A 56590-nucleotide genomic window follows, 5' to 3' on the forward strand; every position below is an offset into this window, starting at 1 on the left:
TTCCACCGAATGCCTAAGGTTTCCTGAGGAAGGCTCGTCCGCTCAGGGTTAGTCGGGACCTAAGCCGAGGCCGATAGGCGTAGGCGATGGACAACAGGTTGATATTCCTGTACCACCAACACATCGTTTGAGTAATGGGGGGACGCAGGAGGATAGGAGAGCACGCCGTTGGTTGCGCGTGTTTAAGCAGTTAGGCAGGAAATGAGGTAAATCCCGTTTCCGCGTAAGCTGAGCTGTGATGACGAGGGAAATTAGTACCGAAGTCTTTGATTCCACACTGCCAAGAAAAGCCTCTAGCGAGATGCAAGGTGCCCGTACCGCAAACCGACACAGGTAGGCGAGGAGAGAATCTAAGGTGAGCGAGTGAACTCTCGTTAAGGAACTCGGCAAAATGACCCCGTAACTTCGGGAGAAGGGGTGCTCTATTAGGGTGCAAGCCCGAGAGAGCCGCAGTGAATAGGCCCAGGCGACTGTTTAGCAAAAACACAGGTCTCTGCGAAACCGTAAGGTGAAGTATAGGGGCTGACACCTGCCCGGTGCTGGAAGGTTAAGAGGAGTGCTTAGCGCAAGCGAAGGTGCGAATTGAAGCCCCAGTAAACGGCGGCCGTAACTATAACGGTCCTAAGGTAGCGAAATTCCTTGTCGGGTAAGTTCCGACCCGCACGAAAGGTGCAACGATCTGGGCACTGTCTCAACGAGAGACTCGGTGAAATTATAGTACCTGTGAAGATGCAGGTTACCCGCGACAGGACGGAAAGACCCCGTGGAGCTTTACTGCAGCCTGATATTGAATTTTGGCACAGCTTGTACAGGATAGGTAGGAGCCTTAGAAACCGGAGCGCCAGCTTCGGTGGAGGCATTGGTGGGATACTACCCCGCTGTGTTGAACTTCTAACCCGCGGCCCTTATCGGGCCGGGAGACAGTGTCAGGCAGGCAGTTTGACTGGGGCGGTCGCCTCCTAAAGAGTAACGGAGGCGCCCAAAGGTTCCCTCAGAATGGTTGGAAATCATTCGAAGAGTGTAAAGGCATAAGGGAGCTTGACTGCGAGACCTACAAGTCGAGCAGGGTCGAAAGACGGGCTTAGTGATCCGGTGGTTCCGCATGGAAGGGCCATCGCTCAACGGATAAAAGCTACCCCGGGGATAACAGGCTTATCTCCCCCAAGAGTCCACATCGACGGGGAGGTTTGGCACCTCGATGTCGGCTCATCGCATCCTGGGGCTGTAGTCGGTCCCAAGGGTTGGGCTGTTCGCCCATTAAAGCGGTACGCGAGCTGGGTTCAGAACGTCGTGAGACAGTTCGGTCCCTATCCGTCGTGGGCGCAGGAAATTTGAGAGGAGCTGTCCTTAGTACGAGAGGACCGGGATGGACGCACCGCTGGTGTACCAGTTGTCATGCCAATGGCATCGCTGGGTAGCTATGTGCGGACGGGATAAGTGCTGAAAGCATCTAAGCATGAAGCCCCCCTCAAGATGAGATTTCCCACACGCAAGTGGTAAGATCCCTGAAAGATGATCAGGTAGATAGGTTCGAGGTGGAAGCATGGTGACATGTGCAGCTGACGAATACTAATCGATCGAGGACTTAACCAAATCGGTTGATTCTCGGAAAATCCCTTACTTTGATGAACGTATCCAGTTTTGAAGGCGCGAGCCTTATGTCTAGTGATGACAGCGAAGAGGTCACACCCGTTCCCATGCCGAACACGGAAGTTAAGCTCTTCAGCGCCGATGGTAGTTGGGGGTTTCCCCCTGTGAGAGTAGGACGTCGCTAGGCAACCTGAGTCTTCCCCTGAGTGGGAAGGCTTTTTTTGTGCATTGAAACGCATTAGAGGGATATGATCTGAAGGGCATTAAGAGCAAAAGGCCAGAATCCCAGTGGCATCAAAGGCCAAAAGACGAAACCTTAAGTGCGTGTATGGACGACGGAATTCATTCAATTCGAAAGTTATTCCCTCAACCCTGTGGTGGATCCCTTCAATATCTGGTTTGATTCCCTCAATCCGGACATTAATTCCTTCAGCAGCCAAAAACACACCTTTTATTCCTTCATTCCATGTAAGATTTTCATCATAAAATTCATTAATTCCATCAACAAAAGTTGTATTTCCTTCAATTGCCCGCCATCAGCGCCATCCGTTCTATCTGTGCCACCTCCCTCCCTGATACATGCCTGCCCATACACCAACACTCATGCAAATCACCAGTATCCCAGCCCCTGAATTGCACATAAACTGAACTATGTTGTATAATCATAGTCAAAGATAGTCAAAGTCAAGGTGGGGAGGTGGCAATGTGAAAAATATTTCTGATGTGATTGAAAACTATTTGAAAGAGGTTTTGGAGAAGAGTGGAAGTGAAATAGTGGAGATAAAGCGCAGTGAGATTGCTGAGCGTTTCCAGTGCGTGCCTTCTCAAATCAATTATGTGATGAAAACCCGTTTTACGATTGAAAGTGGCTACGTTGTGGAGAGTAAGCGTGGCGGCGGAGGGTATATACGTATTATAAAAGTAAAAAGTGATGATCATGCGCATTTAATTGATCAGATTCTTGAGATTCTTCAGCCGGTTGTTTCACAGGCGGTTGCGGAGAGTGTGGTATTTCGATTGATTGATGAAGAAGTGATTTCCAAACGGGAAGCAAAGCTTATGCTCAGTGCGATGGACCGGTCTACGCTGAATGTGCCTCTGCCTGTAAGGGATGAGGTAAGAGGAAGGATCCTGACCGCTATGCTGACTGTTTTAAAATATCAATAAGGTCGCGGGGTGATGAGTATGATGTGTGAGCAATGCCAGGAGCGGCCTGCTGCTGTTCATTTGAAAAATGTCGTGAACGGTAAGAAGTCGGAGATTCATTTGTGTGAGGTGTGTGCCCAGGATAAGGGTGAAGCGTTCATGAATGATGATGGTGCATTTTCGTTTAATCATTTACTTGCAGGACTGTTGAATGTGTCACCTGTGATGAAGCAGAGTCAGCCTCAGCAGCAGAGACGTGAGACGGTTGAGTGCAGTGGGTGCCAAATGACATTTGATCAGTTTTTAAAGATTGGAAAGTTTGGCTGCCCGAAGTGTTATGAATCCTTCAGGGATCAGCTGCCGCCTATTTTAAAAAGACTGCATAGCGGTAATACTGTTCATCAGGGCAAGCTGCCTGAGCGCCAGGGTGGCACGATTCATATGAAGCGGAAGGTAACGGAGCTGCGTTCAGATCTGAAGGCTTTGATTGAACAGGAAGAATTTGAACAGGCGGCTGAAATTCGTGATCAGATCCGTTCGCTTGAAGCCGAAATTCGTGATGAAGGGGGCGGCGCTGATGAGTCTTGAGAGATTTTTAAATCAGGCGGTCAGTTCCTGGATGAATGAAGACGGCCCTTACTCAGAAATTGTACTGTCTACAAGAATCAGACTGGCGCGGAATCATCATGAATACGCGTTTCCGACCGTGTTTACTCAAGAGGAAGCTGAGCAGACGTCAGAGGCAGTTGGGACTGCAGTTCAGCAGGCAGGGTATCCACTTGAGGAGCTGAAAATGAAGGATTTGCAGGGGCTTGAAAAAAGAGTACTTGTAGAGAAACATTTAATTAGTCCAAACCTTGCGGAGGATTCAAGTTCTTCCTCTGTATGGCTGTCAGATGATGAGGATGTCAGCCTGATGGTCAATGAAGAGGATCATTTGCGTATCCAGTGCCTGTTTCCCGGCCTTCAGCTTAAGGAGGCACTGCGAAAAGCGCTTGAGATAGATGATGCGATCGAGGAGCATTTTGATTATGCGTTCGATGAGAATTTCGGATATTTGACGACCTGCCCGACAAATGTTGGGACGGGATTGCGTGCATCTGTTATGATGCATTTACCAGGATTAATGATGACGCACCAGATGAACCGGATTATTCCTGCGATTGGACAATTTGGTCTGGTAGCGAGAGGAATTTACGGTGAGGGTAGCGAAGCTTTAGGTAACATCTTTCAGATCTCTAACCAGACGACACTCGGGAAGTCAGAAGAAGATATTACTGAGGACCTGCTGCATGTGGTAGATCAGATTATTGCCCAGGAGAAGTCAGCCAGGGAAGCACTGGTTAAATCATCAGGGATCCAGCTTGAAGATAGAGTGTTCCGGTCTTATGGAACATTGCGTTACAGCCGCGTGATTGAGTCTAAGGAAGCGGCAAAGTGCCTGTCGGATGTACGTCTTGGCATTGACCTTGGGTTTATTGAAAATGTGTCGAGAAGTATTTTAAATGAGCTGATGATTTTGACGCAGCCAGGATTTTTACAGCAGTATGCAGGAGGTTTCCTGCGTCCTGTGGAAAGAGATATCAGGCGGGCTTCGCTGATCCGCGAGCGTCTGGAGATGGATGTAAGTAAAGATAAAGGAGGATCAGACATATGATGTTTGGACGATTCACAGAGAGAGCACAAAAAGTATTAGCATTGGCACAGGAAGAGGCAATCCGTCTTTCCCATTCAAATATCGGTACTGAGCATATCCTTCTTGGTCTCGTTCGTGAAGGAGAGGGCATTGCAGCGAAAGCACTGCAGACGCTTAATTTGAGCACAACGAAAATTCAGGAAGAAGTTGAAGAGCTGATCGGTAAGGGGACAGAACAGTCACCAAGCGTTCACTATACACCGAGAGCAAAAAAAGTCATTGAGCTTTCAATGGATGAGGCACGTAAACTTGGCCACTCTTATGTAGGAACTGAACATATTCTGCTTGGCTTAATCCGTGAAGGAGAGGGCGTAGCAGCACGCGTACTGAATAATTTAGGTGTAAGTCTGAATAAAGCACGCCAGCAGGTACTTCAGCTTCTTGGCAGCAATGAGGCAGGCGGTCAGCAGGCTTCAAATGCAAGTGCGAATACACCAACACTTGATGGACTGGCGCGTGATCTGACAGTGATTGCACGTGAAGGAAGCCTCGACCCTGTAATTGGCCGAAGCAAGGAAATCCAGCGTGTCATCGAAGTATTAAGCCGCCGTACAAAGAATAACCCGGTACTAATCGGGGAGCCTGGTGTTGGTAAAACAGCGATTGCTGAAGGACTGGCACAGCAGATTGTACAGAATGAAGTGCCGGAAATCCTGCGTGATAAGCGCGTGATGACACTTGATATGGGTACGGTTGTTGCAGGTACAAAATACCGCGGTGAATTTGAAGACCGTCTGAAAAAAGTAATGGATGAAATTCGTCAGGCAGGTAACGTGATTCTGTTTATCGATGAGCTTCATACATTGATCGGTGCAGGTGGAGCAGAGGGTGCGATTGATGCATCCAACATTCTGAAGCCATCCCTTGCACGTGGTGAACTGCAGTGTATCGGTGCGACAACACTTGATGAGTACCGCAAGTATATTGAAAAGGATGCAGCGCTTGAGCGTCGTTTCCAGCCGATTCAGGTGGATGAGCCGACAGCTGATGAGTCAGTGCTGATCTTAAAAGGACTGCGTGACCGTTATGAAGCACACCACCGTGTATCGATTACGGACGCAGCGATTGAAGCAGCAGTGAAAATGTCAGACCGTTATATTTCTGACCGATTCCTGCCGGATAAGGCGATTGATTTAATTGATGAGGCAGGTTCGAAAGTACGTCTGCGTTCATATACAACACCTCCAAATCTGAAGGAGCTTGAAGCTAAGCTTGAAGGCATCCGTAATGAGAAAGATGCTGCCGTTCAGAGCCAGGAGTTTGAAAAAGCAGCTTCTCTTCGTGATTCAGAGCAGAAGACGAAAGAAAAGCTAGAAGAAACGAAGAAAGAGTGGAAAGAAAAGCAGGGTCAGGAAAATACTGAAGTGACAGTTGAAGATATCGCACACGTTGTGTCTACATGGACAGGTGTACCGGTATCCCGCCTTGCTGAAACTGAAACGCAGAAGCTTCTGCACCTTGAGGATTCACTTCACGGCCGCGTGATTGGTCAGGAAGATGCAGTAACAGCGATTGCAAAAGCAGTCCGCCGTGCACGTGCAGGGCTGAAGGATCCGAAGCGTCCGATTGGTTCATTCATTTTCCTTGGACCAACTGGTGTCGGTAAGACAGAGCTTGCCCGCGCACTTGCTGAATCAATGTTCGGTGAAGAGGATGCGATGATTCGTATTGATATGTCAGAGTATATGGAAAAGCATTCGACATCACGTCTTGTCGGTTCACCTCCAGGCTATGTTGGATATGAAGAAGGCGGTCAGCTGACTGAGAAAGTCCGCCGCAAACCATACTCAGTTGTGCTGCTTGATGAAATTGAGAAAGCACACCCTGATGTATTTAACATCCTGCTGCAGGTACTTGAAGATGGACGCCTGACAGACTCTAAGGGTCGTACAGTCGACTTCCGTAACGTTGTACTGATCATGACATCTAACGTTGGGGCAAGCGCACTGAAGCAGAACCGTCATGTCGGGTTTGCTGTACAGGATTCCAGTCAGGATTATAAGGATATGAAGGGCAAAGTGCTTGAAGAATTAAAGCGTGCGTTCCGTCCTGAATTCCTGAACAGAATTGATGAAACCATTGTGTTCCACTCGCTTGAGAAGAGTCACCTGAAGCAGATTGTTTCATTAATGGCAGGCGAGCTTGTGAAGCGTCTAAAAGAAAAAGACATTGAACTTGTCATTACTGAGGCGGCGAAAGAGAAAATTTCAGATGAAGGATTTGACCCTGAATATGGTGCGCGCCCACTGCGTCGTGCGATTCAAAAGCATATCGAGGACCGTCTATCTGAAGAGCTGTTAAAAGGTAATGTACTTGAAGGTTATAAAGTGGAAATCGATTATAAAGACGGGGAGTTTACTGTTTCCCGTAAAGAAGAAGCAGATGTAACGCAATAATGTCAGAAGGTGCACGTGTGAATGGCAGTCACGTGCACCTTTTTTTAACGGAGGGAACAGGTTTGGCAAAAAAGAAATCCAAGTTTATGTGTAACTCGTGCGGGTACGAATCTGCAAAATGGATGGGGAAATGTCCGGGCTGCGGTGAGTGGAACACAATGGTTGAGGATGTGACGATTACCGGTAAACAGCCGAGAAAATCGTTCACTCATACGCCGGAGGGAAGCCAGTCAAAGGCGACTCCACTGATTAAAGTAGAGACGCACGAAGAGACACGCGTTATGACAAAGATGCAGGAATTGAACCGGGTTCTTGGTGGCGGTGTTGTGCCGGGCTCAATGGTTTTGATCGGGGGAGATCCCGGTATTGGTAAGTCTACGCTTTTACTTCAGGTGTCATCACAGCTTGCAGAGACAAAAAACAAAGTGCTGTATATCTCAGGAGAAGAGTCGATCAAGCAGACGAAGCTTCGCGCTGACCGTCTCAGTGTTACATCTGAAGAGCTGATGATTTATGCAGAAACAAATCTCGAGTCGATTCATCACTCCATAGAGCAGGTATCCCCTGATATTGTCATCATCGATTCAATTCAGACCGTCTATCACCCGGAAGTCACATCGGCACCCGGAAGCGTTACGCAGGTGCGTGAATGTACAGCGGAGCTGATGCGAATTGCCAAAACGAAAAATATTGCGATTTTCCTCGTTGGGCACGTTACGAAAGAAGGATCCATTGCCGGTCCGAGAATTTTAGAGCATATGGTGGATACAGTCCTCTATTTTGAAGGGGAACGCCACCACACTTACAGAATTTTGCGCGCCGTGAAAAACCGTTTTGGTTCAACGAATGAAATGGGTATTTTTGAAATGCGTGAAGAAGGGTTAAGAGAGGTCGGCAATCCGTCCGAGATTTTCCTTGAAGAACGCTCCCAGGGTGCAGCCGGGTCAACTGTTGTGGCCTCCATGGAAGGAACGCGGCCGATTCTTGTTGAAATTCAGGCGCTTGTGACACCGACAAGCTTTAACAACCCGAGAAGAATGGCCACAGGCATTGATCAGAACCGCGTGTCTCTTTTAATGGCTGTCCTTGAAAAGCGTGTCGGTCTGATGCTGCAGACGCAGGATGCTTATTTAAAAGTAGCGGGTGGTGTGAAGCTGGATGAGCCGGCAGTTGATCTTGCTGTTCTTGTCAGTATTGCATCAAGCTACCGGGATGAGCCGCCAAAGCCGTTTGATTGTATGATCGGTGAAGTTGGACTGACAGGTGAAGTGCGACGCGTATCAAGAATTGAGCAGCGCGTACAGGAAGCGGCAAAGCTTGGGTTTAAACGAGTTATTATTCCTGAAAATAATATCGGCGGATGGACATTCCCTGAGGGTATTGAAGTAGTCGGTGTATCAAATGTAGCAGAAGCATTAAAGAAAACACTGGAGGGATAGATCATGGATAATCGGAGAAGAAAGCGCCCATCCGCTGATATCATTCAGCTTGTGGCACCGGGAACACCTTTTAGAGAAGGAATTGATAACGTCCTGCGTGCCGGGACAGGCGGGCTTATTGTAGTTGGGTGTAACGATAAGATGAAGCCGCTTGTAGACGGGGGCTTTCAAATCCATTGTCCGTTTTCCCCAACGTACCTGTATGAGCTTGCAAAGATGGATGGTGCGATTATTCTGAATGAACCTGGCAATAAAATTCTGATTGCCAATGCGCAGCTGAATCCGAGCCCGACGATTCCTTCTTCAGAAACAGGCATGCGTCACCGGACGGCGGAGCGGGTTGCAAGAGAGACAGATTCTCTCGTTATTGCAATATCTCAAAGACGGAATGTCATCACCCTGTATAAAGGGACCTACCGCTATGCACTCAAGGAAATTGCAGTGATTCTTGCAAAAGCAAATCAGGCGCTGCAGACACTTGAAAAGTATCGTACTGTACTCGACCAGAGTCTGTCTCACTTAACGCTGCTGGAGTATGAGGAAGCGGCGACATATAACGATGTTTTACAGGTCATTCACCGCTTTGAAATGGTGATCCGGATTAAAAATGAACTGCTGCTTTATTTAAATGAACTTGGTTCTGAAGGCCGGCTTGTGCGTCTGCAGCTGAATGAGCTGCTTGCTGATCTTGAGAAAGCGGCGGTTATGGTGATCCGCGATTATGCCTGTGACGACCATGCAGCAGCGCAGGATATGTATGAGACATTTGCAGAAGCGGTTACATCAGAAGTCATGGATGATGAAAAAATCATGAAATTGCTCGGTCATCCGTCTTCTACTGAATACGAACATCAGGCTATACCAAGAGGATATCGCGTGCTGAATAAAATACCGCGTCTGCCGTTTACGATCATTGAAAATATTATCGGTGATTTTGGCACGCTTGATAAATTAAAGCAGGCAACAGTAGAAGAGCTGGATGATGTAGATGGAATCGGGGGTATCAGGGCAAGAAAAATTAAGGAAGGACTGAAATCTGTCAGAGAGCAGTCTTTAGCAGATCACTAACAAAAAATGGTTTGTAAGCATTTGCGTTGTATGATATGATATTGCGCTTTTGTTTAAATTGACTTGCTTAATATTCTCATGCTACTCTTTTCACAAGCTTTATTAATTGAAAAATTTTCATCTGAGGAGGTGAAGGGATGCTAAAACGAATTATTCAAATCTGTTTTCTGATTGTTGGCGGAACATTAGGCGTATTTTTATTACCTGAATTAGTACTTATTCCTTTTAATCTTGATTATGCACTTTTAAACAACCCTTATGTAACCGCGATTTTGGGAGCCATTATTTTTTATGCTGTCACATTCTGGGCGATTAAGTATGTTGTCAATTTTATTAAGTGGGCGGAAGATTCTCTTATTAAAGCACCTGTCACTGATATTTTATTCGGTGCACTTGGACTGATTATTGGTTTGATTACCGCTTTCCTTCTGGGGGTGGCAGTCAATGATATTGAAATACCGATTATTAATACAGTCGTTCCAATTCTTTTGACGTTAATCCTTGGTTACCTTGGATTCCAGGTTGGTTTTACAAAGAGAGATGAGCTGGTCCACCTCTTTTCAAGAAACCCTTCAAATAAAAAACTGGAAGAATCAGCTGCAAGGGAAGTCAGTGATGTACCGGCTTCAAAGCGTCATAAAATCCTTGATACAAGCGTCATTATTGATGGCCGGATTGCTGATATTTGTCAGACAGGCTTTTTAGACGGAGAGATTGTCATTCCTCAATTTGTACTTGGTGAGCTGCAGCATATTGCTGATTCATCAGATGCGCTGAAGCGTAACAGAGGGAGAAGAGGGCTGGATATTCTAAAAAGAATCCAGCGTGATATTCCGATCCAGGTTACGATTTATGAGGGAGACTTTGAGGAAATTCAGGAAGTGGACAGTAAACTCGTCAAGCTTGCAAAAGTACTGAACGGAATTGTTGTTACAAATGACTTCAATCTAAATAAGGTATGTGAGCTGCAGGATGTGCAGGTATTAAACATTAACGATTTAGCCAATGCGGTGAAGCCGGTTGTGCTTCCGGGTGAAGTACTGAACGTGCAGATGATTAAAGACGGAAAAGAGCAGAATCAGGGGATTGCCTATCTTGATGACGGCACGATGATTGTTGTGGAAGACGGTAAAAACTTTATCGGGAAGCAGATCGATGTGATTGTCACAAGTGTGCTTCAGACATCTGCAGGCCGCATGATCTTTGCGAAGCCGAAGTCTTATGAGAAAGCATTGTAAAAGGAGTCATACATGAATTATGAAGTAGTCATTCCGGCAGCGGGCCGGGGGAAACGGATGGGAGCAGACCGTAATAAGCTCCTGCTTGAACTGAACGGGGTTCCGGTGATTATTCATACGCTGCGCGTTTTTGAAAAGGATGCATTATGCAGCGGAGTGATCCTTGTGATTCATCCTGATGATCATGAAACACTCACGCAGCTGCTTAAGCAATATAAGATTGAGAAGGTCGCACATATGGTGCAGGGTGGGGAAGAGCGCCAGCACAGTGTCTTTGAAGGCTTGAAAGCGGCAGAGGCTGATATTGTTATGGTCCATGACGGTGCAAGGCCGTTCATTAAGCAGACTGTGATCCGCCGCCTGTCTGAAACAGCTGCATCAGATGGCGGTGCAATTGCTGCTGTACCTGTAAAAGATACCATTAAAAAAGTGCAAAACGGACTTGTAACAGAAACAGTTGAGCGTTCAAGCCTGTGGTCAGTGCAGACCCCGCAGGCTTTTCAGCTTGAGGTCCTGATGAATGCACACCAGGAAGCAGTACGCACCGGTTTTCTAGGGACAGATGAAGCATCACTCGTTGAAAAAACCGGTGGAAAAGTAGCAGTCATTGAATCAGATTATGATAATATAAAGCTGACGACAAAAGAAGATCTCGTTTTTGCTGAAGCCATTTTAGCTAAAAGCGATCAATAGAGAGGGGAAACTGCCATGTTTCGCATTGGACAGGGATACGATGTCCATCAGCTTGCAGAGAACCGTCCGCTCATTATCGGCGGAGTAACCATTCCTTATGAAAAAGGACTGCTCGGACATTCGGATGCAGATGTACTGCTCCACGTTGTCGCAGACGCAGCACTTGGTGCAATCGGTGAAGGTGATATCGGACGACACTTCCCGGATACAGATCCGGAATTTAAAGATGCCGACTCAAAAAAACTGCTCCAGCACGTCTGGGGGATTGTCAGAGAAAACGGCTATCGCTTAGGTAACATTGACTGTACAATTATTGCGCAAAAGCCAAAAATGGCACCTCATATCGGGGACATGCGCGCAGTCATTGCAGAATTGCTTGAAGCATCAGAAACGCAGGTTAACGTAAAAGCAACAACAACCGAAAAACTCGGCTTCGAAGGCCGTGAAGAAGGTATCGCCGCTCAGGCGGTCATCCTTTTACAAAAGACCTGATCAGCATAGTAAGTATTAATATAGTAAATAATTATTTTGTTTTGTTAAAGAACATCATCATTTTTGCACAGCTGATGATTGTAGCGTAAGGGGGCGACTCCTGTGGCAGGAAGGGACAGATGAGACAAAGCATGGCGAAGCCTGCTGGCTCACCGCCCGGCCGCGGAAAGCGTCCCCCTGAAGTGGAAATCAGCAGCCAATTTTAACAAAGTGATCATTCTAGGAGGATTTCTATGTCTACAGACATTCGCGTGCGTTACGCACCAAGCCCGACAGGACACCTGCATATCGGGAATGCAAGAGCAGCATTATTCAACTACCTATTCGCAAGAAGCCATAACGGTACATTTATCATCCGTGTGGAAGACACAGATACAAAACGTAACATCGAAGGCGGAGAAGAATCTCAGCTTGAGTACCTGAAGTGGCTCGGCATTGACTGGGATGAAAGCATCGACGTCGGTGGAGACTACGGTCCATACCGTCAGTCAGAGCGTAATGACTTGTACAAAAAGCATTATGATGACCTGCTTGAGCGCGGGCTTGCCTATAAGTGCTACTGCACAGAAGAAGAGCTTGAAGCAGAGCGCGAAGGCCAGATCGCACGCAGTGAAATGCCGCGTTACAGCGGAAAGTGCCGCAACCTGACTGATGACGAGCGTGCAGCGCTTGAAGCTGAAGGGCGCAAGCCTAGTATCCGCTTTGCTGTGCCACAGGGCAAAACGTATACGTTCAACGATATCGTAAAAGATGATGTGTCATTTGAAAGCGATGGTATTGGTGACTTCGTTATTGTGAAAAAAGACGGTATTCCAACGTATAACTTCGCAGTAGCAGTGGATGATCACTATATGAAAATCTCACACGTTCTGCGTGGGGATGACCACATTTCAAATACACCGAAGCAGCTGATGATCTATGAAGCGTTTGGCTGGGAGATTCCAAAGTTTGGTCATACGACACTGATTGTCAATGAAGAGCGTAAAAAATTAAGTAAGCGTGACGGCTCAATCATTCAGTTTATCGAACAGTATAAGGATCTTGGCTATCAGCCGGATGCGTTATTTAACTTTATTGCACTGCTTGGCTGGTCTCCTAAAGGGGAGGATGAGCTATTCTCTAAAGAAGAGCTGATCGAGCGCTTTGACGCTGACCGTCTGTCGAAATCACCGGCTGTATTTGACACGAAAAAGCTTGAGTGGATGAATAATCAGTATATGAAGAATCTTGACCTTGATGAAGTGGTTGCCCTTTCGACACCTCACCTTGAGGAAGCGGGTAAGATCCCGAAAGACCGCACACCTGAACAGGAAGAGTGGGTGCGTAAGCTTGTCGGACTTTATCAGGAGCAGATGAGTTATGGTGCTGAGATTGTGGCGCTGTCAGAGCTGTTCTTCAAAGATGAAATTGCTTATGACGAGGAAGCGAGTGCAGTACTTGCTGAAGAGCAGGTGCCTGAAGTGATGGCAGAACTCAGCCGTCAGCTTGAAGCACTTGAAAACTTTGAAGCAGCAGAAATTAAAAAATCAATAAAAGCTGTACAAAAGGAAACGGGACATAAAGGCAAAAAGTTATTTATGCCAATCCGTGTAGCAGCAACAGGTCAGACACACGGACCGGACCTGCCGAGCGCGATTGAAGTATTAGGTAAAGAAAAAGTACTTGCACGTTTAAGTAAGCTGACTGATTAACATTTTAAAAAGAATGGTATATAGTATGTCTATAGAAACTTTTAAACAGCTGATTTGACGTTTGATATATAAAAGCTTTGAGAGGGAGAAGTAGGAAAAACAAAAGCTCTGGAAGAGAGAACCGCCATAGGCTGAAAGCGGTTTGGGCTGAATGTTTTCTGAAATGCACCCTTGAGCCTTTTGCTGAAAGTTGATGTAGGCAACAGCGGTTCAGGCCGTTATCCTGGTTAAGTTGGGGACAGGAATGTCTCAAACAGAGTGGAACCGCGCAAAAAAGCGTCTCTGTCATTTTGACAGAGACGCTTTTTCTATTTTAAAACAGTTAATTCTTATCGTATTAGTTGGAATTATACGAGAATCGGCTAAAATGAAAGGAGTGAATGGTATGTTTAAGAGGATTCGTGAAGATATAGATACGGTATTTGACCAGGACCCTGCAGCCCGCTCCGCCTTTGAAATCGTTTTAACTTATTCCGGGCTCCATGCAATATGGGCTTACCGGATTGCGCATTGGTTTTATAAGCGGAAAATGTTTTTTATTGCCCGGGCAATTTCGCAAATGGCGAAAGTACTGACAGGAATTGAAATTCATCCCGCAGCCAAGATCGGCCACCGGTTCTTTATTGATCACGGTATGGGTGTGGTCATTGGCGAAACGTGCGAAATCGGGAATAACGTGACGGTTTTTCAGGGCGTCACATTAGGTGGTACAGGTAAGGAAAAGGGTAAGCGCCATCCGACACTTGAAGATAACGTCCTGATTGCAACAGGTGCAAAAGTGCTTGGTTCAATTATCGTCGGGGAAAACTCCAAAGTCGGTGCAGGCTCTGTCGTATTAAAGGACGTACCGGCCAATTCGACTGTTGTCGGTATCCCTGGCAAGGTCGTCATCAGAGACGGCAAAAAGGTTCGCAGGGATCTCGATCATCAGGATATGCCGGATCCAATCTGGGAGCGGATCAGAACACTTGAAACAGAGCTGGCTTTTGTCAAAGATCAGCTGAAGAAAGAACGTGAAAGGAGCTCACAGCCATGAGCATTCAGATGTATAACACAGTAACTAGACAAAAAGAAACGTTTAAACCGCTTGAAGAAGGAAAGGTATCAATGTATGTATGCGGTCCGACGGTTTATAACTATATTCATATCGGTAACGCCCGTCCACCAATCGTATTCGATACGGTGAGACGCCATTTGGAATACAGAGGTTATGACGTGAATTACGTCTCTAACTTTACAGACGTAGATGATAAGTTGATCCGCGCAGCGAATGAGCTTGGTGAAGAAGTACCTGCAGTGGCAGAGCGCTTTATTGATGCATACTTCGAGGATGTTGGTGCACTTGGATGCGCACACGGTACCGCTCATCCGCGCGTAACTGAAAATATTGATCTGATCATTGAGTTTATTGAGTCACTCATTGAGAAGGATTTTGCTTATGAGTCAGGTGGGGACGTTTACTACCGTACAAGAAAATTCAATGGTTACGGTAAACTGTCCCATCAGTCGATTGATGAACTGCGGATCGGCGCCAGAATCGAGTCTGATGAACGTAAAGAAGATGAACTGGATTTCGTGTTATGGAAAGCGGCGAAAGAAGGGGAAATCTCATGGGAAAGCCCATGGGGAGAAGGACGCCCGGGCTGGCATATTGAGTGCTCTGCGATGGCGAGAAAGTATCTTGGGGATACAATTGATATCCATGCGGGCGGTCAGGACCTTGCTTTCCCTCACCATGAAAATGAAATTGCCCAGTCAGAAGCATTAACAGGGAAGCCTTTTGCGAACTACTGGCTGCATAACGGGTATATTAATATTGATAATGAAAAAATGTCGAAGTCACTCGGTAACTTTGTGCTCGTGCATGACATCTTAAAAGAAGCAGATCCGCAGGTGCTGAGATTCTTTATGCTGTCAGTTCATTACCGTCACCCGATTAACTATAACCGTGAGCTGCTGGAAGCTGCGGGAGTGGGACTTGACAGAATCCGCACTGCTTATGAAAACCTGAAGCACCGGAGAAATTCAAGCTCAGGCTTAACTGATAATGATACAGAATGGCTCGAAAAAGCTGCTGCTAAAAAGGAAGCATTTATTAAAGAGATGGATGACGACTTTAACACAGCTAACGCAATTTCGGTTTTATTCGACCTTTCAAGTGAAGCGAACCTGTACCTAAGAGAAAAGAATACGTCAGTTGAAGTAATCGATGCATTTACAGATACACTGAAAGAACTGACAGGCGTACTGGGTCTTGAACTGAAAGAGCAGGAAATGCTTGATGAAGAGATTGATGAATTGATCAGAAAGCGTGAAGCGGCACGTAAAGACCGTGATTTTGCGACAGCAGATGCCATTCGTGATCAGTTAAAGGACATGGATATTATATTAGAGGATACAAAACAGGGTATCCGCTGGAGAAGAGGGTAACAATGGATTACTCTTCTTCTTCACTGGATCCAAAACAGCTGAATGCATTAGCGCTTGCCTACATGGGGGATGGCGTCTATGAGCAGTACGTGAGACACCATCTTCTCATGATCGGTACGATTCGTCCGAATGCGCTTCAGCGTGAGGCAATCCGCTATGTATCAGCAAAAGCCCAGGCGCAGGTGATCCACAGAATGTTTGAGATGGAGCTGTTTTCTGAAGAGGAAATGGCGATTATCCGCCGCGGACGCAATGCCAAGTCAGGCAGTATACCCAAAAACACAGATGTGGCAACCTACCGTTACAGTACTGCATTTGAAGCCGTGATTGGCTATTTATATTTAACAGAACGTAAAGAACGGATGGAAGAGATTATCGTTAAAGCGATCTCGATGATCGCAGAAGAGCAGAAAGGAGCGGGGCGATGAGTGAAGAGTTTATTGGCGGGAAAAACCCGGTGCTTGAAGCGCTGAGAGCCGGAAGAGAAATTAATAAAATCTGGGTTGGTGAAGGTTCGCAAAAAGGACAGATGCAGCAGGTCATTCAGCTTGCAAAAGAATCGAATGTACTCGTTCAGTTCGTACCGAAAAAGAAAATCGATCAGCTGATGGATGGTCAGCACCAGGGAGTCGTTGCATCAATTGCTGCATATGAGTATGCGGAAATGGATGATGTATTTGCACTGGCTGAAAAAAAGGGTGAGGATCCATTTATTCTGATCCTGGACGAGCTTGAAGATCCGCATAACCTTGGTTCGATTATGAGAACAGCGGATGCAGTCGGCGTACATGGCATCATTATTCCAAAGCGCCGTGCAGTAGGACTGACTGCAACTGTTGCGAAGGCTTCTACAGGCGCCATTGAGCATGTGCCGGTTGTGCGTGTGACCAACCTTTCGCGTACGCTTGATGAGCTGAAGGATAAAGGGCTCTGGATTGCCGGAACAGATGCAAAAGGCAGTGACGATTACCGTCGCTTTGACGGCACAATGCCTGTAGGTCTGATTATCGGCAGTGAAGGGAAGGGTATGAGCAGAATCCTGCGCGAGAAGTGTGATTTTCTGATCCACCTTCCGATGAGCGGTCATGTCACATCACTGAACGCATCGGTTGCTGCAAGTATCTTAATGTATGAAATCTACCGTCGCCGTCATCCCCTGGAAGGATGATCTGTGATGAAAAATGTACTGCTCGTCGATGGCTATAACATTATAGGCGCCTGGCCTGAACTGACTGAGTTAAAAAGCCACGACCTTGGCTCTGCACGGGACAGGCTGATTGAAATGATGGCGGAGTATCAGGGCTATACAGGTTACCCCGTCATTATCGTCTTTGACGCGCAATTTGTCGAAGGCATGTCTAAGAAAATGTACAATTACCGCGTGGAAATCATTTTCACGCGGAAAAATGAAACAGCTGATGAGCGGATCGAGAAGCTTGCGATTGAATTAAACGATATCCAGACGCAGGTGATCGTAGCGACAAGTGACTTTACTGAGCAATGGGCTATTTTTGGCCAGGGTGCGCTCAGAAAGTCTGCCCGCGAACTTTTAATTGAAGTGAGACAGATCGAAAAGAAAATTTCCAAAAAGATCGAGAAAAACCAATCAGCACGCCCTGTATCAAAGATTCCGATCAGTGATGAAGTCGCCGAAATATTCGAAAAATGGAGGCGCGGCAGCAAATGAGCGGTTGACGCTTAAAAATTCTGTAAAGTATAATATTTCTATCTATTTGTTTCACAGAGGCGGGGGGATCCTTTTGAACGCACACACTCAGACAGCAGGAAACGTATTCAGTGGCATGGAAGACGATAAAATTATCGAACAGATTCACAGTGGGAATAGTGATGCACTAGATTTTCTGATCAATAAGTATCGGCATTTTGTCCGGGTAAAAGCCCGTTCTTATTTTCTGATTGGCGCTGACAAAGAGGATATTATACAGGAAGGAATGATCGGACTTTATAAAGCAATCCGCGATTATAAAGGCGAAAAGCTCACTTCCTTTAAAGCGTTTGCAGAACTGTGTATTACCCGTCAGATCATTACAGCGATCAAGACAGCAACCCGTCAAAAGCATATCCCGCTCAATTCCTACGTATCTCTCGATAAACCGATTTATGATGAAGAGTCAGACCGGACACTGATGGATGTGATCTCACCTGCGAAGCAGACTGATCCTGAAGCCCTAGTGATTCACCGGGAGGAATTCAGCAAAATAGAAGGTAAAGTAGCTGAGCTCCTGAGCGACCTTGAAAGACAGGTGCTTTCTCTATATCTGGATGGGCAGTCCTATCAGGAGATCTCAGAAGAGCTGGACCGTCATGTGAAATCAATTGATAACGCACTCCAGCGCGTGAAAAGAAAATTAGAGCGCTATCTGGAGGCCCGGGAATTGACTTTCTAGCCGGAATGTTATATTGACATGGCTTCCATAGAGTGTTATTTTTTAAAGGATGCACATCCTGAAAAGGAATGAACATTATGACTAAAAAGACAATCCTTGCCTGCACAGAATGCGGGTCCCGTAACTATACGGTCCCTTCTAATGGCGGCAGGCAGACCGATAGATTAGAAGTTAAGAAATTTTGCCGCTACTGTAATGCTCATACTGTCCATAAGCAGACGGTATGATGGCCTGCCCCCTGGCGCAGGCTGTTTGAAATAACACTGGTTGGAGGGTACGTCATCATGAGTAAAATCAGCAACTTCTTTCGAAATGTTGCTTCCGAAATGCGTAAGGTCAGCTGGCCGAGACGTAAGGAACTGACAAAGTACACTGTTACAGTTCTGACAACAGTTATCTTTGTTGCAGTATTCTTTTTCGTCATCGACATGGGTATTGATGCGATCATTAACTGGATCCTATAATCCGCTTTCTTTTCGCACCTGAAGAGCATTTCGTGTACAATAGCAGGAGACATGTCAAAGCCCGTTTAACGGGTTTTTTCATTGTTTAAAATGAATTTTGGAACCTATGACGGACAGATAGATAAGTGTTATAAATGCTTTGTTAAAGTCCATTGTTGTTTTTGCACAGCTGGTGATTGAAGTGGAAGGGGGCGGCTCGCAGGAAGGGACAGGTGAGGCATATGGCGAAGCCTGCTGGCTCACCGCCCGGCCGCGGAAAGCGTCCCCCTGAAACGGAAATCAACAGCCAACTTTAGCAAAGTATATGAAAAAGGCAGCTGCCTAAAAAAGGAGGAATCTCTTCGTGGAAAAGAATTGGTATGTGGTTCACACGTATTCAGGTTATGAGAATAAAGTGAAAATGAACCTTGAGAAACGAGTAGAGACGATGGGGATGCAGGATAAAATCTTCCGCGTTGTCGTACCTGAAGAGGAAGAAACTGAAATTAAAGATGGTAAAGCAAAAACAGTGAAGCGTAAAACGTTCCCTGGTTATGTGCTTGTAGAAATCGTCATGACAGATGATTCATGGTACGTCGTGCGTAACACGCCGGGCGTAACAGGATTCGTCGGATCATCAGGCGGCGGCGCAAAGCCGACACCACTTCTTCCTGAAGAAGTAACACAGCTGCTCAAGCAAATGGGCATGCAGGAACGCACAATCGACGTAGACTTCGAACTTGGCGAAAACGTAACAGTCAACGAAGGACCATTCGCTAACTTTGCAGGCGTCATCGAAGAAATCGACGCTGACAAAGGAAAAGTCAAAGTACTCGTCAACATGTTCGGCCGTGAAACACCAGTTGAACTGGAATTCACACAAATTACGAAACTGGATTAAGAAGTGTCTGAGTGGTTTTGATTTTGTTTGATGAAAAGACACTTTATTAAGAGGTTTAATAAAACCCATCTGTGTATTTGCACAACTGATGGGCGAAGCGTAAGGGGGCGACTCCTGTGGCAGGAAGGGACAGGTGAGACAGAGCATGGCGAAGCCTGCTGGCTCACCGCCCGGCCACGGAAAGCGTCCCCCTGAAGCGTAGCTCATCAGTCAGCCTTAACAAAGTACAGCCAAAAGAAAAACCGCTTATTTCACCAATTTCCTTAAAATATAAAAAGAACGTCTTGAATTATGATTTGAAAGATGGTAACATCTTTTAAGTCAGTATGTCTCAATAGAGAGACTGAACTAACATTTTATATTCTTTATATAAAAGAATCAGTTTTGAGTGGGAGGGCAAAAACAAAAGCCCTATTACCACATCACGGACTTAAGGAGGTGTGTCTCGTGGCTAAAAAAGTTATTAAAATGGTAAAGCTTCAAATCCCTGCTGGGAAAGCTAATCCAGCTCCGCCGGTAGGTCCTGCACTAGGTCAGGCTGGTGTTAACATTATGGGATTCTGTAAAGAGTTTAACGCTCGTACAGCTGATCAAGCTGGTCTTATCATCCCTGTTGAAATCACGGTTTTTGAAGACCGTTCATTTACATTCGTTACTAAAACTCCGCCAGCTGCAGTTCTTCTGAAGAAAGCAGCAGGAATCGAGTCAGGTTCTGGTGAACCAAACCGCAACAAAGTAGCGGCTGTCAAGCGTGACAAGGTACGTGAAATCGCGGAAACAAAAATGCCTGATCTTAACGCAGCTGATGTTGAAGCAGCAATGCGTATGGTTGAAGGTACGGCTCGAAGCATGGGGATTACGATTGAAGACTAATTGATGTTTTGTCTTGGACAGGGTTGCGAAGCTGAAGAACTTTCACTCGCAACCTTTATTCGTGGGAGGTTATTCCGCTAAAACCACATTAGGAGGAACTTATAATGGCTAAAAAAGGTAAAAAGTATCAAGAAGCTGCAAAGCTTGTTGACCGTTCAGTGAACTACTCAGTAACTGAAGCAATTGAGCTTGCGCAAAAGACAAGCACTGTAAAATTCGATGCAACTGTGGAAGCAGCATTCCGCCTTGGTATCGATACTCGTAAAAACGACCAGCAGATCCGTGGCGCAGTAGTGCTTCCAAACGGAACTGGTAAAACGCAAAGCGTTCTTGTTTTCGCTAAAGGCGAAAAAGCAAAAGAAGCTGAAGCGGCTGGCGCAGACTACGTTGGAGAAGGCGACCTTGTTCAAAAAATTCAGGGCGGCTGGTTTGATTTTGACGTAATCGTTGCAACACCTGACATGATGGGTGAAGTTGGTAAACTAGGACGTGTTCTTGGACCAAAAGGCCTTATGCCAAACCCTAAAACAGGCACAGTTACATTTGACGTTGAAAAAGCTGTAAATGAAATCAAAGCTGGTAAAGTTGAATACCGTGCTGAAAAGTCTGGTATCATCCACGTACCAATCGGTAAAGTTTCATTTGATCAGGAAAAGCTTGTTGAAAACTTCAACGCAATTTTTGATGTTGTCCAGAAGGCAAAGCCAGCTTCATCTAAGGGAACTTACATGAAGTCAGTAGCTGTAACATCGACTATGGGCCCTGGAATCAAGGTTGACCCATCTTCTGTAACAGTAAAATAATTAATAAACGTTATTGACACAACTGGAGAACATCTGCTATGATGTTCTCTGTTGTGAAATTATATATTCATTTGTACCGTAGACAGCAGGTGTCCTGAGTGACTTAATTCCCTGCCGAGGTCATGACGATTAAAAGAATTTTCTTTTACTTGAAATGATACGCCTCTATGTCTACTTTCCGGCATAGAGGCTTTTTTATGATCGGAACGGTATAAGTGACGCCTACAGCAAATATTACAGGAGGTGTTAGGATGAGCAGTGTTATCGAGCAAAAGAAACAACTTGTAACAGAAATCCAGGAAAAACTTCAATCGAGCGCAGCATCAGTAATTGTTGATTACCGCGGACTATCTGTTGCAGAAGTAACTGAGCTTCGTAAACAGCTTCGTGAAGCAGGTGTTGAGTTCAAAGTTTACAAAAACTCAATGACTCGCCGTGCTGCAGAAGCTGCTGGTCTTGAAGGTCTTGATGAAAGCCTTACAGGTCCTAATGCAATCGCATTTTCTGCTGAAGATGTTGTTGCACCAGCGAAGATTCTTAACAACTTTGCGAAAAACCATGAAGCACTTGAACTTAAAGCAGGTGTGATCGAAGGATCTGTTGCTTCACTTGAACAAGTGAAAGCTCTTGCGGAACTTCCATCACGCGACGGCCTACTTTCTATGCTTCTTAGCGTTCTTACTGCGCCAATGCGCGGATTCGCAGTTGCAACTCAAGCAGTTGCAGATCAAAAAGAAGAACAGGGCGCATAATTCCCTGTTAGCCGGATAGCAATATCCAACCAAAAAACTAAAAACATTCCACAAGGAGGAACTATATCATGACTAAAGAACAAATGATCGAAGCAATCAAAGAAATGACAGTTCTTGAACTGAACGACCTAGTAAAAGCAATCGAAGAAGAATTCGGCGTATCTGCTGCTGCTCCTGTAGCTGTAGCTGGTGGCGGAGCTGGAGAAGCTGCTGCTGAGCAAACTGAATTTGACGTTGTTCTTACTGAAGCTGGAGCTCAAAAGATCAAGGTTATCAAAGTGGTTCGTGAAATCACTGGTCTTGGCCTGAAAGAAGCTAAAGAAATGGTAGACAACACGCCTAAAGCTGTTAAAGAAGGCGCTTCTAAAGAAGAGGCTGAAGAGCTTAAAGCTAAACTTGAAGAAGTTGGCGCTGGCGTAGAAGTTAAGTAATTTTGTCTTAAGAGAAAGTCCGCTTGAAATATAGCGGGCTTTTTTTATCGAAAAGAAGGGTGGGATGGTCGTTATGTCGGATCATTATTACTCAAAGAAACCCGGAGTGGAAAGTAAACCGAACTGGTGGGACTTTACACTGCGCGGTCATAAGTTAAAGTTTAAAACTGATCAGGGTGTATTCTCAAAAAATGAAGTAGATTTCGGTTCGAGGGTGCTAATTGAAGCGTTCGAAGAGCCAGATGTCGCCGGTCCGGTGCTTGACGTCGGCTGTGGTTACGGTCCGATCGGTTTGACGCTTGCCAGAGAAATGCCTGAGAGAAAGATTCATATGGTGGATGTCAATGAACGGGCGCTTGAATTAGCAAAAGAAAATGCGGAGCAGAATCATATTCGCAATATCTCAATTTATGAAAGTGATTGCCTTGATCAGGTGGAAGAGCAATCCTTTGCAGCGATTCTGACAAACCCGCCGATCCGTGCAGGGAAGCAGACTGTTCACCGGATTTTTGAACAGAGTGCAGAGAAGATTCTGCCTGGCGGGACACTGTGGGTAGTCATTCAGAAAAAGCAGGGAGCGCCATCTGCCAGAGCGAAGCTTGAAGCGTTATTTTCAACTGTCGAAGTTGTAGATAAGCAAAAAGGATACTTTATCTTCAAAGCGAAAAAAGATTGACCGCCTATAGTGGTTGTGTTACTATTATAAGATGTAAAAATATTAATATCAGTAAGTATGTCCATTTTGTATAAATGGACTGTCTTTTGGGTAAAATGGTTTAAATAAAGTTTTAAAGAATAGAAAATGTGGAGATTTCCCGTTTTCTATTTGTGTTATGTTCGTTTTTTCTATTTATAGGGCTAACGGACGCTAAAATGCTTGATTTGAGGGGTGAATCAGTTGACAGGTCAACTAGTTCAGTATGGACGACACCGCCAGCGCAGAAGCTATGCGCGTATTAGTGAGGTGCTGGATTTACCGAATCTGATAGAGATTCAGACAGCTTCTTACGATTGGTTTTTAGAAGAAGGATTACGTGAAATGTTCCGCGATATTTCGCCGATCGAAGATTTCACAGGAAACTTGTCACTTGAGTTTATCGATTACAGCCTTGGTGAGCCAAAGTATTCTGTTGACGAATCAAAGGAGCGCGACGTAACTTATTCTGCGCCGCTTCGTGTAAAGGTACGTCTATTAAATAAAGATACTGGTGAAGTAAAAGACCAGGATGTATTTATGGGAGACTTCCCGCTGATGACAGAGACAGGCACCTTCATTATTAATGGAGCAGAGCGTGTTATTGTTTCTCAGCTTGTTCGTTCTCCGAGCGTATATTTCCATGGAAAAATGGATAAAAACGGGAAGCGTGGCTTTGGCGCAACGGTGATTCCAAACCGTGGTGCATGGCTTGAGTATGAGACTGATGCAAAAGATGTTGTTCACGTCCGTATCGACCGTACACGTAAACTTCCTGTAACTGTATTGCTGCGTGCACTTGGTTTTGGTTCTGATCAGGAGATTATTGACCTGGTTGGTGACAATGAGTATATCCGCAATACGCTGGAAAAAGACAATACCGAAAGTGTTGAAAAAGCGCTTCTGGAAATCTATGAGCGTCTGCGCCCGGGTGAACCCCCGACTGTAGAAAATGCTAAGAGTCTTCTGGAATCACGTTTCTTTGACCCTAAGCGTTATGATCTGGCTAATGTAGGCCGTTATAAAATGAATAAAAAGCTTCATATTAAGAATCGTCTTTTCGGACAGGTCCTTGCTGAAACGCTTGCTGACCCTGAAACTGGCGAGATCTTAGCTGAAAAAGGAACAACACTTGACCGTCGTAACCTCGATAAGCTGATTCCTAACCTTGAAAACGGGGTAGGCTTCATTACTTATAACCAGGTAGGCGGAGTGGTTGAAGAAGATTTAACACTTCAGACAATTAAAATTCAAGTGCCTAACTCAGAAGAAGGACAGGAGATCAACGTAATCAGTAATGCTTATGTTGATGACAGTGTGAAGAACATTACGATTGCTGATATCGTTTCTTCTATCAGTTACTTCTTTAACCTGTTGCACGGAGTAGGCTTAACAGATGATATTGACCACCTTGGTAACCGTCGTCTGCGTTCAGTAGGGGAACTTCTGCAGAACCAATTCCGTATTGGTCTGTCACGTATGGAGCGTGTGGTTCGTGAAAGAATGTCAATTCAGGATACAAATACAATCACGCCTCAGCAGCTGATTAATATTCGTCCTGTTATTGCTTCTATTAAAGAGTTCTTTGGAAGCTCTCAGCTTTCACAGTTCATGGATCAGACAAACCCGCTTGCAGAACTGACGCATAAACGCCGTCTATCTGCACTTGGACCTGGTGGTTTAACACGTGAACGTGCAGGCTTTGAAGTGCGTGACGTTCACTACTCTCACTACGGCCGTATGTGTCCGATTGAAACACCTGAGGGTCCGAATATCGGACTGATCAACTCATTGTCAAGCTTTGCGAAGGTAAACCGTTTCGGCTTCATCGAGACACCTTACCGCCGCGTTGACCCTGAGACAGGCAGAGTAACAGAACAAATCGATTATCTGACTGCTGATGAAGAGGATAATTATGTTGTGGCACAGGCGAATGCGCGCCTTGGTGATGACGGTTCATTCCTTGATGAAGAAGTTGTATCCCGTTTCCGCGGTGAAAACACTGTCTTCAAGCGTGACCGCATTGACTATATGGACGTATCACCTAAGCAGGTAGTATCTGCTGCGACAGCATGTATCCCGTTCCTTGAAAACGATGACTCGAACCGTGCGTTAATGGGAGCGAACATGCAGCGTCAGGCAGTTCCACTGATGAATCCGGAAGCACCTTTTGTAGGTACAGGAATGGAGCACGTTTCTGCGAAGGATTCAGGGGCTGCTGTAATTAATAAGCATGAAGGAATCGTCGAGCGCGTACAGGCTAACCAGATTTGGGTACGCCGCTTAACAGATGTCGACGGTAACGAGACAGAAGGCGATCTTGATAAATACAGACTGCAGAAATTCATCCGCTCAAATCAGGGTACATGCTACAACCAGCGTCCGATCGTTGCTGTAGGTGACCGTGTTGACAAAGGTGAAATTCTTGCAGACGGACCATCGATGGAAGCAGGAGAACTTGCGCTTGGACGGAACGTACTTGTCGGTTTTATGACGTGGGACGGCTTTAACTACGAGGATGCTGTCATCATGAGTGAGCGCCTTGTGAAAGACGATGTATACACGTCTATTCATATTGAAGAGTATGAATCAGAGTCACGTGATACAAAGCTTGGACCTGAAGAAATCACGCGTGATATTCCTAACGTAGGTGAGGATGCACTTCGCAACCTTGATGACCGTGGAATTATCCGTGTGGGTGCTGAAGTAAAAGATGGTGATATTCTTGTTGGTAAAGTAACGCCTAAAGGTGTAACTGAGCTGACTGCTGAAGAACGTCTGCTTCATGCAATCTTCGGTGAGAAAGCACGTGAAGTACGTGATACGTCACTTCGTGTACCACACGGAGCAGGCGGAATCATTCTTGACGTGAAAATCTTCAACCGTGAAGACGGCGATGAGCTGCCTCCTGGTGTAAACCAGCTGGTACGTGCTTATATCGTGCAGAAGAGAAAGATTTCTGTAGGGGATAAAATGGCCGGACGTCACGGTAACAAAGGTGTTATCTCGCGTATTCTTCCAGAAGAAGATATGCCATATCTTCCAGACGGCACACCAATTGACATCATGTTAAATCCATTGGGTGTACCATCTCGTATGAACATCGGTCAGGTTCTTGAGATGCACATGGGAATGGCTGCCCGCGCAATGGGTATCCATATCGCAACACCGGTATTTGACGGTGCCAATGAGGAAGACGTTTGGGAAACAATCGCAGAATCAGGTATGTCACGTGATGGTAAAACAGTTCTTTATGATGGAAGAACTGGTGACCCATTCGACAACCGTGTATCAGTCGGCGTCATGTATATGATTAAGCTTGCACACATGGTTGATGACAAACTTCACGCACGTTCAACAGGACCATACTCACTTGTTACACAGCAGCCACTGGGCGGTAAAGCACAGTTCGGCGGACAGCGTTTTGGTGAGATGGAGGTTTGGGCACTTGAAGCATACGGTGCCGCTTATACACTTCAGGAAATTCTAACTGTCAAATCAGATGACGTTGTCGGACGTGTGAAAACGTACGAAGCGATCGTAAAAGGCGACAGCGTTCCGGAGCCGGGCGTTCCTGAATCATTTAAAGTATTAATCAAAGAACTTCAGAGTCTTGGTATGGATGTGAAAATGCTATCTGCCAACGATGAAGAAATCGAAATGCGCGACCTTGATGACGATGACGACATCCATCAGGCTGATGCATTAAACATTGCGCCGGAAACAGAAGCACCAGCTTCTCAAACTGTCGGCACGAAAGAATAGTTGTGACACTGGGAATCAACAAAAGGGTGAAACCTTTAAACGAAAAGGGAGGTAGGCTCCTTGATAGATGTTAATAACTTTGAATATATGAAAATTGGTTTAGCCTCACCTGACAAGATCCGCTCTTGGTCATTTGGTGAAGTGAAGAAGCCTGAAACGATTAACTATCGTACACTTAAGCCTGAAAAAGACGGTCTTTTCTGCGAGCGAATCTTCGGCCCGCAGAAAGACTGGGAGTGTCACTGTGGTAAATACAAGCGCGTCCGTTATAAGGGCGTCGTTTGTGACCGCTGTGGTGTTGAAGTAACTCGTGCAAAAGTCCGTCGTGAACGTATGGGTCACATCGAGCTTGCAGCACCTGTATCTCACATCTGGTACTTCAAGGGTATTCCAAGCCGCATGGGACTTGTTCTTGACATGTCACCACGTGCGCTTGAAGAGGTCATCTACTTTGCTTCATACGTAGTAACTGAAGCAGGAGATACTGCACTTGAAAAGAAACAGCTTCTTTCTGAGAAGGAATACCGTGCGTACCGTGAAAAGTTCAGCGGTAAATTCCAGGCTGCTATGGGAGCTGAAGCGATTCGTAAGCTTCTTCAGGATATCGATCTTGATAAAGAAGCGGAATCACTTAAAGAAGAATTGAAAACTGCTCAGGGCCAGCGTCGTACTCGTGCGATCAAGCGTCTTGAAGTAGTAGAATCATTCCGTAACTCAGGCAACCTTCCTGACTGGATGGTTCTTGATGTACTGCCTGTGATCCCGCCGGAACTTCGTCCAATGGTTCAGCTTGATGGTGGACGTTTCGCCACATCTGACCTGAATGACCTGTACCGCCGTGTGATCAACCGTAACAACCGTCTGAAGCGTCTATTAGACCTTGGTGCACCAAGCATCATCGTACAGAACGAGAAGCGTATGCTGCAGGAAGCTGTAGATGCACTGATCGATAATGGCCGTCGCGGTCGTCCGGTTACAGGACCGGGTAATCGTCCATTAAAATCTCTTTCTCATATGCTGAAAGGGAAGCAGGGACGTTTCCGTCAGAACCTTCTTGGTAAGCGTGTTGACTATTCAGGCCGTTCAGTTATCGTTGTTGGACCTAGCCTGAAGATGTATCAGTGCGGACTGCCGAAGGAAATGGCACTTGAACTATTTAAGCCTTTCGTGATGAAAGAGCTTGTTGAGCGCGGACTTGCGCATAATATTAAGAGTGCAAAACGTAAGATTGAACGTGTCCATGATGAAGTTTGGGACGTACTTGAAGATGTAATCAGGGAGCATCCGGTTCTTCTTAACCGAGCACCTACGCTTCACCGTCTTGGTATCCAGGCATTCGAACCAACATTGGTTGAAGGCCGTGCGATCCGTCTTCACCCGCTCGTATGTACAGCTTATAACGCTGACTTTGACGGTGACCAGATGGCGGTTCACGTACCACTATCATCTGAAGCTCAGGCTGAAGCGCGTCTTCTTATGCTTGCTGCACAGAACATCCTTAATCCGAAGGACGGAAAGCCAGTTGTTACACCGTCTCAGGATATGGTACTTGGTAACTACTACCTGACATTAGAGCGTAAAGACGCTGTAGGTGAAGGTTCAGTATTCCGTGATGCGGATGAAGTCCTTCTTGCATACCAGAATGGTTATGTTCACCTGCACACACGTATTGCGATCCAGGCAGGTGCTGTAAACAAACCAACATTTACGGAAGAACAGACGAAGAAACTTCTTCTGACAACTGTCGGAAAAGTAATCTTTAATGAAATTCTTCCTGAAGAATTCCCTTACATTAATGAGCCGACAATGGAGAACCTTGAGGTAAATACACCTGATAAGTACTTCGTTGACCCGACGACTAATGTAAAAGAACACTTCAAATCAGCTGATCTTGTAACACCGTTTAAGAAAGGATTCCTTGGAAGCATCATTGCTGAAGTCTTCAAGCGATTCCACTTAACGGATACATCTAAAATGCTTGATAGCATGAAGAATCTTGGATTCAAGCACTCAACGCGTGCTGGTATCACAATCGGTATCGCTGATATCGTGGTACTTCCTGAAAAGCAGGAAATCCTTGACGATGCACAGCTGAAGGTAGATAAAGTCCAGAAGCAATTCCGTCGTGGTCTGATTACAGAAGAGGAACGCTATGAGCGTGTCATCTCCATCTGGTCAGCAGCGAAGGATGTTATCCAGAATAAACTGATGCTTACACTCGACAGCCTGAATCCGATCTACATGATGAGTGACTCAGGTGCCCGTGGTAACGCATCTAACTTTACGCAGCTTGCCGGTATGCGTGGTCTGATGGCCAACCCGGCTGGACGTATCATCGAGCTTCCGATCAAGTCAAGTTTCCGTGAAGGTCTGACAGTACTTGAGTACTTCATCTCTACACACGGTGCCCGTAAAGGTCTTGCCGATACAGCACTGAAGACTGCCGATTCAGGTTACCTGACTCGCCGACTTGTAGACGTAGCACAAGATGTAATCGTCCGCGAAGAAGATTGCGGTACTGACCGTGGTCTGCGCGTAAGCTCACTGAAGGATGGAACAGAAGTCATCGAAGCGCTTGAAGAGCGTCTTGAAGGCCGTTATTCAAACCAGACAGTCAAGCATCCTAAGACTGGAGAAATCTTCGTAAAACGCAATGAGCTGATTACAGAAGATATCGCCCGTCAGATTATTGAAGCTGGTATCGAAGAAGTATCAATCCGTTCTGCATTCACTTGTAACACGCGTCATGGCGTATGTGAGAAGTGTTATGGTAAGAACCTTGCGACTGGTGAAAAAGTTGAAGTCGGCGAAGCCGTCGGTATCATCGCAGCCCAGTCAATTGGTGAGCCGGGTACACAGCTTACAATGCGTACATTCCACACAGGTGGTGTAGCAGGAGACGATATTACACAGGGTCTTCCACGTATCCAGGAAATTTTCGAAGCGCGTAACCCGAAAGGTCAAGCGACGATTTCTGAAATTGATGGTGTCGTAACAGAAGTCACTGAAGGTAAAGACCGTCAGCAGGATATTACAGTGAAAGGTGAAGTGGAAACAAAGACTTATTCTGCTCCTTACACTGCACGTCTGAAAGTAGCAGTTGACGATGTCATCGAACGCGGTCAGGTTCTGACAGAAGGTTCAATCGATCCGAAAGAACTGATCAAGATCCGTGACGTAGCTGCAGTTCAGGAATACCTGTTAAAAGAAGTACAAAAAGTATACCGTATGCAGGGTGTTGAAATCGGTGATAAGCACGTTGAAGTCATGGTCCGCCAGATGCTTCGTAAAGTACGTGTGATTGAAGCCGGAGAAACAGAACTGCTGCCAGGTTCACTGCTGGATGTACACCAGTTCATGGAAGCAAATCAACAGGTTCTGCTTGATGGTAAGCAGCCGGCAACAGGCCGCCCGCTTATCCTGGGGATCACAAAAGCATCTCTTGAAACAGAATCATTCCTTTCAGCTGCATCATTCCAGGAAACAACTCGTGTCCTGACAGACGCAGCAATCAAAGGGAAGCGTGATGAGCTCCTTGGTCTGAAAGAAAATGTTATCATCGGTAAACTTGTTCCAGCCGGAACGGGTATGCAGCGCTATCGCCAGGCTGAGATCGAAAATGAAGGCATTCCAAAGGAAGAACCAGTTTCCGTGGAATAATTCACAGCCTGTGAAAGCAAAAAAGGTGGCGCCCTATGTGGCGTCACCTTTTTTCATCTATTATATTTGTAAAAGACGGAAGTGTTATTTATAAATATATAGTAATTGATTGGAGTGGAGGGCGAAGACTCCTGCGGCGGGGAAGGGCAGGCGAGACTCCAGAAACACGCAGTGTTGAGGAGGCTCGCCGCCCGGCCGCGGAAAGCGAAGCCCTCCACGGAAATCAATTGCGGTTATTAGAGGTTACATGAATTTCATCAATCTTTATAAAGACCCCGCAATTATTTACAAACGTTGTTGACAACCTATCATTGAGATGATAATATATTCAAGGTTGCTACTAATTAACAACCTGTTACTTTGGAGGATATGATTATGTCTTATGAAAAAGTATCACAGGCTAAACACATCGTTGTAGGATCCAAGCAAGTCGTAAAGGCACTCAAAGCAGGGTCAGTCAGGGAAGTCATCGTTGCTGACGATGTCGACTCTCATGTTGTTGACCGGGTGCTACTCACCGCTGAAGAGATGAACGTAAACGTAACCCATGTGGATTCAATGAAGAAGCTGGGCAAAGCGTGCGGGATCGAGGTTGGTGCTGCTGCGGTAGCCATTACTATGTAAACATGTTTTTGCAGCAGAAGTTGCAAAGACTTTGTTTTTACCCTAAAATGAACCACCTGGATGTGTGGGCTTAAAATATTGAAGAAGGGAGGACATAAAACATGCCTACTATTAACCAATTAGTGCGTAAACCACGCCAATCAAAGGGCTCAAAGTCAGATTCACCAGCACTTAACAAAGGTTACAACAGCTTCAAGAAGAAAGCGACTAACCTTTCATCACCACAAAAGCGTGGTGTTTGTACTCGTGTTGGTACAATGACACCGAAGAAGCCGAACTCGGCACTTCGTAAATATGCTCGTGTGCGTCTTACAAACCAGATCGAGGTTACTGCATACATTCCTGGTATCGGGCACAACCTTCAAGAGCACAGTGTTGTTCTTATCCGTGGAGGACGTGTAAAGGATTTACCAGGGGTACGTTACCACATCGTACGTGGTGCGCTTGATACTGCTGGTGTAGATGGACGCCGTCAAGGTCGTTCACTATACGGTACTAAGAGACCTAAAGACAAAAAGTAATCAATTTATTATAAAGAAGTTATTTTCCTATGAAAGGAGGAAATCACATGCCTCGTAAAGGTGCAGTTGCAAAACGTGATGTTTTACCGGATCCGATTCATAACTCGAAACTGGTAACTCGTCTTGTAAACAAAATCATGATTGACGGAAAGAAAGGTACAGCTCAGCGTATCCTTTATTCTGCTTTCGATATCGTTCAGGAACGTTCTGGGAAAGATGCTCTAGAAGTATTCGACCAGGCGCTTAAGAACATTATGCCAGTTCTTGAAGTACGTGCTCGTCGTGTCGGCGGAGCGAACTATCAGGTACCGGTTGAGGTGCGTCCGGAACGTCGTACTACACTTGGACTTCGCTGGTTAGTAAACTATGCGCGTCTTCGTGGAGAAAAGACTATGGAAGAGCGTCTTGCTAATGAAATTCTTGATGCAGCAAACAACACTGGCGCTTCAGTTAAGAAGCGTGAAGATATGCATAAAATGGCTGAAGCAAATAAAGCATTTGCTCACTACCGCTGGTAGGATTCAGTATTTTATCAACCAAATCTCATTTAGTAGGAAGGAGAAAGACCAATGCCTAGAGAGTTCTCCTTAAAAAACACTCGTAATATCGGTATCATGGCTCACATCGATGCCGGTAAAACGACTGCTACGGAGCGTATCCTTTACTACACAGGCCGTATCCACAAAATCGGTGAAACGCACGAAGGTGCATCACAGATGGACTGGATGGAGCAGGAGCAGGAGCGTGGGATCACGATCACATCTGCTGCAACAACTGCTTCATGGAAGGGCCACCGTGTAAACATCATTGATACACCAGGACACGTAGACTTCACAGTAGAAGTTGAACGTTCACTTCGTGTACTTGATGGCGCTGTAGGTGTACTTGATGCCCAGTCGGGTGTTGAGCCACAGACAGAAACTGTATGGCGTCAGGCGACAACATACGGTGTTCCTCGTATCGTATTCGTTAATAAAATGGATAAGATCGGGGCAGACTTCCTTTATTCTGTTGGAACACTGCACGACCGTCTTCAGGCTAATGCACACCCAATTCAACTGCCAATCGGCGCGGAAGATGAATTCGAAGGAATCATCGACCTTGTTGAAAATGTTGCATACTTCTATGAAGATGATCTTGGTACTCGTACTGAGCAGCGTGAAATTCCTGAAGAATATAAGGAACAAGCTGAAGAATACCGCGGAAAGCTAATTGAAGCGGTAGCAGATCTTGATGAAGATCTAATGATGAAATACCTTGAAGGCGAAGAAATGACAGTGGATGAAATCAAAGCTGCAATCCGTAAAGGAACTTGTGACGTTGAATTCTATCCTGTAATCTGTGGTTCTGCATTCAAGAACAAAGGTGTTCAGCTTCTGCTTGATGCAGTGCTTGACTACCTTCCGTCACCACTTGATGTTAAGCCAATCACAGGACATGTTCCTGAGACAGAAGAAGAAATCGTTCGTCCTGCTAGCGACGAAGAGCCATTCTCTGCGCTTGCATTCAAAGTAATGACAGACCCTTATGTAGGTAAGCTTACATTCTTCCGTGTTTATTCTGGTGTGCTTCAGTCTGGATCATACGTACAGAATGCAACGAAAGGTAAGCGTGAGCGCGTAGGACGTATCCTGCAGATGCACGCTAACTCTCGTGAAGAAATTTCGGAAGTGTTTGCTGGAGATATCGCTGCTGCAGTTGGTCTTAAAGACACAACTACAGGGGACACGCTATGTGACGAAAAGAGTCTTGTTATTCTTGAGTCTATGGAATTCCCTGAGCCAGTTATCTCTGTTGCGATCGAACCTAAGTCTAAAGCTGACCAGGACAAAATGTCTCAGGCGCTTCAGAAGCTTCAGGAAGAAGATCCAACATTCCATGCTCACACTGACCAGGAAACTGGCCAGACGATCATCGCAGGTATGGGTGAACTTCACCTTGACATCCTGGTTGACCGTATGAAGCGTGAATTCAAAGTAGAAGCTAACGTGGGTGCTCCTCAGGTATCTTACCGTGAAACATTCCGCGGCTCTGCACAAGTTGAAGGGAAGTTCGTCCGCCAGTCTGGTGGTCGCGGACAGTTCGGTCACGTTAAGATCGAATTCTCTCCTAACGAAGAAGGAGCAGGCTTTGAATTTGAAAACGGCATCGTTGGGGGATCTGTACCACGTGAATACATTCCGGCTGTTCAGGCAGGTCTAGAAGACTCTCTTGACAACGGTGTACTTGCTGGTTACCCTCTAATCGACATCAAAGCGAGACTATACGATGGTTCATACCATGACGTTGACTCCTCTGAGATGGCGTTTAAGATTGCCGCATCTATGGCACTTAAAAATGCAGTTTCTAAGTGTAACCCGGTTCTTCTTGAGCCGCTAATGCGCGTAGAAGTTATGATCCCTGAAGAATACATGGGAGACATCATGGGTGACGTTACAGCTCGCCGTGGACGCGTAGAAGGTATGTCTGCTCGCGGTAACACACAAATCGTTAAAGCATTTGTACCGCTTGCTGAAATGTTCGGTTACGCAACTTCACTTCGTTCTAACACGCAGGGACGTGGAACATTCTCAATGTTCTTCGATCACTACGAGGAAGTACCGAAGTCTGTGAGTGAAGAAATCATCAAAAAAAATAAAGGTGAATAATTGATTTCACCCTTACAATAAAGTATAACTACTTATGTAAGCTATGGTGACTGCCGGGGGCTGCTGCTCCCGGGGAAGCTATATTTAAAAATAAAACTAATTAACTTTAATTATTTTAAGGAGGAATTCCGTAATGGCTAAGGAAAAATTCGACCGTTCGAAAACCCATGCGAATATTGGAACAATCGGACACGTTGACCATGGTAAAACAACTCTAACTGCTGCAATCACAACTGTACTTCACAAGAAATATGGTCGTGGATCTGCAATGGCATACGATCAAATCGATGGTGCTCCAGAAGAGCGCGAGCGCGGAATCACAATCTCAACTGCACACGTTGAGTACGAAACTGACACTCGTCACTACGCACACGTAGACTGCCCAGGACACGCTGACTATGTTAAGAACATGATCACTGGTGCTGCTCAGATGGACGGCGGTATTCTTGTAGTATCTGCTGCTGATGGCCCAATGCCACAGACTCGTGAGCACATCCTTCTATCTCGTCAGGTAGGTGTACCTTACCTTGTTGTATTCATGAACAAGTGTGACATGGTAGACGACGAAGAACTACTTGAACTAGTTGAAATGGAAATCCGTGACCTTCTTTCTGAGTACGATTTCCCAGGCGACGACATTCCAGTAATCAAAGGTTCTGCACTTAAAGCTCTTGAGGGAGAAGCAGAGTGGGAAGAGAAAATCTTCGAACTTATGGAAGCTGTAGATAGCTACATTCCAACTCCTGAGCGTGACACTGAAAAGCCATTCATGATGCCAATTGAGGATGTATTCTCAATCACTGGTCGTGGAACAGTTGCTACTGGACGTGTTGAGCGTGGACAAGTTAAAGTTGGTGACGAAGTTGAAATCATCGGTCTTTCTGAAGAGCCGAAGAAGACAATCGTTACTGGTGTTGAAATGTTCCGTAAGCTTCTTGATTATGCAGAAGCTGGCGACAACATTGGCGCACTTCTTCGTGGGGTTTCTCGCGACGACATCAACCGTGGACAGGTTCTTGCTAAGCCAGGAACAATCACTCCACACACTAACTTCAAAGCTGAAGTTTATGTTCTATCAAAAGAAGAAGGTGGACGTCACACTCCATTCTTCACTAACTACCGCCCACAGTTCTACTTCCGTACTACGGACGTAACTGGCGTATGTAACCTTCCTGATGGAGTAGAAATGGTTATGCCTGGCGACAACATCGAAATGACTGTTGAGCTAATCTCTCCTATCGCAATCGAAGAAGGAACTAAGTTCTCTATTCGTGAAGGTGGACGTACAGTAGGCGCTGGCGTTGTAGCTTCTATCCAGAAGTAATTTCTGCTAACGTATACCAAAGATCCTGCATCCATATGGATGCAGGATCTTTTTGTTGTGATAAAGCTATTTATATAATTGCGGTAAGATGCATCATCAGGTAATTGGAATGTGTGATCTGAACTTTGTAAATAAACCCGAAATTTAAGAAGCTGACCCGAAAATTATCATTTTTAAATCTTGTGACCCGGAAATAAGTCAATATGATCTGAATCTCAGAATGTAACCCGAAAAGAAGGGTATCTGACCCAAACTCCAAACCTCTACCTAGCTATGCTTCCCCGCAATCACAAAATCCGCTACACTACTATAGTAGAAACTCACCAATCCCACTCAAAAGGAGCACCCGCCATGCAGCCAATCCATCTATGGCTATCAGTCTATGACAGGCAGACTAAAAAACCGAAACGCCAGCTCCAGCCGGTTCTCCCGATCATCACGCTGGCATACAGAGAATCACTGAATCACTCCACTGTCACCGAAACGAAGCTCATCGCGCTAAGTGAACAGGCAAGTCGCCATGAAGAATACATCTCTCAGCTGAAACAATGGGAGAGAGAAGGGTACTTCACAATAGAAGAAAGACGGTTCGGTTCAATGACGTCAAGAATATATCATTTAGAACAAAAAGCATTGCAGGCCCTTCAGGAATTAAAAGAATACAACGACCGCATTGACCTGCACATGCCCACAAGTAAAGATCTGCACTACTTAACATTTAGCGTGATACTAAACGACAGGCAGCCAGTTATGAACGCAGATCGCCCCTGGGCAGAAGCTGCTTCTCTGCTAATTTCCAAACATCAAAACTAATGAATTTTCTGCCTATTTCCTTATCACTTGAAAGACAACCGGATCGGTCTTATAATAGACAAAGTGTATTCGGAAAGTAATTTTGCAACAGGGGTTGCACAAATGAATTATTTTCTGTATAATATTTAATGTTGGTCTTTGACTTGCGATGATGCAGGAGGTTGCCGACACACCCGGCCGCTTTGCCATGGCTCGTGTGTGGGAAATTTCTGCGGAGAATGTCTATTCCTAAATAGGCGATAAAGGAGGGAAAATAATGGCAAAACAAAAAATCCGTATCCGTTTAAAAGCATATGATCACAGAATTCTGGATCAATCTGCTGAGAAGATTGTAGAAACTGCAAAACGTTCAGGTGCTAGTGTTTCGGGTCCAATCCCGCTTCCTACTGAAAAGTCTGTTTACACAATTCTTCGTGCGGTCCACAAATATAAGGATGCTCGTGAGCAGTTTGAAATGCGCACACATAAGCGTCTGGTAGACATTGTGAACCCGACACCACAAACGGTAGATGCGCTTATGCGTCTTGATTTACCGTCTGGCGTTGACATCGAAATCAAACTTTAATCAACAAAAAATAAATTACTAAACATTATAGGAGGTGTGACTAATGACCAAAGGAATCTTAGGTAGAAAGATTGGAATGACTCAGGTTTTTGCTGAGAACGGTGATCTTATCCCAGTAACAGTAATCGAAGCTACACCAAACGTAGTTCTTCAAAAGAAAGCTGTTGATACTGACGGATACGAATCAATCCAGATCGGTTTCGAAGACAAGCGCGAAAAGCTTGCTAACAAGCCATCTAAAGGACATGCCGCTAAAGCTGAAACTGCTCCTAAGCGCTTCGTCCGTGAAATCCGCGGTGTTGAGCTTGGCGAGTATGAGATTGGTCAAGAAGTCAAGGTTGATATTTTCGCAGAAGGCGATGTAATTGATGTAACAGGAGTATCGAAGGGTAAAGGTTTTCAGGGTGCAATCAAGCGTCACAACCAATCCCGCGGACCAATGACTCACGGTTCTCGTTACCACCGTCGTCCTGGTTCAATGGGTCCTGTTGATCCAAACCGCGTATTCAAAGGTAAATTACTACCTGGACGCATGGGCGGAGAAAAGATTACAGTTCAGAACCTTTCAATCGTAAAGGTTGATACTGAGCGTAACCTACTTCTTGTTAAAGGGAACGTTCCTGGCCCTAACAAGACACTAATTACAGTAAAAAGCGCGATTAAAGCGAAATAATAAACGTTAATCGGAAAGGAGGAAACAGGAATGCCTAAAGTATCCGTATTTAAACAGGATGGTTCACAAGCTGGTGATATCGAGCTTAACGAATCCATCTTCGGCATTGAGCCAAACAACGCAGTGATGTTCGAAACTGTACTGATGCAGCGTGCTGCACAGCGTCAGGGAACTCACAAAGTAAAAAATCGTTCTGAAGTAGCCGGCGGTGGTCGTAAGCCATGGCGTCAGAAGGGAACTGGACGTGCCCGTCAAGGTTCGATCCGTTCACCACAATGGCGTGGCGGTGGAGTCGTATTCGGCCCAACACCTCGTAGCTATAGCTATAAGCTTCCTAAAAAAGTTCGTCGTCTGGCGATCAAATCAGCTCTTTCAAGCAAAGTTGCTGAAGAAAACATCTTAGTTCTAGAGGCGCTTTCATTCGAATCGCCAAAAACAAAGGAATTTGCTTCAGTATTAAGCAGCCTTTCACTAGACAAGAAGGTCCTAGTAGTGACTGAAGGTCTTGACGAAAACGTTGCTCTATCTGGACGTAACATTCCAGGCGTAACAGTTATTTCTGCTACTGGCGTCAACGTACTTGATGTACTTGGCCACGACAAAGTGGTTATGACGAAAGGTGCAGTTCAAAAAGTAGAGGAGGTGCTTGCATAATGGATGCTCGCGATATTATTAAGCGCCCCGTAATTACTGAGCGTTCTTCAGACCTTATGGGTGAGAAGAAGTACACGTTCGAAGTCGACACTCGTGCGAACAAAACACAAGTGAAAGACGCAATCCAGGAAATCTTTGGAGTGAATGTTGAGAAAGTAAACATCATGAACTACAAAGGTAAATTCAAGCGCATGGGACGTTACACTGGTTTTACTAACAAACGTCGCAAAGCAATTGTAACCCTGACAGAAGATAGCAAAGAAATCGAATTTTTTGAGGTTTAAAATAAACCGATAAATAGAAGAGGAGGGAACAGACATGGCGATTAAAAAGTACAAACCTACCTCCAACGGTCGTCGCGGCATGACAGCTTCTGACTTTGCTGAGATTACAACTAGCAAGCCGGAAAAATCACTTCTTGCGCCTATTAAGCGTAAAGGTGGCCGTAACAACCAGGGTAAGTTAACAGTTCGTCATCAAGGTGGAGGCCATAAGCGCCAATACCGTGTCATCGATTTCGCTCGTACGAAAGATGGCATTCCAGGACGCGTTGCTACGATCGAATACGATCCAAACCGTTCAGCAAACATTGCACTAATCAACTACGTTGATGGTGAAAAGCGTTACATCCTAGCTCCTAAGGGACTAGTAGTAGGCATGGAAATCATGTCAGGTCCTGAAGCGGACATCAAAACAGGTAACGCACTTCCACTAGTAAACATTCCAGTGGGTACTGTTATCCACAACATCGAGCTTAAGCCTGGTAAAGGTGGTCAGCTGGTACGTTCAGCTGGTACATCAGCACAGGTTCTAGGTAAAGAAGGTAAATACGTTCTTGTACGTCTTAATTCAGGCGAAACACGTATGATCCTTGCAACTTGCCGCGCGACTGTTGGACAAGTTGGTAACGAACAGCACGAACTAATCAACATCGGTAAAGCAGGACGTTCACGCTGGTTAGGCAAGCGCCCAACTGTACGTGGTTCTGTAATGAACCCGAATGATCACCCACACGGTGGTGGTGAAGGTAAAGCGCCAATCGGCCGTAAATCACCTATGTCACCTTGGGGCAAACCAACTCTTGGTTATAAGACTCGTAAGAAGACAAACAAGTCCGATAAGTTTATCGTACGTCGTCGTAAAAAATAACGGGATTGAGCTACGGTTCATTAAACGAGCCGTAGGACAATCACGAAGGGAGGTTCCAATATGGGTCGCAGCTTGAAAAAAGGACCTTTTGTGGACGATCACTTAATGTCAAAAGTTGAGAAGCTTAATGAAACAGACAAGAAGCAGGTTGTAAAAACTTGGTCTCGTCGTTCTACAATCTTCCCTAACTTCATCGGTCATACAATTGCTGTATACGATGGACGTAAACACGTACCGGTTTACGTGACAGAAGACATGGTTGGTCATAAACTAGGTGAATTCGCACCAAGCCGTACGTACAAAGGTCACGCAAGTGATGATAAGAAAACAAGACGCTAATTGAGAGGAGGCTATCCTAATGCAAGCAAAAGCTGTTGCAAACACAGTTCGTATTGCTCCTCGTAAAGTACGCCTAGTAGCAGATTTAATCCGCGGTAAGCAGGTTGGCGAAGCGGTGGCTATCTTAAACCACACACCACGCGCTGCATCACCAGTAATCGAGAAAGTATTAAAATCTGCTGTAGCGAACGCTGAGCATAATTACGACATGGACATTAACAACCTTGTGATTTCTGAAGCATATGTAAACGAAGGACCAACACTTAAACGTTTCCGTCCTCGTGCACAAGGTCGTGCAAGTGCTATTAATAAACGTACAAGCCACATTACAATCGTGGTATCTGAAAAGAAGGAGGGATAACACGTGGGTCAAAAAGTACATCCAATAGGACTCCGTATCGGAATCATCCGTGACTGGGAATCAAAATGGTTCGCAGGAAAAGACTACGCAGACTTACTTCATGAAGATCTTAAAGTACGTGACTACATCGAAGGTCGTCTGAAAGAAGCATCTGTATCAAAAGTAGAAATCGAACGTGCGGCTAACCGCATTAACATCACAATTCACACTGCTAAGCCAGGTATGGTTATCGGTAAAGGTGGTACTGAAGTCGAAGCACTTCGTAAAGACCTTAACAAGATCACTGGCAAGCGAGTTCACATCAACATCGTTGAAATCAAACGCGCTGATCTTGATGCTAAACTTGTAGGTGAAAACATTGCACGTCAACTGGAAAACCGTGTGTCATTCCGTCGTGCACAAAAGCAATCAATCCAACGCACAATGCGTGCTGGCGCTAAAGGGATCAAAACTCAGGTTTCTGGTCGTCTAGGCGGAGCAGACATCGCACGTGCTGAACATTACAGTGAAGGTACTGTTCCACTTCATACACTTCGTGCTGACATCGATTACGCTCACGTTGAAGCGGATACTACGTATGGTAAGCTTGGAGTTAAAGTATGGATCTATCGTGGAGAAGTTCTTCCTACCAAGAACCACAAGAAATCCGAGGAAGGAGGAAACTAATCATGTTATTACCTAAACGCGTTAAATATCGTCGTGTACACCGTGGAAAGATGCGCGGACAGGCAAAAGGCGGTACTGAAGTAAGCTTTGGTGAATACGGCCTACAAGCTCTAGAAGCTAGCTGGATCACTAACCGTCAGATCGAGTCTGCTCGTATCGCGATGACACGTTACATGAAACGTGGCGGTAAAGTATGGATTAAAATCTTCCCACACAAGCCTTACACTAAGAAACCTCTAGAAGTCCGAATGGGTTCCGGTAAAGGGGCACCAGAAGGCTGGGTAGCAGTAGTAAAGCCGGGTAAGATTATGTTCGAAATCGCTGGAGTATCAGAAGAGGTTGCTCGTGAAGCACTTCGTCTTGCATCTCACAAACTTCCGATTAAGACTAAGTTTGTAAAACGAGAAGAAATTGGTGGTGAATCAAATGAAAGCTAATGAAATTCGTGACCTAACCACTGCTGAAATTGAACAAAAAGTAAAATCTTTGAAGGAAGAGCTATTTAACCTTCGTTTCCAACTGGCTACAGGTCAGCTTGAAAACACAGCTCGCATCCGTCAAGTACGAAAAGCCATTGCTCGCATGAAAACCGTGATTCGTGAAAGAGAAATTGGCGCTAACAACTGATAACTGAGAGGAGGTTTGCAGCATGAGTGAACGCAATCAGCGTAAAGTTTACACTGGCCGTGTTGTTTCGGACAAAATGGACAAAACAATCACAGTGCTTGTTGAAACGCAAAAGAAACATTCACTTTATGGCAAACGAGTAAAGTACTCTAAGAAGTACAAAGCTCACGATGAACAAAACCAAGCCAAAACAGGCGACATTGTTCGTATTATGGAAACTCGTCCGCTTTCAGCAACAAAACGTTTCCGTCTAGTGGAAGTCGTAGAAGAAGCGGTTATTATCTAATATATTGTTCGGAAATGTAATTCCGAAGGGAGGTAACCTACATGATTCAACAGGAATCACGTTTAAAAGTAGCTGATAACTCTGGTGCACGTGAAGTGTTAACCATTAAAGTTCTTGGAGGTTCAGGCCGCAAGACTGCTAATATTGGTGATGTGATCGTTTGTACAGTGAAACAAGCAACACCAGGAGGCGTTGTTAAAAAGGGTGAAGTTGTAAGAGCGGTAATCGTTCGTACAAAGAGCGGCGTTCGTCGTAAAGATGGTACGTACATCAAGTTCGATGAGAATGCTTGTGTCATCATCCGTGACGACAAAGGCCCTCGTGGAACTCGTATCTTCGGACCGGTTGCTCGTGAGCTTCGTGACAGCAACTTCATGAAGATTGTTTCTCTAGCACCAGAAGTTCTTTAATTGATAATCAACCACCGTATCAAGGAGGTGCGACAGGATGCACGTTAAAAAAGGCGATAAAGTTATGGTTATTTCCGGTAAAGATAAAGGCAAGACAGGTACAATTCTTGCAACTTCTCCGAAAACTGACCGCGTAGTTGTTGAAGGTGTGAACATCGTCAAGAAACATTCAAAACCTTCACAGATGAATCCACAAGGTGGAATCTCTAACATGGAAGCAGCGATTCACGTATCAAACGTGATGCTGATCGATCCGAAAACAAACGAACCAACTCGTGTTGGTTACAAAGTTGAGGACGGTAAAAAAGTACGTATTGCTAAAAAATCAGGTGAATCTTTAGATAAATAGTTAATGAAGAGGGGAGGTACTCAAGCATGAACCGCCTAAAAGAAAAGTTCAATAATGAAATCACACCTGCTCTAGTTAAGAAGTTCGATTATACTTCTGTAATGCAGGTGCCAAAAATCGATAAAATCGTAATCAACATGGGTGTTGGTGAAGCAGTACAAAACACTAAATCACTAGATACAGCTGTAGAGGAGCTTACAACAATCACTGGTCAAAAGCCTTTGATTACAAAAGCTAAGAAATCTATCGCAGGCTTCCGTCTTCGTGAAGGTATGCCAATCGGTGCGAAAGTAACACTTCGCGGCGAGCGTATGTATGACTTCCTAGACAAGCTAATCTCTGTATCACTTCCACGTGTACGTGACTTCCGCGGGGTATCTAAAAAGTCTTTCGACGGTCGCGGTAACTACACTCTTGGAGTTAAAGAACAGCTTATCTTCCCAGAGATCGATTATGACAAAGTGAACAAAGTACGTGGCATGGACATCGTAATTGTAACGACAGCTAACTCAGACGAAGAGTCTCGTGAGCTTCTAACACAATTCGGCATGCCATTCCAAAAGTAATCTCTACAAAAGGGAGGCATAAACGTGGCTAAAAAATCAATGATTGCGAAACAACAGCGCAAGCAAAAATTTAAAGTACAAGAGTATACACGTTGCGAACGTTGCGGACGTCCACACTCAGTACTACGCAAATTCAAGCTTTGCCGTATTTGTTTCCGTGAACTAGCATACAAGGGTCAAATTCCTGGCGTTAAGAAAGCCAGCTGGTAATACCCGATTTTGGGAAGGAGGTAAATTAATATGACAATGACAGATCCAATCGCAGATCTTCTGACACGCATCCGTAATGCGAATCAGGTACGTCACGAGAAGCTAGAGGTTCCTGCTTCTAACATGAAAAAAGAAATCGCAGAAATCCTTAAGCGTGAAGGTTTCATCCGTGACGTTGAATATATCGAGGACAGCAAGCAGGGTATCATTCGCATCTTCCTTAAGTATGGTGCAAACAATGAGCGTGTTATCACTGGCCTTAAGCGTATTTCAAAACCAGGTCTTCGTGTTTACGCAAAAGCTGATGAGCTTCCACGCGTACTAAACGGCCTTGGAATTGCAATCGTATCTACTTCAACTGGCGTTGTAACTGACAAAGAAGCTCGCGCTAAACAAGTGGGCGGAGAAGTTCTAGCATACGTCTGGTAATATTTTTTAATCGAAAGAGAGGTGCAACAAAATGTCTCGTGTAGGAAAAAAACCAATTGAGGTACCATCTGACGTAACATTAACTTTTGACGGTTCACATGTTACTGCTAAAGGACCTAAAGGTGAACTTTCATTCACTTTTAACTCAGAAATGAAATTCGAGCAGGAAGGCAGCACACTTACAGTTGTCCGTCCTTCTGACTCAAAAGAACACCGTACAATCCACGGTACTACTCGTGCGATCTTAAACAACATGATCCAGGGTGTAGCAACAGGATTCGAACGTAGCCTTGAGCTTATCGGGGTTGGATATCGTGCACAGAAACAAGGTAACAAACTTGTTCTTAACGTAGGATACTCTCACCCAGTTGAGATCACACCTGAAGAAGGAATCGAAATCGAAGTTCCTTCAAACACAAAGGTTACAATTAAAGGCGCAAGCAAAGAGCGCGTAGGCGCACTAGCTGCAAACATCCGTGACGTTCGTCCTCCAGAGCCTTACAAAGGTAAAGGAATCCGTTACGAAGGCGAATATGTTCGTCGTAAAGAAGGTAAAACAGGTAAATAATGCCGCTTAGGCGCATGAAAGGAGTGACCTTGATTGATTACTAAAGTTGACAAGAATGCGGTACGTAAAAAACGTCATGCACGTGTTCGTACAACGATCACGGGAACTGAATCTCGTCCGCGTTTGAATGTTTACCGTTCAAACAAGCACATCTATGCTCAGCTTATCGATGATGCAAATGGCGTAACACTAGCTGCAGCATCTTCTAAAGAGCTTGGACTTGAAGGTGGCGGAAACATCGAGGCTGCACAAAAAGTGGGCGAAGCTATCGCTACACGCGCAGTAGAAAAAGGAATGAAATCAGTCGTATTTGACCGTGGAGGATATCTTTACCACGGCCGCGTGAAAGCTCTTGCTGAAGCTGCACGTGAAAACGGACTTGAATTTTAATAGAAAAAGGAGGGACAATCCAGATGCGTCGCATTGATCCAAACAAACTTGAACTTGAAGAACGCGTAGTTACGATTAACCGTGTCGCTAAGGTTGTTAAAGGTGGCCGCCGCTTCCGTTTCTCTGCTCTAGTAGTAGTAGGAGACAAGAATGGCCATGTAGGTTTCGGTACAGGTAAAGCCCAAGAGGTTCCTGATGCGATCCGTAAAGCAATCGAAGACGCGAAGAAAAATCTGATTGAAGTACCAATGGTTGAAGGAACTACTCCTCACCTTGTTACAGGCCGCTTCGGAGCAGGCTCAATCTTAATCAAGCCAGCATCTCCTGGTACAGGAATCATCGCTGGTGGACCAGTTCGTGCGGTACTTGAACTTGCAGGTGTCCACGACATTCTTTCAAAATCACTAGGTTCTAACACACCAATCAACATGGTTCGCGCCACTCTTGACGGCCTTAAGCAGCTTAAGCGTGCAGAAGACGTTGCTAAGCTACGTGGTAAGTCAGTGGAAGAACTGTTAGGATAAGGAGGGATAAGTGATGGCAAATAAACTAGCAATTACCCTCACTCGCAGCGTGATCGGACGCAGTAAAGATCAGCGTGCAACAGTTCAGGCTCTTGGTCTTCGTAAGACTAACCAGACTGTTGAGCAGCAGGATAACGAAGCTATTCGCGGAATGATCAATAAAGTGTCTCACCTGGTATCAGTTAAAGAAATTTAATTTCATGTTTATCAATAAGGAGGTGCCACTATGAAACTTCATGAGTTAAAACCTGCAGAAGGATCTCGCAAAGAGCGCAATCGCGTTGGTCGCGGAATCGGATCTGGTAATGGTAAAACTTCAGGTAAAGGTCACAAAGGTCAAAACGCACGTTCAGGCGGAGGCGTAAGACCAGGCTTTGAAGGTGGTCAGAACCCATTAGCACGTCGTCTTCCAAAGCGTGGATTCACAAACATCCACCGCAAGGAATTTGCGATTGTTAATCTGGACACACTTAACCGTTTCGACGAAGGTACGGAAGTAACACCGGAACTTCTAATCGAAACTGGAGTAGTAAGCAAAGAATTAGCAGGAATCAAGATCCTTGCTAAAGGTAACGTAGAGAAGAAGCTGACTGTTAAAGCTCACAAATTCTCTTCTGCTGCTAAAGAAGCAATTGAAGCTGCCGGCGGAACAACTGAGGTGGTTTAATGTTTCGGACAATCTCCAATTTTATGCGCGTGGGTGATATAAGAAATAAAATTATTTTCACCCTTTTAATGTTGGTGGTCTTTAGGATCGGAACTTTCATTCCGGTTCCGGGTGTAGACGCACAAGTTCTTCAGGCACAGGATGAAATGGCCGGCCTGATTGGATTTATGAATACATTCGGTGGTGGAGCATTAATCAACTTCTCGATCCTGGCGATGGGCATCATGCCGTATATCACGGCCTCCATCATTGTTCAGCTTTTGCAAATGGACGTTGTACCGAAATTTGCTGAGTGGTCGAAACAGGGAGATGTTGGACGTCGTAAGCTGACTCAGTTTACACGTTACTTTACGATTGTACTGGCATTTATCCAGGCAATCGGAATGTCTTATGGCTTTAATCGTATGTATGGTGGATCTCTGATCCCTGATACATCGGTTACAACGTACATGCTAATCGCAGTCGTACTAACAGCCGGGACAGCCTTTTTAATGTGGTTAGGAGAGCAGATCACAGCAAAAGGTGTTGGAAATGGTATTTCCATCATTATCTTTGCAGGTATCGTGGCCGCTATTCCTAATGGCGTTAATCAGTTATATGCACAACAGATTGAAGGTGCAGGGGAACAGCTTTTCCTTAACATCGTCATTCTGGTATTACTGGCACTTGCGGTTATCGCAATCACTGTTGGCGTTATCTTCGTTCAGCAGGCATTGCGTAAAATCCCGGTTCAGTATGCAAAGCGTGTAGGTGGCAAGAATGCACCGGCAACGGGCGGACAGTCATCACACATTCCATTGAAAGTGAATGCTGCAGGGGTAATTCCGGTTATCTTCGCGATTTCCTTTATTATCACACCGCAGACACTCGTAACTTTCTTTGGTCAGAACAACATTACAACAACGATTCAGGAAGTGTTTGATTACACACAACCAATCGGTATGACGATTTACGTTGGACTGATCGTTGCGTTCACATATTTCTACGCATTCATTCAGGTGAATCCGGAGAATATGGCAGAAAACCTTAAAAAACAAGGTGGTTATATCCCAGGGATCCGACCTGGACAAGCGACTCAGGATTACCTGACAAGCGTTCTTTACCGTTTAACTTTCGTAGGAGCGATTTTCCTTTCAGTAATTTCAATCCTGCCAATCTTCTTCATTAATCTTGCAGGCCTTCCACAATCGGTTCAAATCGGCGGTACAAGCCTATTAATCGTTGTAGGGGTTGCGCTTGAGACAATGAAGCAGCTTGAAGCACAGCTGGTAAAACGGAACTATAAAGGGTTCATGAGATAATCACATGGTTTTGGGGTGCGAGCCCTGAAGCCCATCGTCAATGAGGGGGCTTACTTGTGAATATTGTTTTAATGGGATTACCTGGTGCTGGTAAAGGCACACAGGCTGAAAGAATTATTGAAAAATATAATATCCCTCATATTTCAACAGGGGATATGTTCCGTGCAGCAATTAAGAACGGAACTGAACTTGGATTGAAGGCGAAATCGTACATGGATCAGGGCGACCTGGTACCGGACGAAGTTACGATCGGTATTGTTCGTGAACGATTAAGCAATGACGATTGCCAAGAAGGGTTTCTGTTAGATGGATTCCCGAGAACAGTGGCACAGGCCGATGCGCTTGATGCATTACTCAAAGACCTTGGCAAAGAACTTGACTATGTTCTAAACATTAAGGTGGAAAAAGAAGAACTGATGACACGTCTTACCGGCCGTTGGATTTGTAAGACCTGCGGTGCGACGTATCACACAGTATTCAATCCTCCTGCAGTAGAAGGTAAATGTGATAAAGACGGTGGAGAGCTTTACCAGCGTGAAGATGACAAACCTGAAACTGTACAAAATCGTTTAGATGTTAATATGAAGCAAACTCAGCCGCTTCTTGACTTTTACGGTCAAAAAGGTGTGCTCAGAGACATTGACGGCCAGCAGGATATCAATAAGGTATTCACTGACGTTGATGAATTGCTTGGGGGCCTTCGCTAATGATCATTTGCAAGACTCCTCGCGAGATTGAGATCATGCGCGAAGCAGGCAAGATCGTTGCGTTAACCCATCAGGAGCTGCAAAAGCATATAGCGCCTGGAATCACAACGAAGGAACTTGATGAGATTGCTGACCGGTTCATCCGTCAGCATGACGCGGTTCCATCCTTCAAAGGATACAACGGTTTTAGCGGAAGCATTTGTGCCTCTGTAAATGAAGAACTCGTACATGGTATCCCGGGTAACCGGAAGCTTGCGGACGGCGACATTATCAGTATTGATATTGGCGCAAAGTACAAAGGCTATCACGGTGATTCAGCCTGGACCTATCCGGTAGGAGAGATTCCGCCAGAGACACAGAAGCTGCTTGAAGTCACGGAAGAGTCACTCTACCGTGGTTTGGAAGAAGCGAAACCGGGTGTTCGTCTATCGAACATCTCTCATGCTGTTCAAACGTATGCTGAAGAAAACGGTTTTTCAATCGTACGGGAGTATGTGGGGCACGGTGTAGGGCAAGACTTACATGAGGCACCGCAAATTCCTCATTTTGGTCCGCCTGATAAGGGACCTCGCCTGAAGCCCGGCATGGTACTAGCGGTTGAACCGATGGTGAATGCAGGAAGTCGCTACGTCAAGACACTTGCTGATAACTGGACAGTCGTAACAGTTGATGGTAAAATGTGTGCGCACTTTGAACACACGATTGCGATCACGGAAGAAGGTTACGAAATCCTGACAAGAACCTGATTGAAGGTGATCCTTTTTGTTTGAATCCGATTCGCCCCCCGGGATAGGGCAAATTGTGCATGTGAACAAGGGCCGCGATACTGGAGTATATGCGGTTGTCATTCATCGGTTAGATGAAAAGTTTGTTTTAATTGCGGACGGTGAAAACCGGAAGTTTGACCGGCCCAAAAAGAAAAACATCCATCATTTGACTTCATGCGACTATGTATCCCCTGAAGTTCAAAATAGTATATCCGAAACAGGGCGTGTGACAAACGGAAAGCTGCGTCATGCAGTACAGACATTTGTCAGCACTCTGTAAGATTGATAAAGAAGGGAGATTTGTTCGATGGCGAAAGACGATGTTATCGAAATTGAAGGCACCGTTGCTGAAACTTTGCCTAATGCAATGTTTAAGGTAGAATTAGAAAATGGTCACACTGTGCTTGCACACGTGTCAGGCAAAATTCGTATGCACTTCATTCGAATCCTGCCAGGCGACAGAGTAACTGTGGAGTTATCTCCATACGATCTGACTCGCGGCCGTATCACTTACCGTTACAAATAATCTTTTGCACTCCGAACCACTAAGGAGGTTTAGATAAGATGAAAGTCAGACCATCTGTTAAGCCAATCTGCGAAAAGTGCAAAGTCATCCGCAGAAAAGGTAAAGTAATGGTGATTTGCGAAAATCCTAAACACAAACAAAAACAAGGCTAATAAAGAAGGAGGTGCTCATGTAAATGGCACGTATTGCTGGAGTAGACATCCCTCGCGATAAGCGCGTTGTGATTTCTCTAACGTATATCTTTGGTATCGGTAAATCAACTGCAAGTCAAATCCTTAAAGATGCTGGTGTTTCTGAAAACACTCGCGTTCGTGATCTGACTGAAGATGAACTTAACAAAATCCGTGAAATCCTGGACAGCTACAAAGTGGAAGGTGACCTTCGTCGTGAAACGTCACTTAACATTAAGCGTCTAATGGAAATCGGTTCATACCGTGGTCTTCGCCACCGTCGTGGTCTTCCTGTAAGAGGACAGCACACGAAAAATAACGCACGTACTCGTAAAGGTCCTCGTAAGACCGTAGCGAACAAGAAAAAATAATTAGGTAAAGGAGGTTACTTCCTACAATGGCACGTAAACAACAAACTCGTAAGCGTCGTGTGAAAAAGAATATCGAAGCTGGTATTGCACACATCCGCTCAACTTTTAACAATACAATCGTGATGATTACAGATACGCAGGGTAATGCAATTGCATGGTCAAGTGCTGGTGCACTAGGTTTCCGCGGATCTCGTAAGTCTACTCCATTCGCAGCGCAAATGGCAGCTGAAACAGCAGCTAAAGCTTCAATGGAACACGGACTAAGAACTCTAGAAGTAACAGTAAAAGGTCCTGGTGCAGGTCGTGAAGCGGCTATCCGCGCACTACAAGCTGCAGGTCTTGACGTAACGGCAATCAAAGACGTAACGCCAGTACCTCACAATGGCTGCCGTCCGCCAAAACGTCGCCGTGTTTAATTTTTCTGTATAAGATCGGCTGATTCTGGTTTATACTGGAAGATGCGTTTCCTTCTTACAGAAAAGAATGATCCAGTTGTAAAGCACAATGGGAACCGTAAACATGGGGAATTTCGGAGTACATTCCGGGATTTCGACGTTTTGAAGGAGGGTAAATTTGAATGATCGAAATTGAAAAGCCAAAAATTGAAACGGTTGAGATCAGCGATGATGCCAAGTACGGAAAATTCGTTGTAGAGCCACTTGAGCGTGGGTATGGTACAACATTGGGTAACTCCTTGCGTCGTATCCTATTATCTTCACTTCCTGGTGCAGCAGTAACTTCAATTCAGATTGATAGCGTACTGCACGAATTTTCAACGATCGAAGGCGTCGTAGAAGATGTCACAACAGTTGTAATGAATATCAAGAAACTGGCATTGAAGATCTATTCAGATGAAGAAAAAACATTGGAAATCGATGTTCAGGGTGATGGACAGGTAACTGCAGCCGATATTACTCATGATAGTGATGTAGAGATTCTTAACCCGGATCTATATCTCGCAACAGTGGGCAAAAACGGTCATCTTCGCATGCGTTTAACTGCATCAAGAGGACGCGGATACACACCAGCAGACCAGAACAAGCGTGAAGATTTACCAATTGGAGTCATTCCGGTTGATTCAATCTACACACCTGTTTCCCGTGTAAACTATCAGGTTGAAAATACTCGTGTTGGTCAGCTGACGAACTTCGATAAGCTTTCACTTGATGTCTGGACAGACGGAAGCATTGGCCCGAAAGAAGCTGTTGCTCTAGGTGCTAAGATTCTGACTGAACACCTTAATATTTTCGTTGGATTAACGAACGAAGCACAAAATGCAGAAATCATGGTAGAAAAAGAAGAAGACCAGAAAGAGAAAGTATTGGAGATGACAATCGAAGAGCTTGATCTATCTGTCCGTTCTTACAACTGCCTGAAGCGTGCAGGAATCAACACAGTCCAGGAACTGGCTAACAAGTCAGAAGAGGATATGATGAAAGTGCGTAACCTTGGACGTAAATCCCTTGAAGAAGTTAAGGCGAAATTAGATGAACTTGGTTTAGGCCTTCGTAAAGAAGACTAATTGACCGATAGAACAGAATTTTAATAAAGGAGGGAACCCTTCATGGCTTACAGAAAGTTAGGACGTACAAGCTCTCAGCGTAAAGCACTTCTTCGTGACCTTACAACTGACCTTATCGTCAACGAACGTATTGAAACAACTGAAGCTCGCGCAAAAGAACTTCGCTCAACAGTAGAAAAAATGATCACACTTGGTAAACGTGGTGACCTGCACGCACGTCGTCAGGCAGCTGCATTTATCCGTCGCGATCAGGCAACTGTTAAGAACGAAGAAGGCGAAGAGTCTACAGTATATGCTCTTCAAAAACTTTTCAACGATGTAGCACCTCGTTACACTGAACGTCAAGGTGGATACACTCGTATCATGAAAGTTGGTCCTCGTCGCGGAGACGGCGCACCAATGGTAATCATCGAATTAGTATAATTCAGATTACACACTGAGAGGGCGGAGCCTAACTGCTCTCGCCCTCTTTATTTAAAGATTCATACGACACGCAAAAAGCAGAGCGCTACGATGGGCAGGCTCGCCTGTCCCGTCTAGCTCTAAGCACCTCATTCATCCATCGTCACAATGGAGACGGAAATATATAAGCCACAAACTTGCGCATTTCCTTGAATGAGGTGCGCGCTTTTTTTGTATTAAGCTATGTTAAACTCAAGTGGAGTTTGATGGAGTTTAGTATAAAAAGTTTATCAGTGAGTAGAAACGAGAATTGATCTCAGCTTCAGGCGGATGCTTTTCGCTACGATCAATTCTCTGAATATGTTTTTAAATATATAGATAATAGACTCAGGTATTGCCGTTTATAAAAGTAAGCTAACTATAAATGAAAACTCAGCTGATGATTGGAGCGTAAGGCGGCGACTCCTGTGGCAGGAAGGGACGTGTGAGACAGAGCATGGCGAAGCCTGCTGGCTCACCGCCCGGCCGCGAAGTCCGCCTGAAGCGGAAATCAGCAGCGCTTCTTACATGAAACACTATTTGACAATCCAGCAGAGCAGAGAATAGATGAAAGGAGTTCCGGATCATGAGCAATATGATTTCCCTCGAGAACATTACATTTAAATACCCCGGAACAGAAAGAGAAGTACTTAAGAATGTTTCCATCTCTATCAAAACAGGAGAATGGACAGCCATCGTCGGACACAATGGTTCAGGCAAATCAACGCTTGCAAAGCTGATGAACGGTCTTTACTTCCCTGAGCAGGGATCTGTCACGATCGCAGGCATTGGACTGAATAAAGACACAGTATGGGATACGCGTCGTCATATCGGGATGGTGTTCCAGAACCCGGATAACCAGTTCGTTGGCACAACCGTTCAGGATGATGTCGCATTTGGTCTTGAAAACCACGGGATTCCACAAGAGATTATGGTGGAGCGTGTACAGACTGCCCTGAAGCAGGTGAAAATGGATGATTTCCTGCAACAGGAACCGCATCACCTCTCAGGCGGTCAGAAGCAGCGTGTTGCGATGGCAAGTGTGCTTGCCCTCAGACCGGATATTATTATCTTAGATGAAGCGACCTCTATGCTTGACCCTACAGGACGTGCAGAGGTCATTGAGCTTGTGAGGGACCTGAAGAGAGAAGAAGAGATGACCGTGCTGTCTATTACACATGACCTTGAAGAAGCTGCAAAAGCAGACCGTATCATTGTAATGAACCAGGGAGAAGTGTACAGGGAAGGTACGCCGGAGGAGATTTTCACGCTCGGTCAGGAGCTTGTTGACCTCGGGCTTGATCTGCCGTTTCCTTTGAAAATGGCGCACGTATTAAACGAAAGAGGCATCCCGCTTGAGAGGAAGCCTTTGACGGAAGAAGAGTTGGTGAATGAGTTATGGACATCATACTTGAGCAAGTAGAGTACCGCTATGCAGCGAATTCTCCATTTGAAAAAAAAGCAGTGGAAGAGGTCAGCTTTAAAATTCCTGAAGGTCAGTGCACCGCGATTATCGGGCATACCGGATCCGGTAAATCCACGCTTTTACTGCACCTGAACGCGCTCTTAAAGCCAACTTCAGGTACGGTTCAAATTGGAGACCGTACTGTAAAAGCCGGTCGTAAAGAAAAGGATTTAAAGCCGATCCGTGAAAAGGTGGGCATTGTTTTTCAATTTCCTGAGCAGCAGTTATTTGAAGAGACAGTCATGAAGGATATCTGCTATGGCCCAATGAACTTTGGCGTATCAGAAGCAGAGGCGAAAAAACGTGCTATATTCTGGCTGAAAGAAGTAGGTATGCCTGAAGAGGTACTGGAGAAGTCTCCATTTGACCTGTCAGGCGGGCAAATGAGAAGGGTAGCGATTGCAGGCGTTCTTGCAATGGAGCCTGAGGTACTCATTTTAGATGAACCGACTGCGGGACTCGATCCGCGCGGGCGCCGTGAAATGATGGACATGTTCTATCGTCTGCATAAAGAGCGCGGCATCACACTCGTACTTGTTACACACAGCATGGAAGACGCTGCACGCTACGCTGATAAAGTCGTTGTCATGCATAAAGGCAGAAAAGTACATGAAGCGCCGCCGCGTGACCTGTTCAGTGATTCTACACGTCTGGCTGAATGGGGGCTTGGTGTTCCTGAAGTTGTGAAATTCCAGCGGATGCTTGAAGCAAAGGCCGGCAAGCCTTTTCCAAAGGTATGCCTGACGATGGATGAACTCGCTGACATGCTGAAGCAGGGAGGCGATTCATTATGATGGAGAAAATGATTTTTGGACGCTATATTCCGGCTGACTCCATTGCGCATAGAATGGATCCGCGTGCAAAGCTGATTTTTGTATTTGCGTTTATTGCGATTATATTTATTGCCAATGATGTATGGGGTTACCTTGTAGCGGCAGCTTTCACTTACATTAGTATTAAGCTGTCAGGATTGTCCCTCAGGTTTTTGATGAGCGGTTTAAAGCCGGTTATGATCCTGATTGCTTTTACATTCATCTTACAGTTGTTTTTTGCGCGTGAAGGAAGCATTGTATTTGAACTTGGCTTTATAAGAATTTATGAAGAGGGAATCAGGCAGGCGTTCTTTATTTCGATGAGATTCACACTGCTTGTGTTTATGACCTCTCTCTTAACACTGACGACTACACCAATTTCAATTACGGATGGACTGGAGAGTCTGCTGAATCCATTGAAAAAGATTAAGTTCCCGGCCCACGAGCTTGCACTCATGATGTCGATTGCACTGCGCTTTATCCCGACTTTAATGGATGAGACGGATAAGATCATGAAAGCACAGATGGCGCGAGGCTCAGATATGTCGAGCGGCCCGCTGAAGGATCGTATTAAAGCGATTGTCCCGCTGATGATCCCGCTATTTGTCAATGCATTTAAACGGGCAGAGGATCTTGCAACGGCAATGGAAGTACGCGGCTACCGAGGCGGTGAAGGCAGAACCAAGTATCGCCTGTTATTCTGGAAAGCGCGTGATACATTTGCGCTGTTGTCACTCGTCCTGCTCGCAGCATCACTTGCGGCATTCCGTTTTTGGATTTAAGGAGTGAAATGAATGCGAATTAAATGTACCGTTTCATATGACGGTTCAGAGTTTTACGGTTATCAGGTGCAGCCCGGGCAGCGCACTGTACAGGGAGAGATCGAACAGGCGTTAAGTGACGTGCATAAGGGGAAGTTCATTCGGATTACTGCGAGTGGCCGTACAGATGCAGGCGTGCACGCCATGGGGCAAGTATTTCATTTCGATACAGATCTCCAGGTGCCTGCTGCTAAATGGCCGGTTATCCTGAATCAGAAAATCGGTGATGACATCGCTGTATTAAGCGCTGAGGAAGTCTCTGAGACGTTTCATGCACGTTTTGATGTACAAACGAAGGAATACCGTTATATCGTCAATACAAGCCCTGTAGCGCTGCCATTCAGACGCCATTACGCGGTCCATTACCCGTACCAAGTAGATCTGGAAGCTATGCGTAAGGCAGCTGCTTATCTTGAAGGAGAGCACGACTTCACAAGCTTCTCATCTGCTAAAACAGAAGTCATCGATCGCGTGCGAAATATTGATTTTATTAAAATCGAAGCTTTCGAGGGAGAACTGATTTTCCGTGTAAAAGGAAATGGCTTTCTTTACAACATGGTCCGGATCATCGCAGGCACCCTGCTGGAAGTCGGAAATGGCAAATATCAGCCTGAAGAAGTGACGAAGATGCTTGCCGCAAAAGACCGCAGTGCTGCCGGTAAAACAGCGCCTGCTCACGGGTTATATTTGTGGGAAGTGGATTACGAATAGGGACTTGCTGACTGGCTTTAGAAAATGACATTCCGGGCGCTTATTAATCATCATTTTTAAAAAGTCGATTTTAATATCTTCACAGCTGATGGCTGCAGCATAAGGGGGGCGACTCCTGCGGCAGGAAGTGACAGGTGAGACCTGGCGTGGCGAAGCCCGCGGGCTCACCGTCCGGCCAAGGAAAGCGTCCCCCTGTAGCGGAAATCCTCAGCCAACTTCTACAAAACCATTAAAAAATAAAAAAAATCACTAAAACAACTAATCCGGGTGTGACATCCCCTTGACAACGAGTGTCAAACATTATAAGATAGCCTATGGTATGTATTTCACCCTCGAGTAAGAACCCGGACCTTACAATGAGTGAAGTGTTATAAATACAACAAAACTAATGAAGCGATTCATAACGATATAATCTTATTTAGGAGGTAAACTCATGCGTACAACATTTATGGCTAAAGGCCACGAAGTAGAACGCAAGTGGCTAATTGTAGACGCTGAAGGTCAAACTCTTGGACGTCTATCAAGCGAAGTAGCTGCGATTCTACGCGGTAAAAACAAACCGACATTCACACCTAACGTTGACACTGGTGATCACGTAATCATCATTAATGCTGATAAAATCCATCTTACAGGTAAGAAGCTGACTGACAAGATCTACTACCGTCACAGCATGCACCCAGGTGGACTTAAGCAGCGTACAGCACTAGAAATGCGTACTAAGTACCCACGTCAAATGCTGGAGCTTGCAATTAAAGGTATGCTTCCAAAGAACTCTCTTGGACGTCAGATCTTCAAAAAGCTTCACGTATATGCAGGCGCTGAGCACCCGCACCAGGCTCAAAAACCAGAAGCGTACGAACTACGCGGTTAATTTAACTTAAGAGGAGGTAACTATCTTGGCACAAGTTCAATATATCGGCACAGGCCGTCGTAAGAGCTCTACTGCTCGTGTACGTCTAGTACCTGGTAACGGAACAATCGTTATCAACGGACGCGACGTTGAA

69 protein-coding genes, 2 rRNA genes and 2 other annotated features (2 of these 73 running past the window's edge) are annotated in these 56590 nt (G+C 45.4%); all 71 genes read left to right on the top strand.

The genetic code is table 11. The features are described 5' to 3' along the window. Positions 1-1593 (top strand): 23S ribosomal RNA (locus tag DH10bf12_RS04500) (it extends 1330 nt beyond the left edge of the window). 68 nt (positions 1594-1661) lie between these two features. After that, a 5S ribosomal RNA gene (rrf, locus tag DH10bf12_RS04505) occupies positions 1662-1777 on the top strand. A 518-nt stretch (positions 1778-2295) separates the two neighbouring features. Continuing rightward, positions 2296-2757: a CtsR family transcriptional regulator gene (locus tag DH10bf12_RS04510; protein WP_471737370.1), complete on the top strand. Its 462-nt coding sequence runs from the start codon at positions 2296-2298 to the stop codon at positions 2755-2757. 12 nt (positions 2758-2769) lie between these two features. After that, positions 2770-3324, top strand: coding sequence for a UvrB/UvrC motif-containing protein (locus DH10bf12_RS04515; protein WP_471737371.1), 555 nt, complete (start codon positions 2770-2772; stop codon positions 3322-3324). After that, positions 3314-4393 (top strand): protein arginine kinase, encoded by a 1080-nt coding sequence (locus DH10bf12_RS04520; protein WP_471737372.1) that lies wholly within the window; start codon positions 3314-3316, stop codon positions 4391-4393. The genes DH10bf12_RS04515 and DH10bf12_RS04520 overlap by 11 nt, the downstream gene beginning before the upstream one ends. Beyond that, positions 4390-6828, top strand: a complete 2439-nt coding sequence (clpC, locus tag DH10bf12_RS04525; protein WP_471737373.1) for an ATP-dependent protease ATP-binding subunit ClpC — start codon at positions 4390-4392, stop codon at positions 6826-6828. Before DH10bf12_RS04520 ends, clpC begins: the two co-directional genes overlap by 4 nt. 62 nt (positions 6829-6890) lie before the next feature. After that, positions 6891-8267 carry a DNA repair protein RadA gene (gene radA, locus DH10bf12_RS04530; protein ID WP_471737374.1) on the top strand — a complete coding sequence of 459 codons (1377 nt, stop codon included), beginning with the start codon at positions 6891-6893 and terminating at the stop codon, positions 8265-8267. 3 nt (positions 8268-8270) lie between these two features. After that, positions 8271-9335, top strand: coding sequence for a DNA integrity scanning diadenylate cyclase DisA (disA, locus tag DH10bf12_RS04535; RefSeq protein ID WP_471737375.1), 1065 nt, complete (start codon positions 8271-8273; stop codon positions 9333-9335). Positions 9336-9472: 137 nt separating this feature from the next. After that, complete coding sequence (locus tag DH10bf12_RS04540) at positions 9473-10573, top strand: PIN/TRAM domain-containing protein (protein ID WP_471737376.1); 1101 nt, start codon at positions 9473-9475, stop codon at positions 10571-10573. 12 nt (positions 10574-10585) lie between these two features. After that, a complete protein-coding gene (gene ispD, locus DH10bf12_RS04545; protein ID WP_471737377.1) occupies positions 10586-11266 on the top strand; it encodes a 2-C-methyl-D-erythritol 4-phosphate cytidylyltransferase in 681 nt (226 codons plus the stop codon). 15 nt (positions 11267-11281) lie between these two features. Further along, positions 11282-11758: a 2-C-methyl-D-erythritol 2,4-cyclodiphosphate synthase gene (gene ispF / locus DH10bf12_RS04550; RefSeq protein WP_471737378.1), complete on the top strand. Its 477-nt coding sequence runs from the start codon at positions 11282-11284 to the stop codon at positions 11756-11758. Positions 11759-11991: 233 nt separating this feature from the next. Beyond that, entirely contained in the window at positions 11992-13449 is a 1458-nt protein-coding gene (gene gltX / locus DH10bf12_RS04555; RefSeq protein ID WP_471737379.1) for a glutamate--tRNA ligase, read from the top strand. Positions 13450-13517: 68 nt separating this feature from the next. Then, positions 13518-13736: a binding site (T-box leader), on the top strand. A 98-nt stretch (positions 13737-13834) separates the two neighbouring features. Next, positions 13835-14485, top strand: a complete 651-nt coding sequence (gene cysE, locus DH10bf12_RS04560) for a serine O-acetyltransferase (RefSeq protein ID WP_471737380.1) — start codon at positions 13835-13837, stop codon at positions 14483-14485. After that, positions 14482-15879: a cysteine--tRNA ligase gene (cysS, locus tag DH10bf12_RS04565; protein WP_471737381.1), complete on the top strand. Its 1398-nt coding sequence runs from the start codon at positions 14482-14484 to the stop codon at positions 15877-15879. The genes cysE and cysS overlap by 4 nt, the downstream gene beginning before the upstream one ends. Positions 15880-15881: 2 nt before the next feature. Next, a complete protein-coding gene (locus tag DH10bf12_RS04570) occupies positions 15882-16307 on the top strand; it encodes a Mini-ribonuclease 3 (protein ID WP_471737382.1) in 426 nt (141 codons plus the stop codon). Continuing rightward, complete coding sequence (gene rlmB / locus DH10bf12_RS04575) at positions 16304-17047, top strand: 23S rRNA (guanosine(2251)-2'-O)-methyltransferase RlmB (protein ID WP_471737383.1); 744 nt, start codon at positions 16304-16306, stop codon at positions 17045-17047. Before DH10bf12_RS04570 ends, rlmB begins: the two co-directional genes overlap by 4 nt. 6 nt (positions 17048-17053) lie before the next feature. Then, positions 17054-17566 carry an NYN domain-containing protein gene (locus DH10bf12_RS04580; protein ID WP_471737384.1) on the top strand — a complete coding sequence of 171 codons (513 nt, stop codon included), beginning with the start codon at positions 17054-17056 and terminating at the stop codon, positions 17564-17566. Positions 17567-17570: 4 nt separating this feature from the next. Beyond that, positions 17571-18287, top strand: coding sequence for an RNA polymerase sporulation sigma factor SigH (sigH, locus tag DH10bf12_RS04585; RefSeq protein ID WP_471738187.1), 717 nt, complete (start codon positions 17571-17573; stop codon positions 18285-18287). A 77-nt stretch (positions 18288-18364) separates the two neighbouring features. Further along, the gene (gene rpmG / locus DH10bf12_RS04590; RefSeq protein WP_471737385.1) at positions 18365-18514 is read left to right on the top strand and encodes a 50S ribosomal protein L33; all 150 of its coding nucleotides are present in this window, start codon (positions 18365-18367) and stop codon (positions 18512-18514) included. 57 nt (positions 18515-18571) lie between these two features. Then, entirely contained in the window at positions 18572-18751 is a 180-nt protein-coding gene (secE, locus tag DH10bf12_RS04595) for a preprotein translocase subunit SecE (RefSeq protein WP_039806247.1), read from the top strand. A 343-nt stretch (positions 18752-19094) separates the two neighbouring features. Beyond that, entirely contained in the window at positions 19095-19631 is a 537-nt protein-coding gene (nusG, locus tag DH10bf12_RS04600; protein WP_471737386.1) for a transcription termination/antitermination protein NusG, read from the top strand. A gap of 447 nt (positions 19632-20078) precedes the next feature. Then, positions 20079-20504, top strand: coding sequence for a 50S ribosomal protein L11 (gene rplK, locus DH10bf12_RS04605; RefSeq protein WP_039806251.1), 426 nt, complete (start codon positions 20079-20081; stop codon positions 20502-20504). A gap of 104 nt (positions 20505-20608) precedes the next feature. After that, the gene (rplA, locus tag DH10bf12_RS04610; RefSeq protein WP_471737387.1) at positions 20609-21307 is read left to right on the top strand and encodes a 50S ribosomal protein L1; all 699 of its coding nucleotides are present in this window, start codon (positions 20609-20611) and stop codon (positions 21305-21307) included. A 58-nt stretch (positions 21308-21365) separates the two neighbouring features. Further along, positions 21366-21512 (top strand) — a sequence feature (ribosomal protein L10 leader region). A 46-nt stretch (positions 21513-21558) separates the two neighbouring features. Continuing rightward, entirely contained in the window at positions 21559-22059 is a 501-nt protein-coding gene (gene rplJ, locus DH10bf12_RS04615; RefSeq protein WP_471737388.1) for a 50S ribosomal protein L10, read from the top strand. A gap of 68 nt (positions 22060-22127) precedes the next feature. Continuing rightward, entirely contained in the window at positions 22128-22490 is a 363-nt protein-coding gene (gene rplL, locus DH10bf12_RS04620) for a 50S ribosomal protein L7/L12 (RefSeq protein ID WP_404406737.1), read from the top strand. Between the two features lie 73 nt (positions 22491-22563). Beyond that, positions 22564-23166, top strand: coding sequence for a class I SAM-dependent methyltransferase (locus DH10bf12_RS04625; protein WP_471737389.1), 603 nt, complete (start codon positions 22564-22566; stop codon positions 23164-23166). Between the two features lie 222 nt (positions 23167-23388). Next, positions 23389-26949 (top strand): DNA-directed RNA polymerase subunit beta, encoded by a 3561-nt coding sequence (gene rpoB / locus DH10bf12_RS04630; protein ID WP_471737390.1) that lies wholly within the window; start codon positions 23389-23391, stop codon positions 26947-26949. Positions 26950-27009: 60 nt separating this feature from the next. Further along, positions 27010-30609 carry a DNA-directed RNA polymerase subunit beta' gene (gene rpoC, locus DH10bf12_RS04635; RefSeq protein WP_471737391.1) on the top strand — a complete coding sequence of 1200 codons (3600 nt, stop codon included), beginning with the start codon at positions 27010-27012 and terminating at the stop codon, positions 30607-30609. 375 nt (positions 30610-30984) lie between these two features. Next, positions 30985-31233, top strand: coding sequence for a 50S ribosomal protein L7ae-like protein (locus DH10bf12_RS04640; RefSeq protein ID WP_039806264.1), 249 nt, complete (start codon positions 30985-30987; stop codon positions 31231-31233). Positions 31234-31334: 101 nt separating this feature from the next. Continuing rightward, complete coding sequence (rpsL, locus tag DH10bf12_RS04645) at positions 31335-31754, top strand: 30S ribosomal protein S12 (RefSeq protein WP_134382767.1); 420 nt, start codon at positions 31335-31337, stop codon at positions 31752-31754. Between the two features lie 47 nt (positions 31755-31801). Continuing rightward, entirely contained in the window at positions 31802-32272 is a 471-nt protein-coding gene (rpsG, locus tag DH10bf12_RS04650; protein ID WP_039806267.1) for a 30S ribosomal protein S7, read from the top strand. 51 nt (positions 32273-32323) lie between these two features. Next, a complete protein-coding gene (fusA, locus tag DH10bf12_RS04655) occupies positions 32324-34402 on the top strand; it encodes an elongation factor G (RefSeq protein ID WP_471737392.1) in 2079 nt (692 codons plus the stop codon). 133 nt (positions 34403-34535) lie between these two features. Beyond that, positions 34536-35726, top strand: coding sequence for an elongation factor Tu (gene tuf, locus DH10bf12_RS04660; RefSeq protein WP_471737393.1), 1191 nt, complete (start codon positions 34536-34538; stop codon positions 35724-35726). A 351-nt stretch (positions 35727-36077) separates the two neighbouring features. Further along, entirely contained in the window at positions 36078-36539 is a 462-nt protein-coding gene (locus DH10bf12_RS04665) for a hypothetical protein (protein WP_471737394.1), read from the top strand. 256 nt (positions 36540-36795) lie between these two features. Next, positions 36796-37104, top strand: a complete 309-nt coding sequence (gene rpsJ, locus DH10bf12_RS04670) for a 30S ribosomal protein S10 (RefSeq protein WP_039806276.1) — start codon at positions 36796-36798, stop codon at positions 37102-37104. Positions 37105-37147: 43 nt separating this feature from the next. After that, positions 37148-37777, top strand: a complete 630-nt coding sequence (rplC, locus tag DH10bf12_RS04675; RefSeq protein ID WP_471737395.1) for a 50S ribosomal protein L3 — start codon at positions 37148-37150, stop codon at positions 37775-37777. A gap of 30 nt (positions 37778-37807) precedes the next feature. Continuing rightward, positions 37808-38431 carry a 50S ribosomal protein L4 gene (gene rplD / locus DH10bf12_RS04680; protein ID WP_404406754.1) on the top strand — a complete coding sequence of 208 codons (624 nt, stop codon included), beginning with the start codon at positions 37808-37810 and terminating at the stop codon, positions 38429-38431. Beyond that, entirely contained in the window at positions 38431-38715 is a 285-nt protein-coding gene (gene rplW, locus DH10bf12_RS04685) for a 50S ribosomal protein L23 (RefSeq protein ID WP_471737396.1), read from the top strand. The genes rplD and rplW overlap by 1 nt, the downstream gene beginning before the upstream one ends. 34 nt (positions 38716-38749) lie before the next feature. After that, positions 38750-39580 (top strand): 50S ribosomal protein L2, encoded by an 831-nt coding sequence (gene rplB / locus DH10bf12_RS04690; RefSeq protein WP_041120838.1) that lies wholly within the window; start codon positions 38750-38752, stop codon positions 39578-39580. A 60-nt stretch (positions 39581-39640) separates the two neighbouring features. Continuing rightward, positions 39641-39919, top strand: coding sequence for a 30S ribosomal protein S19 (rpsS, locus tag DH10bf12_RS04695; RefSeq protein ID WP_039806285.1), 279 nt, complete (start codon positions 39641-39643; stop codon positions 39917-39919). Positions 39920-39938: 19 nt separating this feature from the next. After that, complete coding sequence (gene rplV, locus DH10bf12_RS04700; protein WP_039806287.1) at positions 39939-40280, top strand: 50S ribosomal protein L22; 342 nt, start codon at positions 39939-39941, stop codon at positions 40278-40280. Between the two features lie 3 nt (positions 40281-40283). Next, on the top strand, positions 40284-40946 hold the full coding sequence (rpsC, locus tag DH10bf12_RS04705; protein ID WP_471737397.1) for a 30S ribosomal protein S3: 663 nt from the start codon (positions 40284-40286) through the stop codon (positions 40944-40946). 2 nt (positions 40947-40948) lie between these two features. Then, positions 40949-41383, top strand: coding sequence for a 50S ribosomal protein L16 (gene rplP, locus DH10bf12_RS04710; RefSeq protein WP_404406759.1), 435 nt, complete (start codon positions 40949-40951; stop codon positions 41381-41383). Beyond that, entirely contained in the window at positions 41373-41573 is a 201-nt protein-coding gene (gene rpmC, locus DH10bf12_RS04715; RefSeq protein ID WP_039806292.1) for a 50S ribosomal protein L29, read from the top strand. The genes rplP and rpmC overlap by 11 nt, the downstream gene beginning before the upstream one ends. Before the next feature lie 22 nt (positions 41574-41595). After that, positions 41596-41859 (top strand): 30S ribosomal protein S17, encoded by a 264-nt coding sequence (rpsQ, locus tag DH10bf12_RS04720; RefSeq protein WP_039806294.1) that lies wholly within the window; start codon positions 41596-41598, stop codon positions 41857-41859. Between the two features lie 41 nt (positions 41860-41900). Beyond that, the gene (rplN, locus tag DH10bf12_RS04725) at positions 41901-42269 is read left to right on the top strand and encodes a 50S ribosomal protein L14 (RefSeq protein ID WP_039806296.1); all 369 of its coding nucleotides are present in this window, start codon (positions 41901-41903) and stop codon (positions 42267-42269) included. 37 nt (positions 42270-42306) lie between these two features. Beyond that, positions 42307-42618, top strand: coding sequence for a 50S ribosomal protein L24 (gene rplX, locus DH10bf12_RS04730; protein ID WP_471737398.1), 312 nt, complete (start codon positions 42307-42309; stop codon positions 42616-42618). A gap of 26 nt (positions 42619-42644) precedes the next feature. Then, positions 42645-43184, top strand: a complete 540-nt coding sequence (gene rplE / locus DH10bf12_RS04735; protein WP_404406764.1) for a 50S ribosomal protein L5 — start codon at positions 42645-42647, stop codon at positions 43182-43184. A gap of 24 nt (positions 43185-43208) precedes the next feature. Continuing rightward, a complete protein-coding gene (gene rpsN / locus DH10bf12_RS04740; RefSeq protein WP_036787751.1) occupies positions 43209-43394 on the top strand; it encodes a 30S ribosomal protein S14 in 186 nt (61 codons plus the stop codon). A 30-nt stretch (positions 43395-43424) separates the two neighbouring features. Continuing rightward, on the top strand, positions 43425-43823 hold the full coding sequence (gene rpsH, locus DH10bf12_RS04745) for a 30S ribosomal protein S8 (protein WP_039806304.1): 399 nt from the start codon (positions 43425-43427) through the stop codon (positions 43821-43823). Between the two features lie 31 nt (positions 43824-43854). After that, a complete protein-coding gene (gene rplF, locus DH10bf12_RS04750; RefSeq protein WP_404406767.1) occupies positions 43855-44391 on the top strand; it encodes a 50S ribosomal protein L6 in 537 nt (178 codons plus the stop codon). Between the two features lie 33 nt (positions 44392-44424). Then, on the top strand, positions 44425-44781 hold the full coding sequence (rplR, locus tag DH10bf12_RS04755) for a 50S ribosomal protein L18 (RefSeq protein WP_471737399.1): 357 nt from the start codon (positions 44425-44427) through the stop codon (positions 44779-44781). 23 nt (positions 44782-44804) lie between these two features. Beyond that, a complete protein-coding gene (gene rpsE / locus DH10bf12_RS04760; RefSeq protein ID WP_404406771.1) occupies positions 44805-45305 on the top strand; it encodes a 30S ribosomal protein S5 in 501 nt (166 codons plus the stop codon). Positions 45306-45318: 13 nt separating this feature from the next. Next, on the top strand, positions 45319-45501 hold the full coding sequence (gene rpmD / locus DH10bf12_RS04765) for a 50S ribosomal protein L30 (RefSeq protein ID WP_039806311.1): 183 nt from the start codon (positions 45319-45321) through the stop codon (positions 45499-45501). A gap of 30 nt (positions 45502-45531) precedes the next feature. Further along, a complete protein-coding gene (gene rplO / locus DH10bf12_RS04770; protein ID WP_134382727.1) occupies positions 45532-45972 on the top strand; it encodes a 50S ribosomal protein L15 in 441 nt (146 codons plus the stop codon). Then, positions 45972-47273 (top strand): preprotein translocase subunit SecY, encoded by a 1302-nt coding sequence (gene secY / locus DH10bf12_RS04775; protein WP_471737400.1) that lies wholly within the window; start codon positions 45972-45974, stop codon positions 47271-47273. The genes rplO and secY overlap by 1 nt, the downstream gene beginning before the upstream one ends. Positions 47274-47329: 56 nt before the next feature. Beyond that, the gene (locus DH10bf12_RS04780; RefSeq protein WP_471737401.1) at positions 47330-47980 is read left to right on the top strand and encodes an adenylate kinase; all 651 of its coding nucleotides are present in this window, start codon (positions 47330-47332) and stop codon (positions 47978-47980) included. Beyond that, positions 47980-48726, top strand: a complete 747-nt coding sequence (map, locus tag DH10bf12_RS04785; protein WP_471737402.1) for a type I methionyl aminopeptidase — start codon at positions 47980-47982, stop codon at positions 48724-48726. The genes DH10bf12_RS04780 and map overlap by 1 nt, the downstream gene beginning before the upstream one ends. Before the next feature lie 55 nt (positions 48727-48781). Beyond that, positions 48782-49027: a KOW domain-containing RNA-binding protein gene (locus DH10bf12_RS04790; RefSeq protein WP_471737403.1), complete on the top strand. Its 246-nt coding sequence runs from the start codon at positions 48782-48784 to the stop codon at positions 49025-49027. 27 nt (positions 49028-49054) lie between these two features. Beyond that, positions 49055-49273: a translation initiation factor IF-1 gene (infA, locus tag DH10bf12_RS04795; protein ID WP_039806323.1), complete on the top strand. Its 219-nt coding sequence runs from the start codon at positions 49055-49057 to the stop codon at positions 49271-49273. A 38-nt stretch (positions 49274-49311) separates the two neighbouring features. Then, the gene (rpmJ, locus tag DH10bf12_RS04800) at positions 49312-49425 is read left to right on the top strand and encodes a 50S ribosomal protein L36 (RefSeq protein ID WP_003156543.1); all 114 of its coding nucleotides are present in this window, start codon (positions 49312-49314) and stop codon (positions 49423-49425) included. 23 nt (positions 49426-49448) lie between these two features. Beyond that, a complete protein-coding gene (gene rpsM, locus DH10bf12_RS04805; protein ID WP_471737404.1) occupies positions 49449-49814 on the top strand; it encodes a 30S ribosomal protein S13 in 366 nt (121 codons plus the stop codon). A gap of 26 nt (positions 49815-49840) precedes the next feature. Then, positions 49841-50230 carry a 30S ribosomal protein S11 gene (rpsK, locus tag DH10bf12_RS04810; protein WP_039806328.1) on the top strand — a complete coding sequence of 130 codons (390 nt, stop codon included), beginning with the start codon at positions 49841-49843 and terminating at the stop codon, positions 50228-50230. Between the two features lie 161 nt (positions 50231-50391). Beyond that, complete coding sequence (locus DH10bf12_RS04815; protein WP_322422653.1) at positions 50392-51336, top strand: DNA-directed RNA polymerase subunit alpha; 945 nt, start codon at positions 50392-50394, stop codon at positions 51334-51336. Between the two features lie 42 nt (positions 51337-51378). Beyond that, complete coding sequence (rplQ, locus tag DH10bf12_RS04820) at positions 51379-51759, top strand: 50S ribosomal protein L17 (RefSeq protein WP_039806331.1); 381 nt, start codon at positions 51379-51381, stop codon at positions 51757-51759. 604 nt (positions 51760-52363) lie between these two features. Further along, a complete protein-coding gene (locus tag DH10bf12_RS04825) occupies positions 52364-53200 on the top strand; it encodes an energy-coupling factor ABC transporter ATP-binding protein (RefSeq protein ID WP_471737405.1) in 837 nt (278 codons plus the stop codon). Beyond that, on the top strand, positions 53176-54036 hold the full coding sequence (locus DH10bf12_RS04830; RefSeq protein ID WP_471737406.1) for an energy-coupling factor ABC transporter ATP-binding protein: 861 nt from the start codon (positions 53176-53178) through the stop codon (positions 54034-54036). The genes DH10bf12_RS04825 and DH10bf12_RS04830 overlap by 25 nt, the downstream gene beginning before the upstream one ends. Beyond that, positions 54033-54836: an energy-coupling factor transporter transmembrane component T family protein gene (locus DH10bf12_RS04835; protein WP_471737407.1), complete on the top strand. Its 804-nt coding sequence runs from the start codon at positions 54033-54035 to the stop codon at positions 54834-54836. Before DH10bf12_RS04830 ends, DH10bf12_RS04835 begins: the two co-directional genes overlap by 4 nt. A gap of 12 nt (positions 54837-54848) precedes the next feature. Beyond that, positions 54849-55586 (top strand): tRNA pseudouridine(38-40) synthase TruA, encoded by a 738-nt coding sequence (gene truA, locus DH10bf12_RS04840; RefSeq protein ID WP_471737408.1) that lies wholly within the window; start codon positions 54849-54851, stop codon positions 55584-55586. Between the two features lie 433 nt (positions 55587-56019). Next, a complete protein-coding gene (rplM, locus tag DH10bf12_RS04845) occupies positions 56020-56457 on the top strand; it encodes a 50S ribosomal protein L13 (RefSeq protein WP_041120856.1) in 438 nt (145 codons plus the stop codon). Positions 56458-56482: 25 nt separating this feature from the next. After that, positions 56483-56590, top strand: partial view of a 30S ribosomal protein S9 gene (gene rpsI, locus DH10bf12_RS04850; RefSeq protein ID WP_134382703.1) — the 5' end (the start) only. Its footprint extends 285 nt past the window's final position; only the first 108 of its 393 coding nucleotides appear in the window; its start codon is at positions 56483-56485; its stop codon lies off the right edge, out of view.

Source organism: Jeotgalibacillus sp. 10bf12 (assembly GCF_055597105.1).

Coding starts and splice junctions, on each gene's coding strand:
- rpsG (WP_039806267.1), top strand. CDS start 31,802: ATGCCTCGTAAAGGTGCAGTTGCAAAACGTGATGTTTTACCGGATCCG.
- ispF (WP_471737378.1), top strand. CDS start 11,282: ATGTTTCGCATTGGACAGGGATACGATGTCCATCAGCTTGCAGAGAAC.
- rpsH (WP_039806304.1), top strand. CDS start 43,425: ATGACAATGACAGATCCAATCGCAGATCTTCTGACACGCATCCGTAAT.
- rpsL (WP_134382767.1), top strand. CDS start 31,335: ATGCCTACTATTAACCAATTAGTGCGTAAACCACGCCAATCAAAGGGC.
- rpmG (WP_471737385.1), top strand. CDS start 18,365: ATGACTAAAAAGACAATCCTTGCCTGCACAGAATGCGGGTCCCGTAAC.
- rplE (WP_404406764.1), top strand. CDS start 42,645: ATGAACCGCCTAAAAGAAAAGTTCAATAATGAAATCACACCTGCTCTA.
- rplL (WP_404406737.1), top strand. CDS start 22,128: ATGACTAAAGAACAAATGATCGAAGCAATCAAAGAAATGACAGTTCTT.
- DH10bf12_RS04835 (WP_471737407.1), top strand. CDS start 54,033: ATGATGGAGAAAATGATTTTTGGACGCTATATTCCGGCTGACTCCATT.
- rplN (WP_039806296.1), top strand. CDS start 41,901: ATGATTCAACAGGAATCACGTTTAAAAGTAGCTGATAACTCTGGTGCA.
- cysE (WP_471737380.1), top strand. CDS start 13,835: ATGTTTAAGAGGATTCGTGAAGATATAGATACGGTATTTGACCAGGAC.
- DH10bf12_RS04665 (WP_471737394.1), top strand. CDS start 36,078: ATGCAGCCAATCCATCTATGGCTATCAGTCTATGACAGGCAGACTAAA.
- DH10bf12_RS04825 (WP_471737405.1), top strand. CDS start 52,364: ATGAGCAATATGATTTCCCTCGAGAACATTACATTTAAATACCCCGGA.
- secY (WP_471737400.1), top strand. CDS start 45,972: ATGTTTCGGACAATCTCCAATTTTATGCGCGTGGGTGATATAAGAAAT.
- DH10bf12_RS04625 (WP_471737389.1), top strand. CDS start 22,564: ATGTCGGATCATTATTACTCAAAGAAACCCGGAGTGGAAAGTAAACCG.
- rpsM (WP_471737404.1), top strand. CDS start 49,449: ATGGCACGTATTGCTGGAGTAGACATCCCTCGCGATAAGCGCGTTGTG.
- rplV (WP_039806287.1), top strand. CDS start 39,939: ATGCAAGCAAAAGCTGTTGCAAACACAGTTCGTATTGCTCCTCGTAAA.
- infA (WP_039806323.1), top strand. CDS start 49,055: ATGGCGAAAGACGATGTTATCGAAATTGAAGGCACCGTTGCTGAAACT.
- rplQ (WP_039806331.1), top strand. CDS start 51,379: ATGGCTTACAGAAAGTTAGGACGTACAAGCTCTCAGCGTAAAGCACTT.
- rplP (WP_404406759.1), top strand. CDS start 40,949: ATGTTATTACCTAAACGCGTTAAATATCGTCGTGTACACCGTGGAAAG.
- rpsE (WP_404406771.1), top strand. CDS start 44,805: ATGCGTCGCATTGATCCAAACAAACTTGAACTTGAAGAACGCGTAGTT.
- disA (WP_471737375.1), top strand. CDS start 8,271: ATGGATAATCGGAGAAGAAAGCGCCCATCCGCTGATATCATTCAGCTT.
- rplC (WP_471737395.1), top strand. CDS start 37,148: ATGACCAAAGGAATCTTAGGTAGAAAGATTGGAATGACTCAGGTTTTT.
- rpsS (WP_039806285.1), top strand. CDS start 39,641: ATGGGTCGCAGCTTGAAAAAAGGACCTTTTGTGGACGATCACTTAATG.
- ispD (WP_471737377.1), top strand. CDS start 10,586: ATGAATTATGAAGTAGTCATTCCGGCAGCGGGCCGGGGGAAACGGATG.
- rpsQ (WP_039806294.1), top strand. CDS start 41,596: ATGAGTGAACGCAATCAGCGTAAAGTTTACACTGGCCGTGTTGTTTCG.
- rplO (WP_134382727.1), top strand. CDS start 45,532: ATGAAACTTCATGAGTTAAAACCTGCAGAAGGATCTCGCAAAGAGCGC.
- rplB (WP_041120838.1), top strand. CDS start 38,750: ATGGCGATTAAAAAGTACAAACCTACCTCCAACGGTCGTCGCGGCATG.
- DH10bf12_RS04640 (WP_039806264.1), top strand. CDS start 30,985: ATGTCTTATGAAAAAGTATCACAGGCTAAACACATCGTTGTAGGATCC.
- rplM (WP_041120856.1), top strand. CDS start 56,020: ATGCGTACAACATTTATGGCTAAAGGCCACGAAGTAGAACGCAAGTGG.
- tuf (WP_471737393.1), top strand. CDS start 34,536: ATGGCTAAGGAAAAATTCGACCGTTCGAAAACCCATGCGAATATTGGA.
- rplX (WP_471737398.1), top strand. CDS start 42,307: ATGCACGTTAAAAAAGGCGATAAAGTTATGGTTATTTCCGGTAAAGAT.
- rplD (WP_404406754.1), top strand. CDS start 37,808: ATGCCTAAAGTATCCGTATTTAAACAGGATGGTTCACAAGCTGGTGAT.
- rplW (WP_471737396.1), top strand. CDS start 38,431: ATGGATGCTCGCGATATTATTAAGCGCCCCGTAATTACTGAGCGTTCT.
- clpC (WP_471737373.1), top strand. CDS start 4,390: ATGATGTTTGGACGATTCACAGAGAGAGCACAAAAAGTATTAGCATTG.
- map (WP_471737402.1), top strand. CDS start 47,980: ATGATCATTTGCAAGACTCCTCGCGAGATTGAGATCATGCGCGAAGCA.
- gltX (WP_471737379.1), top strand. CDS start 11,992: ATGTCTACAGACATTCGCGTGCGTTACGCACCAAGCCCGACAGGACAC.
- rplA (WP_471737387.1), top strand. CDS start 20,609: ATGGCTAAAAAAGGTAAAAAGTATCAAGAAGCTGCAAAGCTTGTTGAC.
- cysS (WP_471737381.1), top strand. CDS start 14,482: ATGAGCATTCAGATGTATAACACAGTAACTAGACAAAAAGAAACGTTT.
- DH10bf12_RS04570 (WP_471737382.1), top strand. CDS start 15,882: ATGGATTACTCTTCTTCTTCACTGGATCCAAAACAGCTGAATGCATTA.
- DH10bf12_RS04540 (WP_471737376.1), top strand. CDS start 9,473: ATGCTAAAACGAATTATTCAAATCTGTTTTCTGATTGTTGGCGGAACA.
- DH10bf12_RS04580 (WP_471737384.1), top strand. CDS start 17,054: ATGAAAAATGTACTGCTCGTCGATGGCTATAACATTATAGGCGCCTGG.
- fusA (WP_471737392.1), top strand. CDS start 32,324: ATGCCTAGAGAGTTCTCCTTAAAAAACACTCGTAATATCGGTATCATG.
- rpsJ (WP_039806276.1), top strand. CDS start 36,796: ATGGCAAAACAAAAAATCCGTATCCGTTTAAAAGCATATGATCACAGA.
- rplF (WP_404406767.1), top strand. CDS start 43,855: ATGTCTCGTGTAGGAAAAAAACCAATTGAGGTACCATCTGACGTAACA.
- secE (WP_039806247.1), top strand. CDS start 18,572: ATGAGTAAAATCAGCAACTTCTTTCGAAATGTTGCTTCCGAAATGCGT.
- truA (WP_471737408.1), top strand. CDS start 54,849: ATGCGAATTAAATGTACCGTTTCATATGACGGTTCAGAGTTTTACGGT.
- rpmD (WP_039806311.1), top strand. CDS start 45,319: ATGGCAAATAAACTAGCAATTACCCTCACTCGCAGCGTGATCGGACGC.
- DH10bf12_RS04520 (WP_471737372.1), top strand. CDS start 3,314: ATGAGTCTTGAGAGATTTTTAAATCAGGCGGTCAGTTCCTGGATGAAT.
- rpmJ (WP_003156543.1), top strand. CDS start 49,312: ATGAAAGTCAGACCATCTGTTAAGCCAATCTGCGAAAAGTGCAAAGTC.
- DH10bf12_RS04515 (WP_471737371.1), top strand. CDS start 2,770: ATGAGTATGATGTGTGAGCAATGCCAGGAGCGGCCTGCTGCTGTTCAT.
- rpmC (WP_039806292.1), top strand. CDS start 41,373: ATGAAAGCTAATGAAATTCGTGACCTAACCACTGCTGAAATTGAACAA.
- DH10bf12_RS04830 (WP_471737406.1), top strand. CDS start 53,176: ATGGACATCATACTTGAGCAAGTAGAGTACCGCTATGCAGCGAATTCT.
- rlmB (WP_471737383.1), top strand. CDS start 16,304: ATGAGTGAAGAGTTTATTGGCGGGAAAAACCCGGTGCTTGAAGCGCTG.
- rplJ (WP_471737388.1), top strand. CDS start 21,559: ATGAGCAGTGTTATCGAGCAAAAGAAACAACTTGTAACAGAAATCCAG.
- DH10bf12_RS04815 (WP_322422653.1), top strand. CDS start 50,392: ATGATCGAAATTGAAAAGCCAAAAATTGAAACGGTTGAGATCAGCGAT.
- rpsK (WP_039806328.1), top strand. CDS start 49,841: ATGGCACGTAAACAACAAACTCGTAAGCGTCGTGTGAAAAAGAATATC.